This is a genomic window from Fodinicola feengrottensis (assembly GCF_010993775.1).
Taxonomy (GTDB): domain Bacteria; phylum Actinomycetota; class Actinomycetes; order Mycobacteriales; family HKI-0501; genus Fodinicola; species Fodinicola feengrottensis.
Window position 1 is genome coordinate 55576 of the sequence record NZ_WOTO01000023.1, and the last position, 57286, is coordinate 112861.

Genomic DNA, 57286 nt, shown 5'->3' on the forward strand with positions numbered 1-57286 from the left:
GCTAGGATTGTCTGGTTGTGGTGTCAATCCCAACTCTATTCGCTGGTTCATCAAAACCTAGTGCGTTTCCCGTTGGCAGCCTCAACGGTGTCGTGATTTCATCGTTGTTGGCCGGCCGCGGCACCAACGCAGCCCGCCGATGGGTGGGCGCCTGAGCGGACCGCCGAGGCGGCGGTCCGCTCTGGTCGTTCAATGCCTGAATAGCCACGCGACATCTGCTTCAGTTCCGGCGTAAGCGCCTCGGTCGCATGGCCCGACGGCCTGATCAACCCCTGATTCGCTTGGGCTAATCGCACGCTAACCGCAAGTGGCTAGGACCCGCGTTGGAGCACCTCTGCGATGAACTCCGCCTTGGCATTCGTATACGCCTCACGGTCGTGCCCGTGCTGATCCGCCAGCCGCCGTTTGAGGTCCTCGTAGCTTCTCACCAGCCGGTTGTCTTGCCGAAGCGCATCCCGGAAGGCGATCTGCTCCGCCCAGCGTGGATGGCCCGAGGGGATCACATGCAGGTGGGCAATCCGTCGCTGTCCGGTGCTGTCCGGTTTGACGAAAAATCGTCGCCACTGCCGTTGATCCAGCTCCGGCGGAACATAACACCACCCATCCGCGGCGAGCCGCTCCGACGCCTCGGCGACGACGACATCGGGATCGGCTACCGACGCCATGAGATCAATGATCGGCTTGGCGGCAAGCCCAGGAACAGCTGTCGAACCGACATGCTCGACACCATCGACCAACCACGGTCCGATCAATCGGGCCAATCGGGAGCACTCGATCCGGGCCGTCTCAGTCCACCGGCGATCATGGGCGTGCACCTCTGCCTTCTCATAGGCCCACGGGGGGACAGCGCCAGTCATGAGCCCACGCTAGTACGTTCGGCGACCGCCGCAGTTTTGCTGCCACGGGCCAACCCGCCTTCGTTGCGGGTAACGCTAGCGAGGGGCGGCGACGAGGCCGCTTTCGTACGCGGAAATCACCAGCTGTGCGCGGTCACGGGCGTTGAGTTTCGTTAACAGGTGGCCGATGTGTGTCTTGATCGTACCGATTCCGAGGCCCAGTTGGACCGCGATGTCGGGGTTCGAGAGACCGCGGGCGACCAGGGTCAGGACCTCGCGCTCACGGCCGGTCAGTGCGTCGAGCCCGACCGGACGCGGCGGCTCGGTCGGCATCCGGACGAACTCCGCGACCAGCCGCCGGGTCACCGATGGCGCGAGTAGGCAGTCGCCGGCCGCGACGATCCGGATCGCCTCCAACAAGTCGGCCGGTGGAGTGTCCTTCAGCAGGAACCCACTCGCGCCGGCCCGCAAAGCCGCGTAGACGGACGCATCCACGTCGAACATCGTCAGGACGAGTACGCGTACGTCCGGCAGCTCAGCGCAGATCCGCCGGGTCGCCTCGACGCCGTCCATCTCCGGCATCCGTACGTCCATAAGGACAACGTCCGGTTGGTCGCGCCGAGCCAGCTCGACCGCCTCGGCGCCGGTCACCGCCTCGCCGATCGCGGCGAGGTCCGGCGCCGAGTCGACGAGCAGGCGGAAGCTGCCGCGCAGCAGCGCCTGGTCGTCGGCCACCAACACCCGGATCACGCTGGCACCGGCTGGTACGGAAGTCGCGCGCTGACGGCGAACCCGCCGTCCGGCCGCGGACCGGCCGCGAACGATCCGCCGTACATAAGGACCCGTTCCGCATGCCGACCAGGCCGTGACCACCTTCGCCCGACGAGACGCGGGTGCCGTCGTCGGTGACCTCGACCCGGACCTCGCGCCCGTCACCGTTGATCACCACCCGGCACGATGCCGGCGCCGCGTGCTTGGTCACGTTGGTCAGCGCCTCCTGCACGATGCGGTAGACGGTCAGGTCGAGACCTTCCGGCAGCGCCCCGACGCCGTCGACCGTGAGCTCGACCCGTACGCCCGCGGTCTCGGCCCGTGCGGCCAGGTCCGGCAGGCCCGCGACGCGAGGCGGCGCGCCGAGCTCGACCGGCTCGGCACGCAGGACACCCAGCAGCTGCCGCATCTCGGCCAGCGCACCCCGGCTGGTGGTCTCGATGTCCCGCAACGCGTTTTCGGCCTCCTCGGGCTGGGCTCGCATCACGTGGTTGGCGACGCCGGCTTTTACCGCGATCACACCGATACTGTGCGCCACGATGTCGTGCAGCTCACGGGCGATCCGCGACCGCTCGTCCAGCACCGCACCGCACGCTCGGCCAGCTGTTCGGCCGCAACACGCCGAGCGGTCCGCCGGTCGCGGACCAACCGGCCCAGCGTCCATGCCGTGCCGAGCGCGACCGCTCCAAGGACCGCTTGGGAAACCTGCCGGCCGACCATCGGTCCGCCGGCGACCAGGCCCAGCACCAGCCCGGCGGCGCTCAACGTCGCGACCGTGACGGTCAACGCCTTTCGGCGTACGCGGTCGCGCAACGCGACCAGGTAGAACACGTACGTACGCGCTCGCGAAGAACGAGTCGACATCCGCGCCACCCACGTACATCGCCACCGAAACCGCGAACATGACAAGGAAAACCGGCAACGGCGCGGAACGGCGCACCGCGATGCCCACGGTGAGAGCGGTGACCGCCAGCTCCCAGAACCACCCGATCCGGATGGACGCGGGCGCGCTCAATAGGAAGACCGCCGCGTACGCCAGCGCGACCACACTGTCCAGCGCGACCAGCTCCCACGCCCGCAGTGGGCGGTTCGGCGGCAGCAGCTCGGTCACCTGGCGACGATATCCGCCGCGGCCAGGCGCCGCCTCTGACCGCAGGTTGATCCGCCGCGGCCCGTACCAGCCCGTGGTCGGACCGCGGATCTCGGCACGTACGCCGATGTACGCAGCTCATCGAGGGGGCACTTTGGAGCGGTGATAGCAAAACTCCTGACCGTGGCGGCGGCGGCCGCTCTTACGCCACCGGCACCAGCTGCTAAACCTGCGCCATGCACGGCCAGGACATCGCGTCAGGGGCCGTTGAATAGATGGGTGACAACACCTGTCGCGGTGTCCACCACCACGAGACTGTCGTTGGGCAACTGCACCAGGTCATAACCGGAGCTGCCAATGACCCCTACAACATTGGCTATTGGCCCACCGTAAGGGAAAGGCGCGGCACACAAGGCGGCACCGGACTTCAGGTTGAGTGAATCGTAGTGGCAGCCGCCAGTGTCGCCGTCCACCGGGAAACCCGCACAGGAAAAATCACGCTGACCGTCGTCGTACCGACGCTGACCAACTGGCTGGCTGGTGTCGGTAGGACTCGGCTCGGCTGCTGCCACAGCCGGCGGCCGCTGCTGACGTCGATTCCCCAGAGGTACCCGGCTTCGGCCGGTTTGGTGGCCTCGACAATAGCCACACCGTTCACAATCCCGTGCGGATGCAGGACATAGCCGGTGTTGCCGATCAGCTCTCGGACTTCCCCGGTGGACGGGTCAGCCAACCAAAGCCGCGCGTCCGGATTCGGACTGTCGGTCCATTCGGTGCCGCCGACCTGACTGCTTTGCGTCGAGCCCCAGGCGACCGGCACTGGGCCACCTCCTTGGTACGTGTGCTCCCAGCGCTTAGCGCCACTGGCCACGTCATAACCCTGCAAGCAGGTGAACGCGCCGGTGAAAACCACCATCAGGGACAGGTTGTCGGTGCTGAACCTCCAGTCTTCGAGGTGTTTCGGGTGGGCCGTCCCGCCAAAAACGCCACAGGACGGCGCCAGCGTCCGAGCCGAGCCGTTCGCGGCGTTGAAGAATCTCAGGCCGCGTACCTCCGGCGTCCCATCAGTCGGGTCGTCGACGGCAATCATTCCCCCGCCGGCATGCAAATACTGGGTGCTGGAGCTCACCCGCGCCTTCCATGCCGGCGCTCCATTGGACAACGCGAATGACTGGAGCGTGCCATCCAGGCTCAGCACCACGACGTGGTCGCCGACGACCGCCGCACACAGGCCGTCGCAAGAAGGCTTCAGGTCATCGGCCAGGGTTTTGCGCCAACGCTCGGCGCCAGTGGCAGGGTCGAAGCCGACAACCGTGTTTCGGTTAATCGCCACCGAAGTGCCGGCAACCGCCAACACCAGCCCGGCCCCGGTCGTACCGAAGTCCGGCCCCGTCCATACGGTGTTCCCGTTCCGAGGTGTCATCCGTCGTACGAAAACATTGCCGCCATGCAGTCGCACGTCGTACCCGAGCAACAACACGTCCTTGCTGGCGGGATCAGGAACCGGCACCGGGGCCCCCTCGATGGCGTACGAGGGAATCGACAAGGCATTCGGCGTCGGCCGGGTGGACGGAGACGGGATATCCACCCACGACGGGGGATCGGTCCGGCTCGCCGAACTCTTCAGCCAGGTGTCGTGAAGGTAAAGCGCCGTGGAGCCGAAAATCGGTATCCCGAGACCCAGCACCAGGGCCAGGATCGTCACCATCATGCTGGGCCGAATTCCTGATCCCGGTTGGCCCGCGGGAAAATCTGTCGGTGGCAGGACGCGGGCATCGGTCTTGACCGGTTTCGGCGTCGACGTACGAGCGTCGACCGGCCGGCGGGAGGCAGTCCGTGGCGCCGATCGTTGGCCGGCCGTCAGAACCCGCCGGGTGCGTTCAGGCGACCATCGCCGGTGCGGGTCCTTCTCCAACATGCCCAACAAAACCGGTTCCAGCCAACCGGCCCGCCGCATCGGGTCAGGCGGATCGGTGACCACGGCCGCCAAAGTCACCAACTGGTCGATCCGCGCGTACGGTAACCGCCCCTCCACAGCCGTATAGATGGTCGCGCCCAGCGAATAGAGGTCGCTGGACGGACCAACCTCGTCACCATGCAAACGCTCGGGCGCAAGATACGCCGGTGAGCCGAGCACATAGCTCGTTTCGGTGGTGGAGACATCGCCAAGCTGGAACGCGATGCCGAAATCGGTCAACGTCGCCCGGCCCTCGCCGTCAATCATCACGTTGGCGGGCTTGACATCCCGGTGCAGCACACCGGCTTCATGGGCGGCGCCGAGAGCATCCAGCAACGTGATGGCGATCGCGGCCGCTTCGTCGACCGACAGCGGACCGTCCTCCTGGATAATGTCGTCCAAGGAGCGCCCCGCCAACAACTCCATCACAATCCACGGTTGCTCGTCGACGGTCAGTACGTCGTAGACCTGGACGATCGACGGATGGTGCAACTTGGCGGCCAGCCGGGCTTCGCGCCGCAGCCTGGTAAAACTGTCCTCCCGAGCGGCGTCGGGCAGTTCCGCGGGCAGCCGTACGGCCTTGAGCGCGACTTGCCGGTCAAGGACCGTGTCTCGCGCCTTCCACACGGTCGCCATGCCGCCGGCGCCGATCCAGGCCAGGATTTCGTAACGCCCAGCAATCACACTTCCGACACCAACCGGCGCGCCATTCACGAATCCCAACGCTAGGCCGGCCGTGGTGTTTCCGATGCTTTCCGAGGCGCGTCAGCACTTTCGCGCATGCCCTTTCGATCGCCGGCGGCCAATGACGCGAATAGGACGATAAACGGTTGCATGACCAAGCGCACCTGTGCCCTATCGGGGCTGGTCACGGGTGCCCCGGGCCACCTATCGGGTAACGGCACGCACTTGGCCGGTCTCCCTGGCGACACTCACCGTATGGAGCTTGCGATTGGTGCGCTGGCACTCTTTGTCGGCAGGCACGAGGGATGCGGATGACCATTCGTACCTTGGTCGTCGTCGGGGTGGTCGTGCTCTGTCTGGTGGATTCCCTCGCGCTCACGGCGAGGGGGTCCAGGATGATTTGGGTAGCCATCCGCAGCCGTACGATCGCGATCCCACCGATGCAGGACGTTGCTTTCCTGCGCGGCGGTAGGGAAGCGGCCGTGCTCACCTCGACCGCGTTCCTTTACGTGACTGGGTCAATCGCGGCCGTGCCGTACGACGCGCCGCCACCTGGCATCGCTCCGCCCGTACCGGCTGCTGCCGTCGTCCAGGACCGCCAGGGGCACTACCTGCTGCGGGTGGTCCGAGAGGCCCCTGCCCGGCCACAGCCAGCTGGATGCCGCGGTGTGGACGGAGCTGGCTCAGCGTCCGGGACTGCGGTTCAGCGACATCGCCGAAGCGGGCCGCGTGACTTGGGCCGTCACCGATCTCCAGGAGCGCCTGCGAGCACACGGGGGGCTTTCCCTTCCGAGGCCTACAAATGGTTCACCGTGACGCTATTCGTGCTGGCCTTAGCAGCTATTCCCTATTACTTCGTGTTGGCATGCATCCGTATGTCGATCGCGCCGCTGGACAGCGACAACCCACGCGGATTCGCGCTCTGTGTATTCGTCATCGCCAGCATTGCCGCGGTCGTCGGGCTCCTGTACGGCCGTCGACTGTCCGTACGCGGCGACGCCGTGGTCCGGCGCATCGGTCGGCAGCTCCCGCCCCACCTGGCGCAGACGGCTTGGCCGACTGTCGCCGCGGCGACAGTCGGCTTGATCGTGGCGACCTACGGCGGTGCCGCGATCTGGCCGGGCGACCCGCGGTTCGCCCAGGCGGCCAGCATCGAACTCACTACCGGCATCCCACTCAAGAGCAGCAACAAAGCGGCGGGCTGCAGTGGCTCGTCATGCAGCGGAGGCGACTCAGGGGGTGCGGGAGCGGCTGCGGAGGCTGTGGCGGCGCCAGCTGACGGACGGTCAGCTGATGCGCTCGGCCAGTTCGACGATGATCCCGGCAGGGCCTCGGAGGTAGCACAGGCCACCAGCTGTCCTCGTAGTTCACCAGCTCGCCGACGAGTTCGCCGCCGTGCGGCTTCAGACGGTCGATGAGGTCCTTGATGTCCTTGACTTCAAAAAGGACATGACGCAGGCCAGGCACGTTCGACGGAGCCCGCTGGTCGCCGGCCGGCGCCGGCGGCTCGTTGTACTTGAGCAGCTCGAGCGCGGCATTGCCGTCGGGAGTCCGCATCATCGCCATGTCCGTACGGACACCCTCGAGCCCGTTGATGCGATCGACCGCGCGGCCCTCAAGCGCCATCTCGCCTTCCAGCTTGAGTCCGAGTTCGCCGAAAAAAGCCACGGCGGCGGCAAGATCGTCGACGACGATGCCGAGGTGTTCGAATCTCGGGAAGCTCATGCGTGTTCCTTCCTCATGACCACTGCGTCCATGGTGAGCCTAGGAAAGATCGTGCTGGCGCAGGAGGCCCGCCCGTACGCACAAACACGACTCCATCGGCAACGAACACCTCAGCCGACGGTGCTGGCCCGGACGGCGAGCTGGTAGTTGGCGACGAACTCGGTGGGCTCGGCATCCTCTCCCCGCAGCCGGCGCATCAGCCGTTCGACGGCCAGCGCGGCGATCTGGGCCTTGTCCGGACTGATCGTGGTGAGCGACGGATGGCTGTAGCGACCGTCCTCGATGTCGTCGAAACCGACGATGGCCAGGTCCTCGGGAACCGCCAGGCCCTGCTCATGAGCGACCTTGAGGGCGCCCAACGCCAGCAGATCATTGCAACAGAGCAGCGCGTCCGGCGGTTCCGGGAGCGCCAGCAACTGCCGCGCCGCGGCGGCGCCGTCCGCCCGGTGCAAGTACCGCGTACTCACGAGCAGATCCTCCGGCGCCTCAAGATCCCATTCCGCGAGCGCCCGCAGATAACCCTGGGCTCGCATGGTGGTCGTGCCGTCCCACTCCCCCGACGGATAACCGATGGCGGCGATGCGCCGCCGCCCCAGCCCCAGCAAATGGGTGGTCGCCTCGTGTACGCCGCGGCCACATTGTCGATCATGATGTGGTCGAACCCGCCGTCAACGATTTGCTCGCCCAGCAGGACAACCGGGCCCCCGGAGCGTTGCCGCAGGTCGTCGACGGTAATTGACACCGGGCTCAGGATCAGGCCGTCGAACAACGCGGCCCGTGCGCCGCCGAGCACCACTTCCCGCTCACGAGCGGCATCCCCGTCGGTCTGGTCGACGACCACGGTGTAGCCGTACGCTTCGGCCTGGCCGATGATCGACCGGGTCAACTCGGCGAAATAGGGAACGTCGATTTCCGGGACCACCAAGGCGATCATCCCGGACCGCCCGCTGCGCAACGTCCGTGCCATCAGGTTCGGCTGGTAGCCCACCCGGTCGAGCACTTCCTGCACCCGGGCCCGGGTCTGCGGCGCGACGTGATGGAACCCATTGACGACGTTCGACACCGTCCGTACGGACACGCCAGCGAGCTTGGCGACCTCTCGCAACGTGACCGCCATCCAGCCTCCACCACACACTCGCTTTTCGCCGGGCCTCACCTTACCCGCCGGGTCGAAAAGCCGAGTGATTTCAGACGCTGCGCAACACCGAGACGACAATGCCCAGCACGACAGCGTTGTCACCGTCGATGACGTCGTACTCGGGGTTGCGCGGCTCCAGGAAAACGTGACCGTTACGCCGGCGATAGACCTTGACGGTGGCTTCCTCGTCGATCATCGCGGCGACGATCTGACCTGAATACGCCTCTTGTTGCTGTCGTACGACGACGAGGTCGCCATCGCAGATCGCCGCGTCGACCATCGAGTTTCCGCGTACGCGCAAACCGAAAACGTTGCCGCGGCCGGTCAGCTCGCGAGGCAGCTTGAGGAGGTCGTCGACGTGCTCGACGGCCGAGATGGGGGTGCCGGCAGCGATGTCGCCCACCACCGGCACGGTGACCGAGTCATCGGAGACCTCCCGGGTGGGCGCCTCCGGCAGGAAGGCCCGGACGTCGATGGGTCGCGACATTGTCGAGAGCTGCGCCTCAGAAAACCGCCTTCCTCCAGGCTCGCGAGGTGCTTGGACACCGAGGACGAGGACCGCAGTCCGACCGCGTCGCCGATCTGCCGGGTGCTCGGCGAATAGCCGTACCGAACCACCCAGTCCCGGATCGCGAGCAGAATGCGGCGCTGCCGTTCCGGCAGGGTCGAGGTGTCCAGATGCTCAAAAGCGTCGAGATCAGCGGTCACTCGCGAATGGTAGAAGAGGTGGTTTCCCGGTCCCGGACCGGGCCGTCGTCCCGCTGCGCAAACAAAAAACTGGGCGCCGGCCAGCACCGCTAGCAGCAGGCCGGCCACCGCCAGCAGGGTACGGAACTGGCCGCCCGCGCCCAGGCCGGCGAGGCCCCAGACCAGCATGATCGCCGCGGTCATCCCGTTGGCCAGCGCGATCATCCGTACGACCGGTGCCTCCGGACGTACCGACAGCCAGCCGAGCGCGACGGCCACAACCAGCAGCACCAGCGCAAACGCGACCAACGCGGGCGACCCGAGCCAGCCGGGCAGCGTCCAGCGGTCGGTGCCCAGCAGTCGGTACGCGAGCATCAACGAAGCGGCGGCCAGCACGGTTTCCAGCGCCGCGTCCAGACGCAAGAGGGTACGCATCGGGTTCTCCTTTCGGTTCCGCAGCCAGTGTAGCGGTCGCTACATCAGATGTGAAGCGGTTGCTACACTTCCGGTCGTGGAGCGCCGCACCGAACTCGCCCAGGGGGCCCTTTCGTACGTCCTGGACCAAGGCCTGGTCGGGCTGTCGCTCCGGCCGCTCGCGGCGGCCCTGGGCACCAGCGACCGGATGCTGATCTATCACTTCGGCAGCAAGGAAAACCTGATCGCCGAGGTGCTCGCACTGGCCAACCAGGAGATGGTCAGGAACTTCGACGCGCCAGACCTGCACATTCCGAGCGTGCCAGAACTTGTCCGCTATGCCTGGGAAAGACTCAAGGATCCGGGCACCGCCGGCACCACCGGGCTCTATTTGGAGCTCTGCGTCCTGTCGATCCGCGAGCCGGGCCGCTGGGCCGCCGCCCATCAGCGGTTACGCGCGCCATGGCTGGAACTGCTCCGGACGGCGCTGACCGAACTGGGCGTGCCGGATGCGCGCGTACCAGTGCTGGCGGATCTCATTCTGGATGCCCTCGACGGGCTGCTGTTGGACCGGATGGTGAGCCCGGACGCCACCCACGCCGATGCGGCGGCCGCGGCCTTCGCCGACCTCCTGGAGTGACCTTACTGTAACTTTGGGATAGATTTAACCCGATTTGTCGGGCTGTCTACGGAGGCAAGGGACATGAACGTCAAGATCGCGATCGGTGCCGCGGTGGCCGTTGCCTCGGTGGCCCTGCTGCTGCCGGCCACCGCTGTCGCCGCGCCTGTAGACCGCTGCCTTGGCACGATCGGCATGCAGATCGACGACCTGCGGGCGAGCCGCCCGGCCCAGCAGATCCAGGCCATCTACCCGGGCGAACTCGCCACCGCTCTACATCAAGGACCGGATCACCGTCAATCTCGACGACGCCGGCTACGTGCAGGCCTGCCGTCTGGGCTGACCTGCTCAGTAGCCTGCTTCGCATGGCATTGCGCGAAGTTCCGGTCTCGGCCAGCCGTACGCTCGACCATCGGGCATATCACGTTCACCCGTGGTCCGGTGGATTCCTGGCCGCCTCCGCGAAGGGACAGGCGACCGTTCTGAGCCCCACCCTGGAGATCGTCCAGCGGGTCGACCTGGGAAGGATTTCCGCTGTCGCGCTGGCCAATGACGGGGTGACCTGGGCCTGGATCAGCGCGGACGTGCTGCGGATCGGTGATCCGCAAGGGAAGAACGTCGCCGCGGCGGTTCCGGGAGCGGACTCGTGTCGATGGACCTCGGACGGCGAGCTTTGGGTGACGGCAGTCGAGCGCGGTGAAACGGCCGGCTTTACTCATAACGTGACCATTGACGTACGCGACAGGGAAAATCACGTCCTGCGTACAGTCACCGTGACCGATCCGTTCTGGGGCTCCGCCGTCGCGCCGTACGAGTCGTACGACAACGACTCGATGGTCGTCTGGTTCGCGACCGGCCAGGACGGCCAGCAGAGTTGGCTGTTTCGCAAGGAAAACACCAGCCTCGTCCACCAAGTACTGCCCTGCTCCCAAGACCACACTCCGCCGGTCTTCGGACCAGAGGGCGACTGGTTCGTCTATGCGCAGGAAAGTGCGCTCGTACGGGTCGAATGGCCGAGCGGCCAAGAATCAGGACGACTGGAGTGGGCGAAAGTGCAGCCGGACGAGGAAACCGACGACGGAGCCGGCAATGACGTACAGCTGCTGCCTGACGGCTATGCCAGCTGGAATTCGTCCAACGGGCTGATCGTCATCGTTGATCTCGACACCATGGAGATCGCCGACGAAATCTCCCTGGCCGGGCATCCGGTCGGCACGGTCGAAGACTTCTATCCCACTCCACATGGCCGAAACGACACCCCGTACTCGTTTTCAGCTTCAGCGTGCCGGGTCACGACGGATCATTGCTGGCTTTGTACGGCTACCACGAGCTGGCTCTCACGTCCGCTCGCGACTGGGCACCGAATCGCTGACCCGGCCTGGGCCGTGTTTCCCAACCCTCAGGCCGGGCCAGCGAATCTCAAGCCGCGTAAGCCTTTTCACCAATCCAGGTGGCCAGATTGGCCGTGCTGATGGTGTATTGCTTGGGCACATTGTGCCAGCTGGAACCGGTCGGGCCGGCGCCGGCCGGATCGGCGATGACGGCACTGTCGCCACTGCTCGCATAGCCGACAATCGCCACGTAGTGGTAAATCGTGCCGCTCGGATAGCCCGGCGGCCGCCAGCCACTGACCACATTCCCGACCATCGCGTAGCCGTGGTCGATATCGAAAACCAGATCTTGCTTGAGCAAGGCGCGCTGCGCCGCCGTGGGTGGATCGCTGATCGGCTTTCGCGCGTACCAACCGGTGTTCAGGTAGTGGTTGAGCGCGGAAACAACGTTGGAAATGTCGTCGGTGCCATTCTCGTCGGTGCCCTCCCACGCACCGATGGTGTCCTGCGACGGCGGCGATGCCATCCGGGCGCTCAGCGCCATTTTCGTCGCGGTCGGCCCGCAGTTGTAGTCGTACTTCTGCCGTTCCCATTTGTACGACAGTGTTTTCGCGGTCGCTGGCACGGCCCCGAGAACCCCCGCCGGCACCATGGCATCGGTTGACGCGCTGGCCGTCGTCGGGCCAAAACCCAGCAGGCCCATGAGTAAGGCGGTGGCCCCCACTATCGCCACCATAAACTGACGTTTGATCACCGTTCTCCCATCCCTCCACAGTGACAACCGTGCGGCCAGGATGCGGCGACCGCCAACGATCGCGCTGCCTGTTTCAGCCTCAGCCAAAAGCGCTCCAAGAAAGGCCGGCATCGCTGGACATTTCGCACCCCGACCAGTCTGCACACTCGGCCGGTACGGGCAGATTGGTCCGGAAACCCACACTATCAGTGCGAAAGCCGTGATAGGAAGCGGACAATGACGAAAAGTATTGCCACCGATGGATCGGTGAACACTTCGGCAGGACGGGTCGCCCATCCGGGGCTCGCCCTCGCGGTCATCGTGTGTTGCCAGCTGATGATGGTGCTGGACGGCACGATCGTGAACATCGCGCTGCCCAAGATTCAGGCCGCCATGACACTGTCGACCGGGAATCTTTCGTGGGTGGTCAACGCGTACACGCTGACTTTTGGCGGCTTGTTGCTGCTCGGCGGCCGGGCCGGCGACATTCTCGGCCGGCGGCGGGTGCTGGTCGCCGGTGTTTTGTTGTTCACCGTCGCGGCGGCGATCGGCGGCATGGCACCAACCGCGGGTTGGCTGATCGCGGCCCGCGCGGTGATGGGTGTGGGCGCGGCCATCGCGGCGCCGACCGCGCTCGGACTCATCGCGACGACTTTCGCCGAAGGGCCCGCGCGCGTACGTGCATTGACCGTTTTTGCCGTGGTTTCGGCGAGCAGTATGGCTTTGGGGCTGATTGTCGGCGGTGCGCTGGTCACCCTGTCCTGGCGCTGGGTGATGTGGATCAACGTACCGATCGGGCTGGCGGTGGCCATTCTCGCGCCACTGGTGCTGCCGGAGTCACCGCGCTCCTCCGGCCGGTTCGACGCGGTCGGCGCACTTTTGTCAGCAATAGGACCGGTCCTGCTCGTCTACGGCTTTATCGCCGCTTCTTCGCAAGGCTGGCTCGCTCCGGTGACCCTCGGCTCCTTCAGTGCCGCGATCGTGCTTCTCGGGGCATTCCTTTTGGTGGAATCCCGCGCCGAACAGCCGATCATGCCGCTGAGCCTTTTCGCGAACAGAGATCGCGCCGGCGCGTACGCGATCCGGCTGCTGCTGACCGCGGCGATGAGCGGCTACATGTTTTTCGTACCATTGTTCATGCAGGACGTGCTTGGTGTCGGGCCGCTGGCCACCGGGCTGGGTTTCCTTCCCAGCACGATCATCTTGGTCACCGCTACCCGACTGACTGGCCGGGTGATGGCCCGTACCGGCCGCAAGCCCATGTTGGTGGCCGGCGCGGTGATCACCGCCGCGGGAATGCTGTGGCTGTGCACGATTTCCCGTGAGAGCAGCTATGTCTCGGCCATTTTGGCGCCGATGGTGCTGACTGGTTTGGGCGCTGGACTGCTTTTTTTGTCGCCCTCACGTTTGTCGTCCTCGCCGAGGTGCCGGCCGAGCAGTCCGGTGCCGCCTCGGGTGCGTTGCAGAGCATGCAGCAGTTCGGCGGCTCGCTCGGGGTCGCGGTCCAGGTCACCGTTTTCGCGGCGGCCGGCCAGGGACTGGCCGGCCTGGACAAACTGGACGGGTTGGTCACCGGTATTCGCGGTGCCTTTGTTGCCGGCACAGTTTTTTCGATCGTGTTGCTGGTGATCGCGGTGACCGTGGTACGCGGTCAGCCGGCCGGCGCGGCTGGGTCACGGAACTGAAGGCGTAGCTCGAAAAAATACCGGCGGCCGGCGGCGTCCGGCAGCCAGGCATCGTCCGGCTCCGGCAGCATTTCGGAGAACACCACGCCCACGTCGTCGCCAGCCGCCCGGAACATCGCGCAGCAGGACGAAATGTAGCGCGGGCTGGTGAAATCCACGTAGACCGGTTTGATCTCGCTGCTCAACCGTACGAAAACCCGCTCCGGCATGCCCATCCGGCGCCGGAACCGACGGCCGGCGAGAAACTGATCCTGCTGGCCAACCACCTTGCCGAGGCCAGTCTCGCCGACGGTCGTGCGCCACGTCTCCCGCCCAACGACCAGCCGGTCCAGCGTGACCCGCGGGCTGTACGCGCCGCCGGAAGTGAGGCGGAATGCGTCGGTGGCCAGCCATCCCATCAGTAGCGCGAAAAAATCAGCCAGCGGCCGGCTGGACCCATCGGCACCCACCGCAACCACCACGCCTTCGCGCTCCATCAAGGTGAAAGCGGTGATCGGCAGCAGCCGGGCCGGGTCGCCGCCAGGTGCCGCGGCAAAGGCGAAACTGCTCGTCCGTACGCCCCAGCACGGGCGCGATCCGCGCGGTGTAGCGCGGCCAGTCGGTCGGATACAGCGGCCGGATCTGCGGGCCGATGTCGGCGGCCGCGGCCGCATACAGGCTTTCCGGATCTGGGTGCCGGTCCACGAAAACCGCGCAGTCCAGGGTCGGCCAGGCCGCGTGCATCTCCCCCAGCACCATGCTGAATTCACCCCGAGCCAGCGCCTGCGCGCTGGTCGCGGCGATCTGGAGATCGGGGCTGTGAATCCGGCCGCCGGGCCAGCCGGGTCGCTCGGCCGGGAACAACTCGGCGACCTGAGCTGCCAGGTCCGCGCTGCGAATCTCGATCCGGCGGGTGCCAGGACCGGCGGTGTCCAGTCCAAACAGTGTCGCCCATTTTAGCGCAAAATCGACGGCGACCCGGTCCGCCGGCCGACCAGAACCGGTCAGCAATCCCTGCGCGGGCCCCCAGAACTGGCTGAGCGGCAGTTCTTTCGCATCGCCGGCCAGTTCAAGGAAAAGATCACGAAGAGCGTCGTCGTACGTCCGCGCCACCGTCGCCGACAGCCAGCGCGCGGCCGGCAACAGCACCGCCATCGGTCCTGCCAATGCGGTCAGCAACGGCCCACCGACGACCAGGTCGACATCGCGAACCGTTTCCTCGTAACAAAGTTTACGGCCGGCGTACATCTGCCCGGCCCGGTGTTCGGGCTCCGCACCGGTGACCGCGGTGAACTCGGAGTCCAACACGGCGAGCGCGGCAGCCAGCCGGTCCGGGTCACCGGCCGCCTCGCTCACCGCGTCCCGGGCCGCCTCCAACCGGTCCAACCCAGCCCGCGCCCGCTCGGCGGCGACCGGCTCCTGGATCGCCTCAACGGTGGCTCGCAGGACCTGAATGGCCCGCGGGTTGTACGGCATGTCAACGCCCCAGCGAACAATGCCGCGCTGGGCAAGTTTGTCCAACACCGCAAGCATTTCAGTGGCGTCGTCGACCAGGTCCAGCGCGGCCGCGTGCATCGCCGGGCGGCCGTCGCAGCGGGCCACCAGCGCGGCCTCCGTGGTGGAAAGCTCTATCGGCCCGTCCGGATGCCGGACCACCGCGGCATTTTCGTCGAAGCTCAGGTGCGACTGGATCGTCACCGGCAGCCACGGCCGCACCACCGGATCAGCGGCCAGCTGATCACAGTACCGGTCAAGTGCCCAGTATTCCAGGAAAGTTTCCCGGGACCGGGTCAGCGATGGACCGGCACTGACCCGTACGGCCGGCGCCTGCGGGTCCACCACACCCCAGGTGACCGGGAAAAAAAAAAACCGATGGTCTCGTTCTTCGCGCAGTACCGCTGCCAATATCGCGCGACCATCAGCTCCCGAGCCCGCCGTTTGTGACGTGCCCGATTGTTCCCGGTTGGCGCCGGATCCGCCGCGACGGTGGCCAGAATCGGCACCAGCGCTGGGTTCTGCCAGGCGACCGCCTCGCGGAACAACGGATCGCCGGCGATCTCCGAGATGGCGGCGCTGGAGAGCAGGTTTGCCCGTTCGTACGCCTCGAAGAATGCCTTATAGTCTCCCGATTCCAGTGCCTCATCGGCCAGCGTGGCCACTTCCGGCGCGGCCAGCCGGATCAGTCCGTCAGCCGGGAATCCGCCGGTCCGCAACACGGCGTCCCGCCAAACAGTCCAGTCGGTGCCGGGCAACGGGACCAAATGTGCGGTCGAGTCGGATCGCTGTTTTTCCTGACGAGGCATGACCGCCAATATAAACGGCTAACATGCGTTGGCATACCCAATCATCAATAATGCCAAGGACCTTTGATGCGCTACGAAAGTCTGTTCGTCGCCGGGGTCGGTGGCTGGCTGCCACCGGCGGTAAACGTTGCAGAGGCGATCGCCGACGGCCGCTACCCGGCCGATGCCGCGGTTGCCAATGACTACGCGGAAATCACCGTCGCCGACCAGGACTCGCCACCGGAGATGGCCGTACGGGCGGCCGGCCGGCTGGCGCTGGAGCGAGCCGGCGTAGGACCGGAAGAGGTCGCGGTATTACTGCACGCTTCGTCCTGGTATCAGGGTATTGATTTCTGGCCGCCGGCTTCCTATATCCACCGGGAGCTACTGGGAAATGCCGGTCGGTACGCGCCGGCCCTGGACGTACAACAGATGTCCAATGGCGTCGCCGTCCTGGAACTGGCGGCGAACTACGTCGCGGCCGGGAGCGAGCGGCCGGCCGCGCTGGTGACGTGCGCCGACCGCTTCCAGCCACCCGGTTTCGACCGGTGGGGCGCCGATACCCGGAACATGGTGTGGGGAGATGGCGCGGCCGCCATCGTGCTGTCGCGGACCGGCGGCTTCGCCCGGCTGCTCGCCGCGGCCACCGTCAGCGACACCGTGGTGGAAGGGCTGAACCGGGCCGGCGAGCCGTTCGGCACCGAGCCCGGGCACGCCGGCTGGCCGATCGACCTGCGCAGCCGCCGTCGCGCGTACAAGGAACAGGGGCAACTCGCCGGCAAGGAGAACCTGTCCGTCGACGGGCTCACCGACGCGGTCGAGCGGACCTTGGACGAGGCCGGCCGCAAGCTGTCGGATGTGACCCGGGTGGTCTTCCCGAACGTCTCGCTGGCCACTATCACCGACTACTACCTGGCACCGCTCGGCCTGGAACTGCCGGTGACGACCTGGGAATGGGGCCGGCGCACCGGCCATATCGGCACCGCCGACCAGTTCCTCGGGCTCGCCGACGCTGCTGGAGAACGACCAGGTCAACGCCGGCGACCAGGTCCTGCTGGTGGGCATTGGCATCGGCATGGCCTGGTCCTGCGCGGTCCTGGAGATCCTCGAGCGCCCGGACTGGACGCCCCAGCGCTGAGAGCGTCTGCATCGACCCGTTGGTCGATGCAGACGTACGTACGCCTCAGCCCGCCATGAGTTCGGCGCGCAGCTCGGTCTTGCGGACCTTGCCCATCGCGGTCTTGGGCAGCTCGTCGCGGATCTCCAACCTGGTCGGCCAGTAGGTCTTGGTCATCCCCGCCGTACGCAGGTGTTCCTGCAGCTCATCGAGGGTGACTGGGGCGTCGTAGCAGGTGACGATCGCGCAGATCACCTCGTCACCGAGGCCGTCCGGGTAGCCCACCACGGTCGCCTCGCGGACCTTCGGGAGCTCGGCGGTGAGCGCTTCCAGGTCGCTCACCGGCACCACGAACGACTGCCGCAGGATCATGTCCCTGGCCCGGCCGGCGATCCGGATGCCGCCACGGCCGTCCGGGCGGGCGATGTCGCCGGTGGTGAACCAGCCGTCGGCGTCCACCGAAGCCGCGTACACGTCCTCGCGCCGGTCGTAGCCAAGGCACTGGGTGGGGCCGCGAACCCACAGCACGCCGCCGCCGTCCGGTTGTTCGGGCAGTTCCTCGATGCGGACCTCGGTGCCGGGCGTCGGGTGGCCATCCGAGCGCGCGGCCCAGTCGTCCGGGTCTTCCAGCCGACTGATAGTGACCGGACCGTTCTCGGTCATGCCGAAAAGCGAATGCAGCCGTACGCCGAAGGCCTTGCGCACCTCGTCCACGAACTGCGGCAGAATCGGCGCCGAACCGGACACCAGCACCCGCAGGGCGGCGGTGTCGCGGGGCCGCTCGGACTGGGCATCCAGCACGCCACGCAGGAAAGCTGGCGCCGAGTAAAGGAAAGTCACGTCGTGCTCGGCGACCAGGTCCACCACCGCGTGGCCTTCGCCGGTGTCCTGGAAAACCGCCGTGCCGCCGAGGTGGATGGGCAGCAGCATGCCCTGCACGAAACCGACATAATGCGTGTACGACGACGTCGTCAGAACCACCAACGAGTCATCCAGACCGAACACGTCGATCTCCGCGAGCACACCCGCGTAGAGGGTGTTCTGGCTGTGCAGCACGCCTTTCGGCTCGCCGGTGGTCCCGGACGTGAAAAGCACCAGATATGGGTCGTCCGGCTCCAGTGGCGCGGTCTGCACGGATGCGTGTGTGCTCCCATGGCGTACCGAAGAAATACTCGTCGAAGTCGAGGGTGCCGGCTGGCCTGCGGTCACCAGCGACCGCGACGTGTTTCAGCGTCGGCAGCTCGGCGAGCAATTCGGTGATCATCGACGTGAGGTCGTCGCCACCGATCTCGGACATCGTAATCAGCGCGCTGGCCTCGGTGAGGCCAAGCATGGTCGACAGCTCGCGGTGGCGGTAAACCGGCACCAACGGGCAAATTCGTACGCCGGCCCGCAAACACCCCAACGCCAGCGGGGCGATCTCCCAGCGGTTGTCGAGATGCACCGCAAGGGTGTCGCCGCGTTGGAGACCGAGCGCGCCGATCGCGGCCGCGCAACGATCGGCGAACCGGGAAAGCTCGGCATACGTGATCTTGTGGGTTTCGCCCGTACCGATGCGCCGGGTAATCACCGCGACCTTGTCCGGCCGGATCCGGACATCTTTTTCTAGATCGTCCAGAAACGTCTCGTCGCGCCACCGCCCGAGCGCACGATAATCGGATTCTTTCTGCCCCATCGGCACACCACCTCTTGTCCGTTAGCGCTGAGTCAAAGCTGTCTGTCTGCCCGAAAACCGCCTTAGGCGGGCAAAGTGGTCAAAGCGTCAATGCAACGATAACTTCACCTTCATAGTGACCCTTATGGGCCAACGTAGTGGTCATTTTCGTGATCCCGTCAGGATATCCGCCACCAGCCCATACGATGACTATCGGCCATGGACAATAATTGTCCGTACCGGTGGACCGGAAAGGGTTGCTGCCTTGTCGATTATCGAGGCGAGACCAGGCGGTGATGCACCGGAATACCTGGAAAGCGGTTGGTGGCGGGACGGCACCATCATTGACGACCTGCGTCGTGCCGTGAAAACCACTCCCACCAAGACCGCGTTGGTCTGCTGGCATATCGACGGCAGTGAGCCGGACGTGCTCAGCTATGCCGAATTGTCGCGGCGAGTTGACCGGTTGGCAGCCGGTCTGATTTGGTCTCGGCGTACGACCTGGTGACGTGGTGACCGTACAGCTGCCCAATGGTTGGCCGCTGTGCGCACTGATCCTGGCCTGCGCGCGGGCCGGTGCCGCGGTTTCGCCCGTGTTGCCCACCATGCGCCGCCGCGAGCTCGAATTCATGTTGGGTGTCACCGAAAGTCCGGTCTATATCGGTCCGACCAGCTGGCACCGGTTCGACTACGGCGCGATGGCCGCCGAGGTCGCCGCGGCGGTGCCAACCCTGCGCCATCGGGTGTTGGTGGGCGAGGATGTGCCCACCGACGACCCCGCTGTGGTCGACTTCTACCGCGATCTCTATGGCCGGGACCGTACGGCCGAATTCCCGGCAGCTTTGTTGGACGAACGCGAGGCGAAAGCCGGCGATGTGGCGCAGGTGATGTTCACCTCCGGCACCACCGGCGAGCCCAAAGGGGTGACCCACACTCACAACACCCTTTATGCGATTGACAAAGCACAGGCGGACGTGCTGCAACCTGTCCGCGGACGAGGTCACCGCGATGGGGTCGCCGACCACGCACCAGGCCGGCTTCACCTGGAATCTGCTGATGCCCTTGTTGCTCGGCGCCACCGCCGTCCAAGTGGACCAGTGGCAGCCGGATCTCATGCTGCGCATTCTGGAAGAGCAGAAAGTCACGTTTTTTTTTCATGGGCGCGCCGACGTTTCTGGCCGACCTGATCGCCACTCAGCGCAGCACCGGCCGGGACCTGTCCGCGCTGGCCACCTTCGCCACCGGCAGCGCTCCGATAGCGCCGGTTTTGGTGGAAAACGCGGCCGAAGTCCTCGGGTGCCGGGTTTACGCATTGTGGGGAATGACCGAAAACGGTGGCGTCACGATCACCCGGCCTGAGGATCCGGCCCTGCGGGCAGCCGAAAGTGACGGCAGCACGGTGCCCGGAATGTGGGTACGGATCGTCGACGCTCAGGACCAGCCCGTACCAGCCGGCGCCATTGGCCGGTTGCAGTGCCGGGGCGCCGCACAATGTCTCGGCTATTATCGTCGGCCCGAGCTCTACGCGGCTTCGATGACCGCCGACGGCTGGTTCGACACTGGCGACCTGGCGCGGGACGACGGCCACGGTGGCGTACGAATCGCCGGCCGGGTGAAGGACTTGATCAACCGAGGCGCCGAAAAGATCCCGGTGGTCGAGGTTGAGGCGGCCTTGCTGCGGCACCCGGCGGTCAAGGAGATCGCGGTCGTCGGCTATCCGGACGAACGGCTCGGCGAACGTGCGTGCGCAGTGGTCATTCCCGCGGAAACCGCACCAACACTGGCGGATCTCTGCGGGTATCTGGCGGAGACCGGGATGGCCAAACAATACTGGCCGGAACGCCTGGAGTTGGTGACCGAACTGCCCAAGACGCCGTCCGGCAAGGTGCAGAAATTCGTACTGCGTGAGCAGCTGGCGGGGGAAGTCTGATGCATTTCGAGTTCACCGCTGACCAACTCGAGTTGGCCAAGCGCGTCCCAGCGTTTGCCCAGGAACAGGTCGCGCCCGGCGCGGCCGCTCGGGACCAGGCCTCGCAATACGAGGAAAAGCTGCTGCCGGCGATGGCCGCCGAAGGACTTTTCGGGCTGCGAATCGGAACCGAGTACGGCGGCACCGACCGGGACGCCGTCACCACCGGGCTGGTATTGGAAGAGCTGGCCGCCGGCGATGTGGCAGTCGGCTACCCAGTGCTCAACGCGGCGCTGATTGGTGGCGTTCTGCACGCCAACGCCAATCAAACGCAGAAAACCAGCTGGCTGCCACCGATCGCGGCCGGCGAGGCGATCGTGGCGCTCTGCCTGACCGAGCCCGAACACGGCACCGACGCGGCACACATCCAGATGACCGCTGAGCCCGACGGCGACGGGTGGCGGCTGACCGGCGAGAAAACGTCGATCATGATTGGCGCGTACGCCACGCATGGGCTGATTTTCGCGCGTACCGGTGACGAAGGCGCGACCGGCATCACGGCTTTCTATGCCGCGCTGGACGATCCGCGAGTCACTCGTACGTCGATGAACGACCTCGGGTCACGGGCGGCGCGCCGATCGCGGCTGGTTTTCGACGGCTTGCCGGTCGGTGCCGGCGAGGTGGTCGGCGGGCCGGGTTTGGGCTTCGTACAAGTGATGCGCGGCTTCGACTACTCGCGGGCGCTCATCTCACTGATGGCTCTGGGCGCGGCCGGCGCTTCCTTGCGTGAGGCGTACGAGCGGGCCGGCAGCCGGCAGGCTTTCGGACAGCCGATTGGAAAATTCCAGGGGGTGTCGTTTCCGCTGGCCGAACAGGCCACCCTCGTACACGCGGCACGGCTGCTCACGTACGAGGCGTTGTGGCGCAACGACGCGGGATTGCGGCATCGGGCCGAGGCGAACATGGCCAAATGGTGGGCGCCGAAGGTGGCGATGGAGGCGGCCAACCAGGCGCTGATCACCTTCGGTCACGAAGGCTACAGCGAGGACGCGCCGCTGGCCCGCCGGCTGCGCGACATTATTGGGCTGCAACTGGCCGACGGCACCGAAAAACGCGACCAAACTCGTGGTGACGCGGGAATTGTTGGGGCGCGACAGTGCTCCCTGAGCTGACCGACGGCGTGCTCGTACTGGACTCGGAATGGCCGCCGGCGACCCCCGACCACAACGGGGTTTTCCTGCTCACCGGATCGCGGCCGGCACTGGTCGAGTCGGGTGTTGGGTTGGCCGGCGAAAGAGTCGCCGAGGCGTTGACCGCGCTCGGCATCGGTCCGGGTGACCTGGCCGCGATCGTGGTCACCCACGTCCACCTCGACCACGCCGGCGGCGCTGGCGAACTGGCCCGCCGATTCCCGTCCGCCACGGTGATGGTGCACCCGTCGGGCGCCAAGCACCTCGTCGACCCGAGCCGGCTGGAGGCGAGCGCGCGCCAAGTGCACGGACCTCTCATGGACACGGTTTATGGCCACATGACACCGATCCCGGCGGACCGGATCCGAGTGCTCGCCGACGGCGACACGGTCGATCTCGGTGAGCGCCAACTGACCGCACTTCACACTCCCGGCCACGCGCCACACCACGTGGCCGTGCTGGACACCAGCGACGGAACCCTTTTCACCGGCGACGCGGCCGGCGTACGACTGCCGGAAATGCGTACGCCCCGGCCCAGCACCCCACCACCGTCCTTTTCCGCCGCCGATTCCCGGGCAAGCCTGGACCGGATGGCCGCGCTGGCGCCGGCACGGCTGGTTCTCACGCATTTCGGCGTGGTAACTGAGCCGCTGCCGTATTTGGCCGATCTGACCGACCGGCTCGGCCGTTGGTGCGCGGCCGCCGAGAAAGCGGTCGCCGACGGCCAGGACGCGGCCGCCCTGGAGGCCGAGCTGTTGCGGCTTTTCGGTGCGGAGGAGGGTCTGCCGCTGGAAAACCCGGCCCGCTTCGCCTCCACCGGCGGCTACAGTGCGAACGCCGCCGGCCTCCATCTATGGGCCACCCGGCAACTCACTTAACTCTCCCGACGCTGGCCGCCGTTGTCGCCGAGTGCGGGACTTTATCCCACACTCAGCGCCGAGTGCGGGACTTTGTCCGGCACTCACTGTTTTGGAGGCAGGGGTTTCAGTCGGTGGTCATTTCTGAGAGGGCGGCGGTGAGTACGGTGACGCCGTGCAGGTATTCCGCGATGGTGATGTGTTCCTCGTTGCCGTGGTCGAGGGTGCCGTCGCCGGGGCCGTAGGCGGCCATCGGGATCGGGGGCCAGGTGCCGGCGACGGTGTTCATGTCGGAGGTGCCGGTTTTGAGGGTCGGGCGGGGGTGCCGCCTTCGCGGCGGATGGCGGCGGACAGGCTGCGGGCGACGGGGTTGCCGCGGGGGGCTCGAGCCGCCGGGATGTAGCGGATGATGTTGAGCTCGCCGGGACCCGCGAAACCTTGGAGGGCAGCGGAAAAGCTGTCGAAGTCGAAACCGGGTGGTACGCGACAGTCGACGTCCAGTTCGGCGAGTTCTGGAGTGGCGGTGATGGCGCGCAGGGTGGCGGCCGGTTTCTGGAAGGAGCCGTGGTCCAGTTCTGGGCCGAGCGTGGTGAGCAGCCGCTGCCAGAAAAGTACGGCCAGCTCGCTGGCTTTGGCCTGCGGGTTGGTGGAGTGGGTGGGCTCCTGCTCGATCCGGTAGGTCAGGTCGATTTTGCCTTTGTAACCCAGAACAACGCTCGACCAACCGCTCGGTTCGCCGATCACCAGCCGATCCGGTGGGGCCAGGGTTTCGGCGATGTGGTGACCGCCGCGAGCCAGCCATTCCTCCTCGACGGCACCGATCACCCTGATCCGGCCGGCGAAATCCGGATGTCGGGCAGCCGCGCAAATCATCGCGGCCAGTGGGCCTTTCGCGTCGACGCTGCCACGGCCGTGGATCGCGTGCTGGTCGCGATAGACCGGGATCGGCCGGTCAACGGTGTCGAGATGGCTGAGCAACATGATCGTCGGCCCGGTGCCGGTCCCGATATCCGCGATCAAGTTGCCGACTTCGTCCGTACGAGCCGAAAATCCGAGCTCCGGCAGCCGGTTCACCAGGAATTCGGCCAACTTCTGCTCGCCGCCGGACGGCGACGGGATGGCCACCATCTCGTGCAGCAGGTCGGTCGCGGCGGCATCGCTGATCATGAAACCCTGCTCTCGGCGGCGATGGTGATCTCGGAACCGGCGCCGGACAACGCCGCGGACAGCGGCCGCGACACCCGGCCGTCGGCGATGCGTACGACCGGGACGCCACCTTGCAACGCCTCCCGGGCCGCCACCAGTTTTCGTTGCATGCCACCGGAAGCGGCATGCTCGACCTGGTCCAGCGAGCCGTCCGCCGGCAACGCGAAGGACGACAGCAGGCTGTCCGGATCTTGTACGTCCGCAAGCACCCCGGGCGCGGCGGTGAGAAGCACCAACCGATCCGCCTTCAGAGCGCCGGCGATCGCGGCTGCGGCCCGGTCGGCATCGACGTTGAGTGGGGTGCCATCGGCGGCACTCGCCGGCGGCGACACCACCGGCAGCAAGCCGCCGTCGAGCAGAACCTGCAGCGATAATGGCTCAACCGCAACGATCCGGCCGCTGTGGTCATCGCGTACGAGCTGCACCCGACCATCTTCGGTGACCGACCGGCGGGCGGGTTTCCGGACGGCCCGCAACAAAGCGGCGTCCAAGCCGGTCAGCCCGACCGCCGGCACACCGGCCCGCGACAGCGCGGCCAGCAGCCGCGGCTTGGCCCGCCCGACCAACGCCAACGTGACCACGTCCAGCATCGCCGCATCGGTGTAGCGGCTGGTGATCCCGGACGGCGACCGGAGACTGCGAGCTGGTACGCCAAGTTCCGCGGCGACCCTCGCGATATCAGCGGCACCGCCGTGCACCCAGCAAAACTCGCTCGCCCTGCGCGCGTACGAGCGCGATGTCAGCGCACAACTGGTCCACGTCGATGGCATCGCTGCCACCGCATTTGACCACCGTCAGACCCACCGTTCCCCCCCTAGATCGGATGCAGGCCGGGAAAATCCAGCCCGAGCGTTTCCGGCCAGCCCATCCGGATGTTCAGGCATTGCACGGCCGCGCCGGCGCCGCCCTTGACGAGGTTGTCCAGCGCCCCCATCGCGGTCACCCGCCGCCCGTCGACGGCGAAGCCGACATCGCAGTAGTTCGAGCCCAGCAGCACTTTCGGGTCCGGATAACGGAAGGCGCCACGGCGATGAGCTACCACACGTACGAACGGTTCGGTCCCATAAAAGGCGCGATAGCGCGCGCCGAAGGTCAAGCTCGGTCAGCGGGTTTCGGGCCTGTGCCTGGCAAACCACCTGAACCCCGCGGACCGCTTCCACTCCGGTCGCCGTCATCCGCGCCGAAAGTCCAGTGGCCTGGCCGATTTCCGCCTCATGCCGGTGCCCGGTCGGTGCGAAAACCCGCATCGCACCACTGCGCTGCGGGTGGCTGTCCGCTGTGCTGGCACTGGCCCCCGAACCGCTGGAGCCGGTACGAGCGTCCACCGTCACCTCCGGTTCGACCAGGTCGGCAATCGGGGCCAGGGCCAAGATCGCGGCGGTGGCCATGCACCCGGGCACGCTGATCCGGTCGGCGGTCCGCAGCGCCTCCCGGTGGCCAAGCTCGGGCAGGCCGGGGACAAAGTCGTCGATCAACTCCGGCGCGGAATGCATAACACCGTAATGCTGCTGGTAAAGCCACGGATCGCGGAGCCGGAAGTCGGCGGACAGATCGATGACGTGCCGTGCCGAGTCGGCGAGCTTGGGCAGCAGGTCCATGGTGGCCCGATGTGGAGTCGCGAAGAGCAGCACGTCGGAGTCCGCCAGCTCGTCGCGCCCACAGAAGGCCAGGTCCGTACGACCGCGCAGATTGGGATGGGCGGTGTCCACCCGCTGCCCGCGCAGCCGGTCGGAACTGGCCTGTGTCACCTCGATATGGGGGGTGACACAACAACAATCGCAGAAGTTCGCCGCCGATGTAGCCGGAGCCACCGACAATGGCCGCCCGGATCACCAGACCGCCTGGGCGAGCAGATAGTCCACAATCGCGCCGGGCACGTCGATTCGGTCGCCGTGCGCGGCGAGGAACCCGCGGAACTCCATGGTGTGGTTGACCTCCAGCACGTACAGCCGGCCGTCCCGGTCCTCGATCAGGTCGACGCCCAGCAGCCCGCCGCCCATTGCGCGAGCCGTCTCCAGCGAGAGTTTGACCAGCTCATCGGTCAGCGGGCAGGGCTCGGACCGGGCGCCGCGGGCGACGTTCGTCCGCCAGTCCGGCGAGCACCGGTAGTACGCCCCGAGGACCTCGTCGCCCACCACGATCACCCGGATGTCCCGGTCCGGTTTGTCGATCAGCTCCTGCAAATAGACGACCTGGTGCTGCGGTGACGACAGCGCGGCGCGATGTTCCAGCACCGTACGAGCCGTCTCCGGGTCGCGGATCACCGCGGCCAACCGCCCCCAGGAGCCAACCAGCGGCTTGATCACCACCGGGAAGCCAAAATCCTCGATCGCGGCCAGCGCCGACTCGTTGCTGAGCACCACCGCCGTACGCGGAGTGGGTAGCCCGCGGCGACTCAGTTCCAGGGACGTGAGCAGCTTGTCGCCGCAGAGCGCGATCACGTCTGCCGTGTTGACGGTCGGCGTACCGGCGGCCTCCAGCACCCGGCACGCGTAGAGCTGTCGGGTCTGCGAGATCTCCCGGCCGAGCACGGCCGCGTACGACTGGACCGGGGGCAGGGTGGCCACGAACTGCCGGGTGTCCAGGTGTTCGTACGGCACCCCGCGCCGATCCAGCTCCGCGAGGATCAGTTTCTCCTCGACCCGGACCCGGGACGCCAGCACCGCGAGCGGGCGGCCCGGCATCTTATTCGCCCCAGTCCTCTTCGATCTCCGGCGCTGTCTCCAGCTTGACCGGGTCCAAGCTGACCACCTCCAGCTCGGCGGAACAGTCCGGGCACTGGGCGATCTCGCTCAGCCGCACCGGTTCGGCCAGTGCGACCGCGCCCTCACACTCGGGACAGGTCTGGGCCATGACTCCTACCTCCATTGAGAATCCGGGTGTCCAACAGGTCAAACGCGGTTTCCGCGATATGAGCGTCACTGATGCCATAGCGGACCAGGAGGTCTTCCTGGTCGCCGACGCGAGCGACGAAGGTGTCGGGCATGCCGATCCGTACGACCCGTTTCGGGGCTTGCTCGGCCAGCGTTTTCGGCGACCAGCGACCCCAGCCCGCCGAGCCGCCAGTGCTCCTCCACGGTGATCACGGCCTTGGCCGGCGCAGCCGCTGTGACCAGCGCGTTCACGTCCAGCGGCCGGAGCGTGTGCAGGTTGTGGACGGCCACGCCGATGCCTTTGGAGGCCAGCAGCCGGGCCGCGCTCACCGCCGCTCGTACCGGATGCGGCCCGCAAGCGAAGATCGTCAGGTCCTCGCCGGCCGTCAGTTTTTGAATGGTGCCAACGGTGAACGGCTCGGCGTCCAGCTCGGGCAGCGCCGGCGTGCCGGCCTTGCCCAGCCGCAAATAGACCGGGCCCGGCAGCGTGGCGGTCTGGCGTACGGCCTGGTCGGCCTGCTCGCCGCTGGCCGGCACCACCACGGTGAAACCGGGCAGCATCCGGACGATGCCGAGGTCTTCCAGGCAGTGATGGGTCGGGCCGAGATGCCCGGCGGACAGCCCCGCGTGGGTGCCAGCGATGCGCACCGGCAGGCCCGCGTACGCCACATCGACCTTGATCGCCTCCAGCGCCCGGGTGGTGGCGAAGGTCGCCATCGTCGTGACGTACGGCAGCATGCCGCTGGCCGCGAGACCGGCCGCGGTGCCGATCAGATTGTGCTCGGCGATCCCGAGGTTCACATATCTGTCAGCGGCAGCACCGAAATCCACGCCGGTGAACAGTCCGGTGTCGCTGTCCAGGCAGTAGAAACGGTCGTCGTCGGTCGGCAGCTGCTCGACCAATGCGTCCCGGTACGCCTCGCGGGTCGCCAGCGCGGTCACGATCCGTCCTCCGCTCCGAGCGAGCGAGCGCTCCCACTGGCTGGCCAGCACGGCACGGGCCCGCTGGTATTGCCGAGCGGACAGCTTGGCGTAATGACTTTCCCTGCGATTTTCGATAAAAGGCAGGCCGCGGCCCTTGACCGTACGAGCGATCAGCACGGTCGGGCGGCCCGGCTCGGCCGGCAGCTCGGACAGCGCCGACTCCAGCGCCGGCAGGTCGTGGCCATCGACATCCCTTACGCACCAACCAAAAGACCGCCACCGGTCGGCCAACGGCTCGACCGAGATGGTGTCCTCGGTACGACCGGTGATCTGCAGGCCGTTGCGGTCCACGATCGCCACCACCCGGTCCAGGCGCAGGGTCGCGGTCGCCATCGCGGCCTCCCACACCGAGCCTTCCTGCAGCTCACCGTCGCCGAGGATGACGAAGATCCGGCGCGGCCAGTCCTCCCGCCGGCCGGCCAGCGCATATCCGTTGGCCAGCGCCAAACCGTGGCCAAGGGATCCGGCTGGCATCGGTACGCCCGGGACTTCCCGGATCGGGTGGGCCATCAGCCGGCTGCCGGCGGTGCCGTAGCCAGCCAGTTCGGCCACCTCCAACACCCCACGCTCGGCCAGTGCCGCGTAAAGACCGACCGCGCCGTGGCCCTTGCTGAGCAGCAGCAGGTCCCGGTCCGGTGCCGGCGGCGCGGCCGGATCGCCCCGCAGCACCCCGAAATAGAGGGTGGTGAGGATCTCCACCAGCGACATCGAGCCACCCAGGTGGCCGCCCATCGGGCCGCCGCACATATCCACGATGTGCTCCCGGATCCGATGGGCGTGCGTGCTGCGCTCGGCGAGATCGGTGGTGGTCATCCCTTGATCGCACCCACGGTGGGCAGTTGGGCGACCACGAAATGGCCGGGCAGGTGGACGGCGAGGCCTTCCTGGATCTCGGCGACGATGCCGGCACCGCCGATGCCCAGCTCGCCCTCGCGGGCCATCCGGATGGTCGACTGCCGACGGTCCAGCAGGGTGGCGGCGGCAGTGAAGTCGCCGACCACGGCCGTGCCGGGCGGCACCATCCTGGTCCGGCTGACCTTCACTCCAGCGCTGGTCAGCCGGTCCAGGAACCCGTCGCCCAACAACGGCCACCAGTCATCTGGGTGCAGCACCATGCCGTCCGCCGAGCCGCCGTGCCGCTCGCACAGGGCCGCGGTCGCGATCAGCGTGTCCGCCACGGTGCCGGCCGGGTCATTCACCTTGCGGACGCCCGCGTGGTGCAGCAGCCCGAGGATGCCATCGCCGCCTTTTCCGTTCAGCAGCACGTCATTCTCGGCGGTGCCCAGGCGTACCAGCAGCCGGAAGTCGACGAAAGCGGCCAGCGCCGCCGGGTCGGCCAGGATCTCGTCTGGTACGGGCACGGCCGCGGTGATGGTCTGCAGCCCAGTCGCGGTGATGCCAACCTGGAAGCCCCATTCCGGCGCCGCCGACTCGTCGTCCGGCGCGGCCCGCTCGCGGAACACGGTGATCTCGTCGGAATCCGTACCGATGACCGCTTTGCGCAGCAGGTGCCGGACGGTGTAGCGAGGCCGCCGCTGGGCCGGCGGGAACAGGTCGCTGATCGCGGCCCGAAGCGTCACCGACGCCTTGTCGCCCATCCGCGCCCGGGCCAGCGCGAACTCCTCGCCGGGACCACGCCGGCGCAGCTCCGGGTCGTCCAGCAGCATCGTTACCTCAGACACACGCTCTCCCTCAACACATCACTCACGCCTGCGACCTACATGCCGACAGTGCGTCCGCCATCGATCAGTTGGACGGTGCCGGTGACAAACCCGGCTCGTTCGCTGGCCAGGAACGCGGCCATCGCGGCGATCTCCTCAGGCTGTCCGACCCGGCCCAGCGGGATCCCGGCCTGGATGGCCACCGCGGCCAGCTGACTGTCCACATCGGACGATGGGTCCAGACCGTCCAACACGGGTGCGGTGGCGGTGTATCCAGGTGCCAGCACATTCACCGTGATCGCGCTCGGACCCAGCTCGCGAACCAGACTTTTGGTGTATCCCACCAATCCCGGCCTTACCACGTTGGACAGGGCATATTCCGGAATCGGCTGGCGCACGGTTTCCGAGGCGATCAGCAGAATCCGTCCCCAGCCGGCCCGGCGCAGCTGCGGCAGCGCCGCCTGCACCATGCCGACCTGCGACAACAACGAAAGCTCCAGCGCGGCACGAAAACCGTCCAGGTCGAATTCCCCGGTCTGGCCGGCCGGCGGCCCGCCGCCATTGGCCACCACGATGTGCAGCGCGCCATGGTCGGCCGCGGTCCGATCAACCCAGTCGCGTACGCCCGCGTTGTCTCTGACGTCCACTGCCGTCGCGGTTACCTTGCCGAGCGCGGAAAGTTCGGCGCGAGCGGCCTCCAGCCGGTCCCGATCGCGGCCACAAATGGACACGGTCGCACCTTCGCGCAGCAATTCAGCGGCAATCGCGCGGCCCATACCGGCCCGAGCCGGCGGCCACCAGCGCGACCTTGCCGGCCAGTCCCAGCTCCATGTCAGGGCCTCCGGGCGTAGCCGTAGCGGGCGAGTTGAGGGGTGGCAAGCAAAGTCGTCGCTGTCCGCGCACCGCGGGACAGTCCGGTATGCCAGCGAAGGTCCTCGCGCAGCTTGGTACGGCCGCGTTCGAACCGGTTCGGATTGCCGGTCACGGTGTGGTTAGGCCCCAATTCGACGCTGCCGTCCTCGGCTACCGGATTCGCCTCCGCTGGTAGATCCAGCATTTTCAGCACCCCGGCGACCGAGCCACGCGGATCGGTGGTGAAGTCCTCATAACGCAGCCGTACGGCCGCATCCGGTCGCGCTTTGGCGACCCGCTCGGCGGCCATGTTGAAGCCCAGCCAATACCAGGTGCTGTTTCAGCGCGCTCCGCCGACCGGTGTAGTCCTTGGGGCTCAGCCAGGAAAAGGTCACCGCACGCGGGTCGCGGACCATGTGCGCGTACGCCGGCCTGGATCTCGTCCAGATGAGTCGCCAGCGCCGCGTCCGAGGCATATTTGGAACTGTCCACGATCACGCTGGCACCGGTCTGATCGGCGATCGCACGATAGGTGGCCAGCAGCGTTTGGGGCCAACCGTTGGCCGGCGGGCGGCGCAACACCCGGCCGGTGTGCCTGGTCCGGCAGTCGCGTTGCCAGCCAACCACGTCGGTGGCGTGTTCTATAAGCGTACGGTCCGCGGGCCGGCCAGCGTCGGCAACTTTGGACCACAGCGGGCAATCCACCAGGTCCACACCACATCCGCAGCGCCGGTTGCTGCCCGTCCCGAGGACGCCGTTCTGCCACAGGTAGCGCAGCTCCCCGGCATGGAAAACACCAGGTATCTCGGCAAGGACGTTGCCGAACACGGTGCTGCCGCTGCGACACCATCCTGTGACAAATAGGACAGTCAGCCCCATCTGACCCTTCTTAAGTACTTGGCGAATAAAATCGGTAGAATCCCCACGGTGGTAAAAAAGTGACTATACCCATGGGATGCCACTTAAGCGGCCGCCTTTTAAATCTTTGTGGTGACCAGAAAACGACACCCCTCGACGATGTCGCATGTTCGGCAAGCGATAGGGCAGAACCGCCTCGACAATGGGGCAGATTGCCGTTGTAGCGCGAAAATCCGCCGGCCAGCTCCCCTTTACCTACAAATCCGACACTATCCGGTCAACACATGGAAGACCCACACCTAGTCGGACTTTCCGGCCGACCGGCTCGGTCATCGTGTTTGTTACGTGATTTTCCAGCCACCACGGCATATTTGGCCGTACGAGCCAGCGGACGCCGAACGATCGGCAGGCATCCCAGGTTGTTCCCTTGTCCGAAATCGGCCAATCGCTAAGGAGTCTTGCAACGATGGAATACCCCTATTTCACCTTTACTCAAAGTCAAAAGAAAGAGTCCCATTCGCACAGCGCGGATGCATATTTCCAATAGGCAGGGTGAGTCGCGTACTCTCTAACGACCCGGAAACATGAATATCAGGCGGCGACGGGAAACAGGACTCAGAAACCGCGCCGGCCAGCCCGAGCGGCGAAGTCGTCGAGTGCGGTCAGCACCTCGCCGGACTGCCACATTCGATTGCGCCTGAAACCGGTGAACTCGGTGAGGACAGCCGCCTCGACAAGTGCCTCGATCGCGCGCTGCGCGTTCTGTGGTGTCACTCCAAGCTCGCCCGCCACCGTCACGGCGTCCACTACGGGCTGACGAATAAGCAGGTCAGCGAGCCGCCAAGCGCCGGCACCCCGGCGAACCCTGATCTTGCCGTTCCAAGTCTCACGGATCTCTCGCAACTCCGCGACAAGTACTCGGCCGTTGGCAGTCGCCGCGAAGGACGCCTCCGCCACCCGCTCGACGATGGCCGCCGGGGCGCCCTCACGATAGGCGGTAAGGGTGTCGAAATAGCCGGTGGTGTCGGTCAGCAGTCCAGCTGAGACCGGCACCGTCACGTTGCGAGTCAACCCGTGACCACCACGCAACATCGAGTGCATCAGTGCGCGGCCGGTACGTCCGTTGCCGTCGGCGAAAGGGTGAATCGTCTCGAACTGGGCGTGCGCGATGGCGACCTGGGCGAGCAGTGGCAGATCCGTACGACGGGTGAAGTGGACCAGATCGTCGATCAGCGCCGGAATGTGCTCATGCCAAGGCGCGACGAACCCCGCGCCATGCGGACCGAAGTCGTCACCACCGATCCAGACCTGCTCTTGTCGCCACCGGCCGGCGATGCGTGGATCGTGCCGGTCGATGAGTGCCGCGTGCATGGCGAGAATGGCATCCGCGTCCAGCCGGTCAGCCAGTTCCCACGCGGCCTTCATCGCCTCGACGTTCCCGACAATCTCCTGCGCGTTGCGCTTGTCCGTGCTTCCCAGCTCGGCCAGTGCGATGGCCTTCGCCCCAGAGGTGAGGTTCTCTCGATTCTCGATGAGGACGCGGACTCCGAGCGAAGCAGCACCGCGGCGAAAGGGCCACCTCCGCGCCAAGTTCAGCGTCAAAGCGGGCGATCTCGGCCAACGCCTCCTCGGCCAACGCCACGACCGACACCGGGAGCTGTGGCGTACGTTCGGCAATGAACGGAACCACAGCTGCCTGATAGGGCCCAACGTGGCGACGTCTTACCGCTCTGGAAACCAACCCTTGCGGGATCCTCGGCAACCAGTCATGGCTCTCCCACCGCAGCGTCGGCCAGGCCTCATCGTCGCTCAGCGTTCTCACCGACTCCGCTAGCGGATCTGAAACCATGGAACCATCTTAGTGTCAGATAATCGATAAGTGAAACTATGGCCGTTCCTTATGCTCACTTAGCTGTGACTACGTGGTGGCGTTGCGGGCGCGGTACGCGACGACCGCGGCGCGGTTGGCGCAGACGCTGTCGCAGAACCGCTTCGAGCGGTTCTTCGAGAGGTCGACGAGCACCCGCTCGCAGGTCGGGTAGTCGCAGATCCGCAGCCGGCCGAGCTCCTTCTCCCCGTACGACGTCCACCAGCCCCATCGCCGCCTCGACCGCCATCCGGCTGGCCAACGGCGCGTCCGCGGTCGTGGCGTGCAGGTGGTAATCCCAGCTGTCATGTCGTACGAGCTGCGGGAGTGCACGCGCGCTCGCCAGCAGGTCGTTGACGATCTCGACCACTCGGTCCGCGTCCACTTCCCAGATCTCCCGCAGCCGCGGCCGAAGATCGCGGACCGCCCGCAGCTCGGCGAGGTCGTGCGTACGCGATCCCGTCCAGCCCTGGTCGTGGACGAACGCGTCAAGCGCGGCCAGGTCCGGCATCAGCTCCTGGTCACCGTCGAGGGTGTTGACCAGCGCGGCGGCGGCCGCGAGCGCTACCTCGGTGTCGTGCGGGAAAACCGTCTTCACTACTTTCCTGTCAGCAGGCGGGTTCTGGCGTCCGCTCGACGACCGAAGTGGCCGGCCGCAGCTCATCGACCCGGACCAGCGCCACCCCGGCGACGATCAGCACGCCGCCGACCAACTGTATGCCGCTGGGCAGTTCCCCCAGCAGCAGCCACGCGACCAGCACCGCGAAAACCACCTCGGTGAGACCGACGAAGGACGCTAGCTTGGGTCCGAGCAGGCGGGCCGCACCGATCCCCGAAACGTACGAGATCACCGCCGCGACCAGCGAAAGCCCGATGACCGGCACGATCCAACTGGTGTGCTGGCCGGCGAACAGGACGGTGCCGAAAGTCGCGTGCATCGGCAGCAGCCCGAGCGCGCCGGTGACGACCAGGGCCACCGCGCCCACGCCCATACCCGCGCTTGCCATCGCGACCGGTGGCAGGTCCTCGCCGCCGCTGGCCGACAGCAGGAAGAAGACCGCGAGCCCGATCGCCGCGCCGAGCCCCCACAACACGCCCACCCAGTGGATGTGCGCGTGACCAATGAGGTCCAGGACACACACGAGACCGACCAGTGCGATGGCCGAGCCGACCACGGTCAGCCGCCGGGGGCGCTGACCGTGCCGCGCCCACAGCCACCCCACCACCAGGATCGTGCCGGAATATTCCAGCAGCAGGGCCACCCCGACCGGCAGATACTGGATGGCGTTGAAGAAGCAGACCTGACAGCCGGCGACCGCGATCAGCCCGTACGCGATGACCACGCCGGCGTTCTTACGCAGCGCCGGCCATCGGCCGCGGAGCACGAAAACGGCCGGTAGCGCCAAAATCGCCGCGGCCAGGCCGACCCGGGCGGCCACCGCGGCGCCGGCCGACCAGCCGGCGTCGGTCAGCGACCGCGCGAAAGCGCCGGAGGTGCTGAAGGTCGCGGCCGACAGCAGAGCCAGCCCGAGGCCGGCTCCCGCGCTGCGCTGCATCCCGACTCCTTATGTAATAGGTCATGGCGACTTATACCAATGACGCTACGGTCGGGACCGTAAGAAGTCAAGCGATATTTTAGATGTGACAGGGTCAGTAACTGGGCGACCAGCGGGTTGCTCGTACGAGCTCGGCGAGCTCCTCTTTGGGTACGCGCCGAGAGCTACTCCGTCGGCGACCGCCTGCACCGCGACCGCGCGACCGCGATCCGGTCGGCGATCGCCGGCACGTCCTCCCAGCGCGGCAGCAGCGGCTCGGCCGGATCGGCCAACGCCGGCGACGCCTCGCCGAGCGTACGAGCCGCGACCCGCATCATCTCGTCGGTGACACGGGTCGCCTTCGACGCGGTCACCGCGAGACCGATCGCCGGAAAGATGTAGACGTTGTTGCACTGCGCCACCCGATGTTCCACTCCATCCCGTACGACCGGCGCGAACGGTGATCCGGTGGCGACCAACGCGCGGCCATCGGTCCACTCGTCCAGCTCGCCGGGCCGCGCCTCGGCCTTGCTGGTGGGGTTGGACAACGGAAAAATGATCGGCCGCTCGGTCTTTCCGGCTAGTTCGCGGACGATCGGTTCGGTGAAAGCGCCGGCGGCGGTGGAAAGTCCGAGCAGCACACCGACGTCAACGTTGTGCACCACATCAGCCCAGCTGAGCCGGTCCCGCCAGCTTCCAGTCCACGGTTTTGGCGTACCGCCGTTGGTTCTCCGACAGATCGGTACGATCCGCGGTCAGCAGGCCGTCAATATCCACCACCCAGATGCGGTCCAGTGCGTTCTGCTCGGAAAGACCCTGCGCCTGCATTTGCCGGCTGATCATGTCGAGCACACCCATGCCCGCGGAGCCGGCGCCGAGCATCACCACTTGCTGCTCGGCCAGCGGTCGGCCAGCGACTTTCGTTGCGCCATAAAGCGCGCCAAGAGCCACCGCGGCGGTGCCCTGAATGTCGTCGTTGAAGGTCAGCAGCTGGTCGCGGTATTTCTCCAGGATCGGCAGGGCATGGGCAGTCGCGAAATCCTCCCACTGCAGCAGGACGTCCGGCATTTCGGCTCGTACAGCCGAAACGAAGTCGTCGACGAACGCGTGGTATTCCTCGTCGCCGATCCGCCGGTGCCGCCAACCCAGATACTGCGGGTCCTCCAGGCATTGCGCGTTGTCGGTGCCCACATCCAGCACGATCGGCAGCGTCCGGGCCGGGTCGATGCCACCTATCAGCGTGTAGAGGGAAAGTTTCCCAATCGGGATACCCATTCCGCCGATTCCCTGGTCACCGAGACCGAGAATGCGCTGCCCGTCGGTCACCACGATCACGTCGATGTCCTGCTGCGGACGGTTGCGCAGCACCTCACGCAGGTGCTCACGGTCCGGGTACGCGACGAAAAGCCCGCGCGGACGGCGGTAGATTTCGCTGAAACGCTGGCAGGCCTCACCAACGGTGGGCGTGTAGATAATCGGCATCGCCTCGGCGATGTGCTCGCTGAGCACCCGGTAGAACAGGGTTTCGTTGCGATCCTGCAAAGCCCGCAGATAGATGTGCTTGTCGAGGTCGTTCCGGCGGGTGCTGAACTCTTGCCAGCAATGCGCCACCTGCTGCTCGATCGTCTTCTCGGCGATCGGCAACAGCCCCAGCAGCCCCAACTCCAGCCGCTCCCCGCTGGGTAAACGCAGTTCCCTTGGTAGTCAACGCGTCGTAAAGGCGCGCCTGTCCAGTCGTACGATCAGCGGCCCCCATGGCGGTTCCTCTCCGTCAGCCGAGTGATCCGCCCTCGACTGTGCCACAGTCAGCCGCTGGGCTGGCGGTGCAGGATCAGCATTTCGCCGTAAAGGAAACCTTTGAATTCGCGGATCCGGGTCATCACCGCGTCGATGGCGGCACTCGCCTGCGCTGCCGCGGCTCGTACGGCCGTGCCCGAATGTTCCCGTAGACCGGTGGTCAGCCGGGTCAACCAGCGCCGCAAAGTGGCCAGCGCATCGGCCAGCGAGTTCACGTAGCTGATGCCGGCGGCACCGGCATGCGCGGCCACGAAACCCCATGCCGTCGCCATTTCCACCCCCACCGAGGCGGCCCAGGCCCGGATCCCCTGGATTTGCTCAAAAACATTGGCTGTGTCGGCCGGCCAACCCGTTCGCTCGTACGCGTCGACCTGCCCGCCGATGGCTTGCAGGCCGCTGATTTCCCAACCGGCGCGGGCGGGTTCCAGGGCCGTACCGTCGCTGATCTCCTGCAAACGCAGCTCCTGGTGCTGGATTTCATCGGCCTTTCCAGCGGTTCGCAGCTCGCTGGCGACTTTGTCGAGCATTCCCACCACAGCTGTGCCCATCACCGAGAAAGCTTCCGGCTCCGATCCGAAAGCGGCGCGCCAGGGAGCCACCTCGGCGACCATTCCGTCGATCAGCACGGTGACGAGGTTGATTCGGCGGACCGCATCCCAGCCGAAGCCGACCCGCTCCTGCAGTCGCCGCCACCAGAGATGATCGCCGGTCGTCGCCGGATCCAGGACGTCGTCACCGAGCGTCGCCCCCAACCAGCGCAGCCGTTCCCGCAGGTCGGCCCATGGCGGCGGTTCGCCCGTACGCACCGTCACCGCGGCCAGCTCGGACGCCACCAGCTCGGTCGGCGGCGGTGACCGGTAGAGCACGGTGTCCAGAATCGCCGGCCAGTCCAGCGAAACCACCAGCGCCAGCTGCTGCCGGGCCGGCGCGGCATCGGCCACCGCCTCGAAGGTGCCCCACAGCTCGTTGTCCGCGGAAAGTTCCCGAAGAGCGCGCGCGAGCTGTCCCGCCGAGATGAGGACGTTGGCCGAATCCTCGGCACCCAGCAACGCGTCGGCAGCCTTTCGCTGCAGGTCTATCAGCCCGGTGGCATCCATTGCGCTTCCCCTTGCCCGGCCACACAGGCGGCCGGTGTGATTACCGTACGTACGGCATCGACTTCCAGGGATCGGGCGAGCGGTCGCGGGACGTGGGTCCAACGGCACTAGTCGGGGTGTTTGCCCGCCAAACGGACCGCCGCAAGACGGGCCGCGTGGGGATATTCGGGCGGCCACCGAGTAAAGTGAAAAGAAGGATTTTCGAAATGCGCCCGGTGCTAATGCCCTGCCAGCTGCCGGATCGACCTGACAGCCGACCGGCCCGCGCCGAACAGGCCGATTCGACAGCGGCACGACGATCAGCAGCAAAGCGAGCACTCCACCGACCGCGGCGAAACTCAGCGAGAATTTCGCGTCAACGATGGCCGAGGCTGACAGCACGATCAGCCGGATGGTGGCGGGCAACCGGAATACGAAGTAATACCAGGTGGCGATGATGACACCTGGGACGTACAGCACCAGGTAGCAACGGGCCCAAAAGACCTCGGACGAGCCGGCCGCGGCTATCAATTCCCGGTCGGCGTCCGACCCGCGCCTGATCAGCTGCCGGGCGATCGCGCCTTTGAGGACCCAGAGGTTCTTGCTGCCGGTCATCACCAGAAACAGCGCGTAAAAGTCGGTCCGCATATATACCGCCGTCTGTGCGACGATAGCGCCGACATTGATGAAGACGACGGCTCGTACGACCTCCGTCGCAGGCGACCCGAGCTCGGCGCCCCAAATCCTCTGCACGATCACCATAGCGGCGGAGATCGCGGCATCGATCAGGATCCCGGCGGCCAGCGGGATGGCGCGCTTCTTCGGCGAAATGGCCCACAGGCCAGTCACATCGGTCTGCGCCACGATGAAGAAAAGCCTTCGGCCAAACGAGATCCGACCGTGCACGCCGAGCCTCGCGGCGGCCAGCTTATGCGCCAGCTCATGGATAATCGTCAACACCATGGACACCGTCATGATGATGAAAATGCTCGCCAACGGGATCGTCGACGGCACCCCGTCACGATAGCTCGGACGCAGCGTCGGATCGAGTGCGAGCAGGACCAACCCGACCACCACCAGGACGCCCTGAACGGCCAGCCCCACTGGGCCGAAAAAAATCCGGCCTACTGTGCGGCCGACGGGCGCAACGGCGACAGTCGGCGGGTTTTCGTCATCGGTGAGGACACCAGCCGCCTCCAGATCGGCCAGGAAATCGGCGACGTCCACGTCTTCGCCGACAATCTTGGTCGCTTTCGCAGCGCAGTCAGCGACGGACGCGCCCGCTTGCAGCCACTGGACGATCTGGCCGCCGATCTCCGGGACGGCCACGAACTCACTCGTGCCGTGCCGCCCGAGGATGAAGCCATCGCCGTCCGGGACGACATTTATAGCCTGGTATCGGTTTGACCTGACCGAGGTGGTCATGGTCGGTTGTCTGCGCAGAGCTGGCAATCCGGGTGGCGCTCCCAGCGATGCCGATCCGACCTCATGTCGTCCGCCAGCTCCAGAACGTGATAGCAGGCCAGCGCGACCGGCGGTTCGATCCTCCTGATGAACCGCATGGCCTCCATCGCCATCAGGCCGGAAAGGACCTGAACCACCGGCCCGGTCGCCCGGTTCACGGTATCCCGGTCGAACAGCGGATCCGTCCTGATATCCCACTCCGCGTCCCGAAGCTCGTCGTTTCGGTGCAGCTCAAGGCACAATCGACAGGCCGACCGGCCCGGCTCGACGGACCAGTAGCAAAGCGTCGAATAGGCCAGCCCGCCGGCCACGTACGGTATCCCCAGCTCAACACACGCTTGGTTGACCAGCAGCTGCACATCGTCCGGGCTGTCGATCGCACAAATCACCAGATCGTGGCCGCTGGCCAGTTCCCGGATCCCAGCCGCGTCCTCGACCCGCTGGTGCACGGCATCCACCGCCGTCCCCGCGGAATAGGCCGCCGCCCAGTTCTGGGCCGCCTCGACCTTACGTTGACCAATCGTGGCGAGGCCGTACGCAAACTGCCGAGCCAGATTTTTGGTCTCCACCACGTCGAAATCGACCAGCGTGACCCGGCCGACCCCGAGGCCGACGAGTGACTGCAGGATTCCGGAGCCGAGTCCACCAGCCCCGAGCAACAGCACGCGAGCCGACTCCACGGCACGGTGTTGGTCCGCACTGCTGACGTGAAGATCAGCGAAGATGTCATAAAACCGGAGATTGCTTTGATGCCGGTCGCGGACCGCCGGCTCCAGGCTCTCGTCCGCACCAGCGCGCTGGACGATCCCCCAAGAATCGAATTCGGCCACCGCGGCGGCGCGATATCCTCTTTGCTCACCGGAAAACCTTGCGCACTCATGGCGAGGACAAGCTCTTCTTCGGTACGAGTACCTTCTCTCAGCAACAGCAACAGGGCCGCGACGCTGCCCTCGGCGTCCTCCAGGTGCATCCGTTCCAGGGCACGCCGGTGCACGATGACGCTTCCGTCAATCGCCTGGACGAGAATCGATTTCAGTCGCGGAATCATCAAAATTCGCCATCTCCGATAGATGACCGCCCCCGGTGGCCAGGGCGCACCAAGGGCGGTCCGCAACGATTGTTACGCGGCCTCGCCCTCGGTCTGGTGGTTGCGGGTAGCCTCGATGCGCTCGACCTTGGTGACGGTGATCTTCATGATTTCACCTCTTTTCCTTTTAGAAGTGGAATAAGCCGGATCACCGGCTCGTCGGCGACGCTACCCGCGCGGCCCGCAAGGCAGACCAGTCGTACCGCAGGTGGCCGCGATCCTCCCGATTTGCCCGCCCGATCGCGCAGACCACGGGGGCACGACGGCCAAACAGAAGGGCTTTTTTTATTGTTGCGGCCAAGATGACCGTAAGAGGGCAGCCCAGTTCGCCTGCCCGAATGCTGAATTTCTGAGTAGTAAGCCGGATTTCAGCCGAGTAGCGCAGGTGCCGATGACACCCACCTCCCGACCCGGGCACGTCGACAACCTTGTGAAAGCTTTCATTTGCCTTCGTCTCGTGCCAGAAACTGGCCGATGCCGGCCACCCGCTTCGACCTTGTGCTGGTCCAACTCGGTGATTAGCATCGCCGGTTAATACGTTTCAAAACCGAAAGGGATCGCGTCCCGGCGACGCTGCCGGGGCGGGTTCGGTCGAGGGAGTCCCGCGATGTCATCAGGATCATCGGGAACAACGTCCGCGGCGATCGTGCCAGACGACACGACAATCAGTCGCCAGCAGTGGAAATGGTCGATCCTGGCGGCGATGGCGTCCTATCTGGACGCTGGGTCGATCGTCGCGCTGGGCACCGGCCTCGCGCTCTTCAAGAGCGAGCTCGGCCTGTCCACCTTCGGCGTCGGCGCGCTGGCCGCGATTGGCCCAAACGCGCTGGGCTGCGCGGTCGGCGCCTTCATCGGCGGCCGGCTGGGTGACCGGCTGGGGCGAAAACGGATCTACAAGTGGGATCTGATCATCTACGCGTTCGGCATCCTGCTGATCGGGCTGTCCTTCAACCCGGTTTTCCTTTTCGCGGGCACGTTCATCGTCGGCGTCGCGGTCGGCGCCGACGTGCCCACGTCGCTGGCGCTGGTCGGGGAGCTGGCCCCGGCCAAGGCACGCGGCCGGCTGGTCGGGTTGACCCAGGTGGCGTGGAACCTTGGACCCGTCGTCGTGCTGGTGATGGCGCTTGTGTTGACACCACTGGGATTGCTCGGCACCCGGATCGTTTTCCTGCAACTTTTCGTCGCCGCCCTGGTGACCTGGGCGCTGCGCCGCGGGATCGCCGAGTCGGCCCGGTGGCAGGCCGCGAAAGACCAGCTGTCGCAGTTCCGGGCGATCTTTCGCGGACCCAACCTGCGCGCTCTGGTGTGGACCGCGACGATCTACACATTCTGGGGACTGGCCGCCGGCACCGCCGGCATTTTCACGCCGTACGTCATCCAGACCCTGCACGCCGGCAGCCAGGCAGCCGGAGTGGCACTGTCGTGCGCCGGCTTCGTCATCGGCATCCTGGGCACCATCTTCATTTTCATGCTGATCAACGACCGCAGCTACCAGACCCGCCGGCTGATGTGGGGCATCGGCGCGATCCTGCAGGTCATCGCGTACGCGATCTATCTGGTGTTGCCGTTCACCATTCCGGTGGTCATCGCGAACATCGTTCTCTTCGGGCTCGGCGCCGCCATCGCCGGCGAGTCGACCTACAAGGTCTTCAGCCAGGAACTCTTCCCGACCACCTTGCGCAGCACCGCACAGGGATTCACCTTCGGCCTGGCCCGTACCGCGCTGGGCATCTGGAGTTTCTTCGTCCCGGCGCTGGCCGCGGTGCGCATCGGCCCGGTGGCGTTGCTGTTGACCGCGTTCCTGGCCGTCAGTGGCATTGTCGGCTTCTTCTTCATGCATGCCTCACACGGTCGGCAAGCCACTGGAGGAAATCGAGCGCGAGCGGGCCGCTGCCTGATGCGCGAGCTGCTGGCGCGTTTCACCGACCCAGCACCGAAATACGGACCGCTGCCAATCTGGTGGTGGAGTGGCGCCCGGCTCACCCGGGAGCGTTTGCGCTGGCAGATGGCAAAACTGGTGGAAGGCGGAGTGCGGCAGGCGGTGGTGTTGTGCCTGCGCGTCGACGACCTCGCCGGACGGACCGTCGTCGATCTGGGCGACCTCCGCGGAACAGCCGACGTGCGGATTAGTGGCCAGCTCGCCGGCCGACTGATCTGGGGACCATGGCGCACCGAGATCACCGATTTCCTGCGTCTGGGCCAGAACGACCTGGAGGTCGTCGTCCGCGGCACGCTGGCCGGGTATCTGGACGACGCCTCCCCCACCCTGGGCGTCTACGCCGGCCAGGTCCGTACCGGCCTCTTCGGTCCAGTCACCCTGCGCCAGTTGCGATCGGAAATAGCTGAGTGAGCGGCGGTCGGTCCATAGTATTTTCTATGGGACAATAGCGTCGTGCCTGTCGTTTCGTTGGATCTGTTGCGGACGTTTCACGCTGTCTATCGCGCTCGTACGCTCACCAGGGCGGCGCTGGAGCTCGGGCTGTCCCAGCCGACCGTGACCAGCCAGCTTCGCAGCCTGGAACAGGCCGTCGACCAGCCATTATTCACTCGGCAAGCGCGCGGGGTGGTGCCCACCGCGGCCGCTGACGACGACCTGGCGCGGCGGCTGGATGGGCCGCTGGACGCGCTGGTGGGAATCGCCGCGGAGCTTGGCCGGTCACCGGCGCTGGCCGGCCGTACGCTGCACCTTGGCGGGCCCGCGGAGCTGGTGGCCGTGAGAGCCCTGCCAGCACTGGCCGGGACGATCGCCGCCGGCGTGGCCGGCCGTGCGTACCAGCCTCGGGCTCGCCGACGACTTGTTGGCCGATCTCGCCGATGGGCGGCTCGATCTGGTGATCAGTACGGTACGACCGCGCCGCCGCGGCCTGCATTACGAGCCGTTGTGTGACGAGGAATTCGTGTTGGTCGCCGCCCCCACTGTCCTTTGTGGACTGGATTTGGCGGGCAATCGTACGAAAGCCCTTCAGGGGCTGCCTTTGCTGGCGTACGCAGAAGATTTGCCGATTATCCGACGTTGGTGGCGACACGTGGGGGGGGGTGCCACCCACCGCCGCCGCGCGGTGCTGGTCGCGCCCGACCTGCGGGCACTGCGAGCGGCCGCCGCGGCCGGAATAGGAGTCACCGTGCTGCCGCGCTATCTGTGCGCGGAGGATCTCACGGCGGGTCGCCTGGTCGAAATACTGCCCACGGAGGATCCACCGATCAACACGTTCTATCTCGCCAGCCGTACGCCAGCGAGGCAGGATCCGCACCTCGCGCACGCTGGGACGCGTTGCTCGACGCGGCGAAATCCTGGTAGCCGGAATCTGGCGCGAAGATCAGGCGCCGACCGTCCCGTCGACGCCTTCCCGGAGGAAGTCGGCGTGACCGTTGTGGCGGGCATATTCGTTGATCATGTGCACCATGACCAAACGCAGGGACACGTCCTCTTTCCATTTCGCGTTGTGGCCCAGCACATCCAGGGACTCCGCCGCCTGCTCGATCCGGCGGGAATGCTCAACTTCGTTCTGCCAGGCCGCAAAGGCCTCGGAGCGGGTCGCCTTGGTCGCGTCGTACGCCACCTGGTAGTCATTCTCGGGCGACCACACCAGCGTGAGGTCTTCTGAATTCATGACTATCCGGAACCACGTACGCTCCACCTCGACCAGGTGCCGAACCAGCGCCAGTAACGAAAGTGTGGACGGTGGCATGGACTGCTTGCGCAGGTCCTCGTCGGACAGGTCGTCACATTTCATCGCGAGGGTGGCCCGGTGAAAATCGAGAAATCCGCGCAACATCTCGCGTTCGCCGCCGATCAGCGGCGGCTCAGGGCGTTCGGTGGTCATTGCGCAGACTTTATGCCTTGGGCTCCAACAAGACGAGCGGAATTTCACGTTTGGTCTTGGTCTGGTAATCAGCGTAGTTCTTGTGGTCCGCGACAACCAGCGGCCACAGCCGGCCGCGCTCCTGCGCGTCGGCGATCCGGGCGTGCATCGGCTCGGCCGGTTTTCCCTTGTACGCCACCTTAACCTCCGGGTTGTCCCGCAGGTTGAGAAACCACGCCGGGTGCGTGTCGTCACCACCACGCGACGCCACGATGACGATGGTGTCCCCCTCCTGCAGCGGCGACGTGAGCATCACCGACCGCTGCTGGCCGCTCTTACGACCGGTGGTGGTGAGCTCCAGGACCGGCATGTTCGCGACCCGCCACCCGGACCGGCCGCCGCTCAGCTTGAGGAAACCGCGGTGCACCGCGTTCATCGTCTTCAGAGTGAAATCGCTCGGCATGCGCGGAATGTAACCGCAGGAACCGCCTGTGTCGAGACGCGCGTCTACAGAATCACAGACGACTAGGGCGCCAGAACGTGGGCCAGATCGAACTTCACCGGCTCGTCCAGCTGCTCGTACGTGCAGGAACGCGGCTCGCGGTCATCCCGCCAGCGGACGAACTGCGCGGTGTGCCGGAACCGAACGCCCTCCATCTGGTCGTACCGGACCTCGACGACCCGCTCCGGTCGCAGCGGGATGAACGTCAGGTCCTTGCCGGCGGCCCACCGGCTGCCCTCGGAGTTGAGTTGCGGGGCGTCCGGTTGCCCTCCTCCTGCTTCGCCCAGGCCCACGGGTGGTCATCGAAGGTGGTCACCAGCGGCTGCATCTCCTGGAACAGCTCCTGCCGACGGACCATCGGGAACGCGCCGATCACGCCGACGCTGGCCAGCACGCCGTCGCCGTTGAACAGCCCGAGCAGCAGCGAACCGATCCGGTCCGGGCCGCTTTTGTGCAGCAGCCGGTAGCCGGCGACCACGCAGTCGGCCGTACGTTCGTGCTTGATCTTGAACATCGTCCGCTTGTCCGGCTGGTAGTCGCCGTCCAACGGCTTGGCGATCAGCCCGTCCAGACCGGCGCCCTCGAACTCGTTGAACCACTCGCCGGCGACCTTGTCGTCGGCGGTGGTCGGGGTCAGGTGGACCGGCGGCGCGACGGACCGGAGCAGTTGCTCGAGAGCGGCGCGCCGCTGCGCGAACGGCCGTCCCATGTAGTCGATGTCGTCGTGGGCCAGCAGGTCAAAAGCGATGAAGCGCGCGGGCGTACGCTCCGAAAGCATCGTCACCCGGCTCACCGCCGGATGGATTCGCTGTTGCAGCGCCTCGAAATCGAGCCGGTCCCCCCCGCTCTCCCCACCACCACGATCTCGATCTCGCCGTCGATCACGCATTTTTCCGGCAACTGCTGACGGAAGGCCTCAACCAGCTCGGGAAAATACCGGGTCATCGGCTTCTCGTTGCGGCTGCTGCCGAGCTCGACCTCGTCGCCGTCCCGGAAGATGATCGACCGGAACCCGTCCCATTTTGGTTCATAGCTAAATGCCCCAGTGGGGATGCCTTTGATTGGTTTCGCCAGCATCGGCTTGACCGGCGGCATGACAGGAAGCTGCATGGCGCCATTGTCACCAAACCCCAGCCGCTACGCGAGTTCCCCCCAGCTGAGTGTCGGAAGGCGACCGTAATGATTCGGTAAGTGGCTCCGGAGAAGGTGGGGACATCGAACAAGCCACCGCTTCCAAGGAGCCAGCAATGACCACCACCGAACTCCCCACCACCGCCACCCCGGCCGCCAGCACCAAGACCCGTCGCCGGCTGTTCCGGGTGGCCGCGATCGGCGGCACCGCGCTGGCGACCGGCACGACCTTCGCGGTGACGCACGCTTTCGGCGTCGAGTTCGCCATCACCGACCCGGGGCCGAGTCAGCTGCCGCATTTCTTCAGCATGCCGGAGATCATGATCCTCACCGTGGTCATTGGCCTCGCTGGCTGGGGAACGCTGGCTCTGCTGGAGCGAATTTCCCGGCACGGCAGGGCGATCTGGGCAGTGCTGGGCGCCGTTGTCCTGCTGCTCTCGTACGTCCCCATCGGCATGGAGACCGCCACCGGAGGCACCCGGATCATGCTCGGGGTCATCCACACCCTGGTCGCGGTTGGACTGTTCACCATGCTGCGTCGGCGGTAAACCGGTGTCTTAAATTGAGACAGTTTCACCGGACGGAGATCGACTAGGGTCGAGGAAAGATTGCTCGCCTCGACCCCGCAGGGACGACAGATGATCTTCATTACCGCGAAGTTCCGGATCCGCCCCGAAGACGCCGACCAGTGGCCGGAGATCTCCGCCGAGTTCACCGCGGCGACCCGGGCCGAGCCCGGCTGCCTGTGGTTCGACTGGTCCCGGAGCCTCGCGGATCCGACCGAGTACGTGCTGGTGGAGGCCTTTCGGGACGGCGACGCGGGCGGCGCGCGTGAGTGAGTTCGGACCACTTCAAGAAGGCGCGGAAAACGCTGCCGCCGCACCTGGCCGAGACACCCCGGATCGTGAACGCGGCCCTCGAGCAGGACGACTGGTCCCTGCTCGGCGAGATGGCCGTCGACTAGGCAGTGTCTGGCTAGACCATGGATTCGCCGCGTACGTAGACGGCTCGGAGCTGGTGCAGCGCGGCCGGGTCGACCAGCGGGTTCCCGTCGACGGCCAGGATGTCCGCGTCGTAGCCAGCGGCCAACCGGCCCTTACGGTCGCCGAGGCCGCAGACCGTGGCCGCGCGGGCGGTGCTGGCGGACAATGCCTCGAACGGGCTCATGCCGATCTGTACGAGGTGGCCAACCCCCCCAACGCAGCACGTCCGGCGGCTTGACCGGGCCGATGCCGGCGTCCGTACCAGCGACAACGGTCGCACCTGACGCGTAGAGCCGGCCGGCGTTGGCCATCAGCCCCGGCAGCCGCTTGGCGATCGGCGGAGGGGCACGGCACCGGGAATCGGTACGAAACCGAGCGTCAGGCCGATCGCGATGCCCCGCTCGGCGATAATCCGCAGCAGGTCGTCAGGCGCCGGGTCGACGCCGTCGGCGGTGAAGAACGAGACGTGTTCCATGCCGTCCACACCCGCCTCCACCGCGTCGATGATGGCCTGCGTGCCATGTGCGTGGGCGGTGACCGGGAGGCCGAGCCGATGCGCCTCCTCGACCGCCGCGCGCAGCTCCGCCGGACCGAACTGGGGCAGCTCGGGAAGCGACCCCGGCGTGAGATTTCCGCCGCTGGCCATGATTTTGATGACGTCGACGCCCGATTCGGCATGCGCTCGTACGGCTGCTCGTACGCCCTCGACACCGCTGGCCTGACCGCCCAGGCTGTGGCAGTGGCCGCCAGGGGTGGTGATCGGCGGTCCGGCGGCGACGATGGTGGGCAGCGTCCGGTCGTACGCGCCGGCGTCCCGCAACCCGAGGCTCAGGTAGCCGCGGTCGCCCAGGTCCCGAACCGTGGTGACACCGCCCCGAACGGCGTTCCGGGCGGCCGTCGCCATCGCCACGAAAGCCGCCGCGTCATCGCGGCCAGCGAGCCGGCCGACCGGGTCGTCTGAGGAGTCGAACGCGAGGTGGACATGCGTGTCGACGAGCCCCGGCAGCAACGTCGTGTCGCCCAGGTCTCGTACGGTGGCGCCGTCGGGCGTCGCGATTTCGGTGCCAACGGCGACGATCCGGCCGCTCTCGATCAGAACCGTCGGGTTCGCCGTCAGCTTTTCGGTGGTGCCGTCGAACAACCGGGCGGCCCGCAGAACGGTGAGCCGGGGGCGTTCGGTCGCGGTGGTGGTCATGTCGACCAGCGTGCGGCCGTACGCACCTTCCGGGCGTCAGTAGTCCTACTGAAGCCCGGTACGCATCTCTAGTGTCCTGGTCACCCATGACAGAGCCGCACGAACCGCACGCCGGGAGTCGTCGTCGTGGTCGAGCATGTCGAAACCGTGCCGACCGTCTGGCACGTCGATGACCTCAAGGGACCGCCCCTGGGTGTGGGCTTCGGCCACGAACGCGGTCACGGTTTCGGCGATCGGTGGCGCTTCTCGTCCCACTCGGGTGAGCAACAGCGGCAGGTCACCCACCCCGGACAGGGCCTGTGTCGGCTGGTAGTGGGGCGGTGCGGGGGGGCGAGCGGCAGCACCGGTGCGAGGACGGGGTAGGTCAGCGCGACACACCGCAGCCACGACGGCGGAGCAGCCAGCCAGTCGGTGGCGAGCAGGCCGCCGCCGGAGAAGAACCACAGCGCCACCCGGTCGGGGTCCACCCCGTCCAACTTCTGGGCGTACTCGACTGCGGCCCTAACGTCCTCCACCGCGCCGTCGTAGTCAACGCTCCCGTACAGCCGGTGCTCGACCGTGACACCGACCAGGCCCCGCTCGGCCGCGGCGGCTCCATAGCCGACATACATCGGCCAGTCTCGCGGCCCCGGCCGTACCTCGGCGGGAGCGGGCCATCGGACTGCCGACGCCGTCATCGGTCCGCGCGGGTCGGTAAATATCGAAATGAGCCTGCCTTTCTGGGCTAATTTGTGGAACGTCCAGAACAAACGGCTGCATATAGGCGGGGGTCTCAGTCACTACCGCAGTTAATCAGGTGCCCCGACACCACGCCCGACACGCCGTAGCGGCGCGAAACTGTCGTACCCCTCCGGCAGATTTGCCCCCACCCAGTGAACGGGCGGGGGGCGGGTTTGCGGACCGATGTTCAACTAAAAATTAAGGTCTACCTCTTGACCCACCCCCCGCCCCGTTCACTGGGTGGGGGTAAGAAAACAGGGTGGGTACGACAGTTTCGCGCCGCACCCGGGTTTGCCGGGTCGTCAGAGTTGCCCGATAAGTGTGCGCTCCTGTGGTGATCATGGTCGGTCGACTACCGCGACTCCTCTCGGAGGCGACCCAGGCGGCGATCTGCGCGCGGTTGGTGAACCCGAGCTTGGCGAGAATGTGCTGCGTGGGTTTCGGCGGTGCGCTCGCTGATATACGCGGTGGCGGCGATCTGCCGGTTGGTCAGGCCCTGCCGAACCAACTCGGCAACCTCCCGCTCCCGGCGGCTGAGCGGTCCCTTCGCCCGGCCGGCCAACGAGCTGGCCAGCTCCTGCGCCTTTCGCGCCAGCGACAGCATGCCCAAGTCGCCCGCCCGGCTGGCCGCCAACACCGCGAGGGCAGCCGCCTCCAGCCGGTCGCCAGTACGGTTTCGCCTGGTCAGCGCATCCGCGAGCCGATAGGTGGCAGTGATCGCGTACGGCCGCATGCCGGCCTTCTCATTGATGTCGACGGCCGCCCGCAGGTGCCGGACAGCGTCTTCGTAACGGCCCATAGTGGTCGCCGCGACGCCCAGTGGCAGCCGGACCGAACCGCTGACCGCGACGATCCCGGCGCCACCGCAGACGAAGAGGTCGGCGTACGGCGACAGCATCCGGTACGCCTGCGCCGAAGTCTCGGCGTCCCCAAACTCGGCGGCCAGATCAGCGGTGCCACCGGCGGCCGGCAGCAACACGAAGCCGGGCACTGAGGCGAGCGGCGGCAACGTCCGGTAAAGCCGCAGGGCCTCGTCGCGGCGGCCAGTGGTGAGCTTCCACACGGCCCCGACCGCCCGCAGCGACGCCATCGCCATCGCATCGCCGTGCGCCTCAAGGACCTCGTCGCGCACTGCCGTCTCGTCACCGGTCATCGCCCGCAGGGACAACAAAAAGCCAAGTGACGGCAGCAAAGCGCCCTCATGTCCGGCCTGTCGCGCGAGCGCCTCGACCCGACGGCCGAGCGTCTCAGCTTCGGCGAACCGGCCACACCCGAGCGCGATAGCGGCCTGTGACCGTACGGCATGCCAGCGGGCCAGCGGCGACTTGATCCGCTCGGCCGCCGCCGCGATCGGCACCAGCTCCGCTTCGGCACGGTCGATGTCCCCCAGTTGTACGTACGCGTCGAACCGCCACAACCGGCCCACAGGATCGCGTCGTCGTCCAACCCCCGCCGCCGACCTCGAGCAGGCGGTCGCCCAGCGCCAGCCGGTCACGAGCGCCGTCTGGGCCGCTGCGAGCGAACTGCCGGGCCCGGAGCGCCTCGACCAAGGCCCGCCGGTCACCCACCCGCTCGGCCATCTCGAGCGCCTCGGCCGACTGCGCTTCGGCGTGCGCGAGGGTCCGCCAGGAGTCCGAAGCCACCTGCTGGGCCAGCAGCCTCGCTCGTACGGCACTGTCCTGGGTCGGCATTGCGGCCAACGCCTCATCGCAGAGCGCCCGGCCGGTCTCGTCCCAGACGAAGTCGGTGACGCCTTCCATCGTGAGCGAAGCGCGCGCGATGGTCTCGGTGTCGCCGACCGTACGGGCGAGGTCCGCGGCCGCGAGCAGCGCTTTCCGGGCCGCGTCCACGTCGTACGCCTTGACCAGCGCTTGTGCCCTGGCCAGCAACAACCGGCAGCGGTCAGCTACCCCGAGCGGCCCGCCGGCGGCCAGCGCTCGCCCGTAAAGCGTGCCAGCCTCCTCCCAGGCGAGCTGGTCCATCGCCTGTCCGGCGGCCCGCTCGGCCCAGTCGACGGCGAGCGCCGCGTCCCCGGTCGGCAGCGCCTCCAGCAGATGGAACGCGATCTGCCCGATCCGCGCGTCCGCATCGCTGCGACCCATCAGGAATTCGGCCATCCGCTCGTGCAGCTGGAGCCGCTCGACGGTGGCCACCTCCAGCCGAGCCGCCTCGCGGATGAGGTCGTGCGCGAAGGCACCGGCGGTCAGGATCCCGGCGCCAGTCGCCTCGTCGACGGCCGCCAGCACCTGAGCCACGGACCGGTCGGCGACCGCCGCGAGCGCGGTCGGGTCCAGCTCGGACCCGCGACGGCGGCGGCCGACACCACCGCCGCGCAGTCCGCAGACAGCCGGCCAAGCCGGGCCCGTACGGCATCCCGTACGCCCGCTGGCAGCTCCGCCGCCACCTCGCCGGAGCTGCCCAGCAGCCGCCCCAACTCGGCAACGAAGAACGGATTTCCCTGCGTACGCTCGCAAATCGCGGCGGCCACGGTGGCCGGCACGGCCCACCCGGTCACCCCGGCCAGCTGCTGCCCGACCTCGGTTTCGGTCAGGCCGTCCAGCCGGATCCGGCTGACCGCCGACTCGCGCGCCAGCTCGGCGAGGCCGGCCCGCAGCCCGCCGGTTTCGGTGTGCCGGAAGGTGCCGAGCACCGCCAGCCGGGAGCCAGCCACGTTTCTTGCCAGGTGCACCAACAAAAGTACCGACGCGGGATCCGCCCACTGCAGGTCGTCGAGCACCACCAGCAACCCGGCCGGCTGGGCCGCCGCCAGCAGGAACTCCGTCACCGCCTGGAAAAGCCGGAACCGCTCGCCCGGTCCACGGTCCGCCCGCGGATCCCAAAGCTCAACTCCGACGCCACCAGTCGCCTTCACGACCTGACGGAACGGCCAGTACGGCGGACTGCCCTCCTCTTCGGTGGCCCGTCCCCCCCACCCGACCGTCATGTCCAGACTTTTGGCTCTTGTGACGGCAAATTCGGCGAGCGCGGTCTTGCCGACACCGGGCTCGCCGGCGACCAGCACCACTTGCCCATCGCCAGCCAGCGCGTCCCGCAGCCGGGCGTCCAGCAGCTGCCGCTCACGCTCCCGTCCGACGAACTGCCGCGCCACCGGTCCCCCTCAGCTGTGGTGAGGCTCCCAGGCTAGCCAACGCGTTGGCCGGACCCCCAGTTCGACGGCGCGAAGGTGCGCACGTACGCGATCGAGGTGTCCAGAGCCACCTCCAGCGGCAACGAATCGCGCCGGGTCTGGCTGAGCAGCAAGCCACCCTGGACCGCGGCGAGCAGCGCGAGCGCGAGCCGGTCGGGGTCCGCTTCCGGGACCAGTTCTCCCCGCGTACGCATCGCCGCGAGTCCGTCGCGCAGCAGCTTTTCCCAGCGGCCAAAGGAAGTCGCCAGCTCGTCGCGAGCCGCCGGGTCGGTCTCGGCGAGCTCGCTGGCGAGGGTGCCCAGCGGACATCCGCCCGTACAGTTGCGCTGTTCCATAACGGCAACCGCCATGTCTCGCCACTCCTGAAGGGCAGCGAAACTGTCCAGCCGGTCCAGCGCGAGCCGCTGGAAGCCGAGCACGTCGGTGGTCTGCCGCTCGATGACCGCGTGTACGAGCGCGTGCTTGTCGGCGAAGTAGTGGTAAAGCTGCGACGCGCTGACGCTCGCCTCGCGCTGGATGTCCTCGATCGTGGTCCGCGCGACCCCCTGGGTCAGCATCAGCTCCGACGCCACGCCCACGATCCGGTCCCGGGTGGCCCGCCCCTTGGCGGTCAGCCGCGCTGGTTCTGTTGCCATGCCCGCACTTTACCCGTTCTGGAGTTAGCGCTCCAATTTACCCGCAACGCCCCGCTGCTTGCGTCAGATGCAAGCACTGGGGCGTTGCGGACAGAACTCAGGCGGCGGGACGGTCGGTCAGGAGGCGGCGCCGGCGTACCGGCTCGAGGGCCGGGTTCGCGAAGGCGCCGTTGGGCTCATAGAGGTTGGCGCCGGGAGCGACGATCTCGTCGATCCGGTCCAGAGCCGCGTCGTCGAGTACGAGCGAAGCGCCCTTCAGCGCGCTTTCCAGCTGTTCCATCGTGCGCGGACCGATGATCGCCGACGTGACGCCCGGGTGCGCCACCGTGAAGGCGATCGCGAGTTCGGGCAGCGTGCAGCCAAGGTCGTCGGACAGCTCGACGAGCTTCTCGACGGCATCGAGCTTGGCCGCGTTCGCTGGCAGCGTCGGATCAAACTGGTTCGGGCGCAGCGCGCGGGCGGCCGGTAGTCATGTCAATCGGCTGGTTCTTCCGAAATTTCCCAGACAGGAAGCCAAAAGCGAGCGGACTCCAGACAAGTACGCCCATCCCGTACCGCTGAGCGACCGGCAGCACCGACTTTTTTCCACCCCACGGGCGAGGATCGAATACGGCGGCTGCTCCGTACGGAACCGCATCAGGCCGCGCCGCTGGGCAACGGTGTGCGCCTCCACGATCTCCTCAGCCGCGAATGTCGAGCAACCAAAAGCGCGGATTTTCCCCTGTTGGACGAGATCCGTCAGCGTCGACAGGGTTTCCTCGATGTCGGTTTTATAGTCCGGCCGGTGAATCTGGTAAAGGTCGATCCAGTCGGTCCGCAGCCGCTTCAGGCTTTCCTCGACCTCCCGGACGATCCAGCGCCGGGAGTTTCCGCTCCGGTTCGGACCTTCCTCGCCGACCGCGAAATGCACCTTGGTGGCGAGTACGACATCGTCGCGGCGCCCCTGGAGCGCTTTGCCGACGATCTCCTCGGACTCTCCGGCCGAGTACATGTCAGCGGTGTCAACGAAGTTGATGCCCTGGTCGAGGGCGGTGTGGACAATGCGGACGCAGTCGTCGTGATCGGGGTTGCCGACCGCGCCGAGCATCATGGTGCCGAGGCAGTGGACGCTCACCTCGATGCCGGTGCCGCCGAGAACGCGGTAACGCACAGTGTTGCTCCTTTTGTGGTCGTACGTGATCACGCCTCACGCTAGAACCTAGAGTCGACTCTAGGTCAAGCCCGATAGCGCCCCAGTTCCGGCACCGTACAAACGATCAGCGCGACCGCACAGACCGTGAGCGCGCGCCGCCTACCCCCATCGCCCAGCGAGCTCCGAAACCCCGCGCCGGCGAGTCCGTGCAGCACGTTGCCCAGCTGCGGCCCGCCGACCAGGACGACGGTCAACGCGCCCTGGATCCGCCCGCGCAGCGCATCGTCCGTGTACGCCTGCGAAATCGCGTTCCGGAACGTACTCAAAACGAAGTTCACCGCACCGCCCACCAGCAGGGCCAGCACGGCGAGCCAGAGCTGGGCGGCCAGCGCGAGCAGCACGACCGCGACGCCCCAGACCATCGCCGCGCAGGCCATCAACGCGCCATGCCGGCGTGCTCGGGTGAAAGTGCCCGAGACCAGTCCGGCGGCGAAACCCCGGCCGAAAGCGGCATAGAGCAGTCCCAAGGCGAAACCTCCGCCGTACGTACGCGCCGCCAACTCCGGGAAGAGAGCCACTGGATTCCCGAAAACCATCGCGGCCAGGTCCACACCAAGAATCGCCACCAGCAGACGGTGGGTGAGCAGGTAGCAGCAACCTTCGGTCACCTGGCTGACAACGGAGGCTGCGAGCTGTCGGGGAACCGCCGGAATCGCGGGCAGCCGAAGGATCGCCCACAGGACCATGAAAAGTGCCAGCATGTCGAAGAAATAGAGCCATCCCAGCCCGACCATTGGGATCAACACGCCGGCGAGCAGAGGCCCGACTATCGCACCGCAGGAGCGGACCAGCGAGCTGAGGCTGTTCGCGGCCGGCAGCAGCTCCACCGGCACCACCCGGGGCACCGCGGCACCCATTGTTGCCAGCGTGACGCCAAAACTCACTCCTTCGCATGCCACCAGTGCCATCAGGACCACGACCGACCGGACGTTCCCCACGGCCTGCAGCCACAGCAGCAAATACGTCACCGCCAGCCCCGCCTGCGCGATCACCAGCACCCGGCGCCGATCCAACGTGTCCGCCAGCACGCCACCCCACAGCGCTGCCACCACCAGCGTCAAGAACGAGACCGCCGCCGCACCGCCCACCGCAGCCGACGAGGCGGTCATCGCGAACAGCTGGTTCGGGATGGCGATAATGCTGAACGAACCACCCACCGCCGACACCACCGACGCGAGCCACAATCGGCGGAACGCCGGAATTCGCAGGGGTCGTACGTCGACGGCGTAGTCCAGCAGCGTCACACTTTCACCACACGTCGGCGACGACGCACGCGATGTTGTCCGGCGCGCCCGACTCGTACGCGAGCCGGATCAACTCGTCCACGATCCGTGCCGGTTCGCCCGGACCGGCCAGTGCGGCTCGCAGCGAACTTTCCTCCACCACTCGGGAAAGGCCGTCAGAGCAAAGCAAATAACGGTCTCCCGCGACCGCGGAATGCAGCGAGAAGTCCGGTCGTGGCTCGGTCTTACCGCCTACTGCCTGGACCAGCAGTGCCCGGTCGGGATGCGACTCGGCCTCGGCGGCGGTGAGCCGGCCTTCATCGACCATTGCCTGCACGTATGTGTGATCGTGGGTGAAGTGGAAAAGATCGCCCGCACGCAACAAGTAGGCACGCGAGTCACCAACATGGACGAGCGCCAGTCGGGTGCCCGACCACAACGCGGCGGTGAGCGTGGTCGCCGCCTTCGCGCCGATTTCCCGGACCGCCTCGGTAGCGCGGTCGACCGCGTCTGCCAACACATTCAACAACTCCGCGGTCGGTACGGCCAGATTTTCCAGCGGTTTCAACGCGTTCACCGCCGCTTCGCTGGCCAACCCGCCGGCCCGGCCGCCGACGCCGTCGGCCACCGCCCACAGCCGCTCGCCGGCAAAGGCGATGTCCTCATTGCTCGTACGCACCATCCCGACCGCCGACCTAGCCGCGTACCGAATCGCCAGCGCAGCCTCCCCAATATCGGTGTCCCGCCCGGAAAGATGGTCGATCAGAAACGTGGCGAGCTGTTCGCGAGCGGCCGTGTCCGCGACCACCCGCTGCCAGTACGCGGCCACCTCGCTGGCCGCGGCGGCCGCCGGCAGCTCGCAAACCAGCCGGATCCGCGCCAACGGCATGTCCAGCCGGCGCAGCCACGCGATCAGCCGGGCCCGCTCGACCTGCGCCGGATCGTAATAGCGATAGCCGTTGCCCTCGTCCACCTCGGCCGGCCGCAACAACCCCAGCTCGTCATATAGTCGCAGCGCCTTGGCCGACAACCGCGCCATCCGGGCAAACGCCCCAATCGTCACCAGCTCCACAGTCAGCTCCTTCCGGCCGGTGTCCCGATGGTGCGGCTTCCCCCGGGGACAAGGTCCATCCTCGAGCCCGAGCCGGCCAGTTCGGACTGGTTGAGCGCCGCTCGGGCTGTGAAAGAGTGGCCTGCGGGGACCCCGGCACGGAGTAGGAAATGGCACGGATTCTGTTCAGCGGCGGGAAGGTCTTCGACGGCAGTGGCGCCGATCCGGTGGCCGCCGACCTGGTCGTCGAGGGTGACCGGATCGTCGAAATCGGCGCTGGCCTTCACGGTCCGGAGCAGGTCGTCGACTGCACCGGCATGACTTTGTTGCCTGGCCTGATCGACTGCCATGTGCACGTGACGGTTTCGGACGTGACCATCAAAAGCCGGGTGGAGAACCCGTTTTCGTACCAGTTCTACCAGGCCGCCCAGAATCTGGCCCGTACGCTCGCGGTCGGCATCACCACGGTACGAGACGCGGCCGGGGCCGATCTGGGCATCAAGAAAGCGGTGGAAGATGGGCTGATTCCTGGTCCACGCATGCAGATCGCGGTCTCCATGGTGAGCCAGACCGGCGGCCACGGCGACGGCTGGATGCCGTCCGGGCTCTGCCTGCCGCTGGGCGTGCCGCATCCAGGCCGACCGAGCGGCATCGCCGACGGGGGCCGAAATTCGCAAGGTGGCGCGGGAAATCCTGCGAGCTGGCGCGGACGTGATCAAGGTCGCCACCACTGGCGGTGTGCTGTCGCCGACCGACGACCCGCGGCACACCCAGCTGACGCCGGCCGAGCTGGAGGTGCTGGTCACCGAGGCGGCGATGCAGGGCCGGTACGTGATGGCCCACGCGCAGGGCACCGAGGGCATCAAAAACGCCGTACGAGCCGGCATCCGGTCCATCGAGCACGGCATCTACCTTGACGACGAAGCGATCGAGCTGATGCTCGCCAACGGGACCTGGCTGGTGCCCACGCTGGTCGCGCCGGTCAGCGTGATCAGGGCCGCGCAGGCCGGCGCAAGTGTGCCGGAATCGGCTGTGCGCAAGTCAAAAGAAGTCATCGAGGTCCACGTCGACTCGGTCCGCCGGGCGGTCGCAGCGGGTGTCAAGATCGCGATGGGCACCGACAGTGGGGTCGGTCCGCATGGCACGAACCTGGACGAGCTGCCGCCGCTGATGGCGGGCTGCGGCATGAGTCCCGGCCAGGTGCTGGCGGCAACCACGTCGTCGGCCGCTGAGCTGCTCGGCTACGGCGACCAGTTCGGCCGGTTGGCCACCGGCTATCGCGCCGACCTGGCGATCGTGGCCGGCGATGCGTACGAGCTGAACCACCTCGCCGCGAATGTCAGCCAGGTGTGGAAAAACGGACAACTGGTAGCCCGCGACGGACAGCTGGTTTAAGACACCGCCGGCATTCCAGGACGGATCTTAAAGACGTTCGCCAGCCTGAACCGCAAAGGAAACGCGGTTGCCGGGCGGCGCGAGCGGGCATTGCCAGGCGGGGTTATAGCGACAGGACGGGTGGTAAAGGAAGTTGAGGTCGACGACCAGGCTTTTCGCCCCGCCGCCAAGATCGGCGCTTTTGGCTGTGTCCAAGAGATAACGGCCGCCACCGTAACTGGTGTCGGCAGCGGTGCCATCTCGTAGTGGCAGGAAAACTCCGCCCGCATATTGCCTGAGCCACCACACGTCCACGCGCGAGCCCAACAACTCCACCTGACCGATCCGGCGCATGGTGGTGGTCCCCTCGCCGTCTGTCGGCACATCCAACGTCGTCGCGTCATCGACGAG

At 66.8% G+C, this 57286-nt stretch carries 54 protein-coding genes and 10 pseudogenes (2 of these 64 running past the window's edge); 17 read left to right on the forward strand and 47 right to left on the reverse strand.

Annotated features, from left to right (window positions below; all coding sequences use genetic code 11):
• A protein-coding gene (locus GNX96_RS64395) for an RICIN domain-containing protein (RefSeq protein ID WP_390624108.1) crosses the window boundary here: on the forward strand, nt 1-61 show its end. It extends 455 nt beyond the left edge of the window; only the last 61 of its 516 coding nucleotides appear in the window; the start codon falls outside the window, past its left edge; its stop codon occupies nt 59-61.
• Between the two features lie 250 nt (nt 62-311).
• On the opposite strand, the gene GNX96_RS21590 is transcribed toward GNX96_RS64395, so the two are convergent.
• From GNX96_RS21590 to lexA, 8 genes and pseudogenes are all read right to left on the reverse strand, one after another.
• Entirely contained in the window at nt 312-857 is a 546-nt protein-coding gene (locus GNX96_RS21590; protein ID WP_163569464.1) for a GrpB family protein, read from the reverse strand.
• Between the two features lie 75 nt (nt 858-932).
• Nucleotides 933-1772 (reverse strand): response regulator transcription factor, encoded by an 840-nt coding sequence (locus GNX96_RS21595; RefSeq protein ID WP_313885734.1) that lies wholly within the window; start codon nt 1770-1772, stop codon nt 933-935.
• A 223-nt stretch (nt 1773-1995) separates the two neighbouring features.
• A pseudogene (locus GNX96_RS61275) lies at nt 1996-2511 on the reverse strand (histidine kinase dimerization/phosphoacceptor domain-containing protein); the annotation flags it as partial.
• A 613-nt stretch (nt 2512-3124) separates the two neighbouring features.
• Nucleotides 3125-5338, reverse strand: coding sequence for a protein kinase domain-containing protein (locus GNX96_RS21610; RefSeq protein WP_163569467.1), 2214 nt, complete (start codon nt 5336-5338; stop codon nt 3125-3127).
• 1176 nt (nt 5339-6514) lie between these two features.
• A complete protein-coding gene (locus tag GNX96_RS21615; RefSeq protein WP_279581076.1) occupies nt 6515-7063 on the reverse strand; it encodes a VOC family protein in 549 nt (182 codons plus the stop codon).
• 110 nt (nt 7064-7173) lie between these two features.
• The gene (locus tag GNX96_RS53965) at nt 7174-7644 is read right to left on the reverse strand and encodes a LacI family DNA-binding transcriptional regulator (RefSeq protein ID WP_279581112.1); all 471 of its coding nucleotides are present in this window, start codon (nt 7642-7644) and stop codon (nt 7174-7176) included.
• Nucleotides 7527-8180 (reverse strand): LacI family DNA-binding transcriptional regulator, encoded by a 654-nt coding sequence (locus GNX96_RS53970; protein ID WP_279581077.1) that lies wholly within the window; start codon nt 8178-8180, stop codon nt 7527-7529. Before GNX96_RS53970 ends, GNX96_RS53965 begins: the two co-directional genes overlap by 118 nt.
• A gap of 70 nt (nt 8181-8250) precedes the next feature.
• Nucleotides 8251-8909, reverse strand: a pseudogene (gene lexA / locus GNX96_RS21625) (transcriptional repressor LexA).
• A gap of 490 nt (nt 8910-9399) precedes the next feature.
• On the opposite strand from lexA, the gene GNX96_RS53975 reads away from it, so the two are divergent.
• On the forward strand, nt 9400-9942 hold the full coding sequence (locus tag GNX96_RS53975; RefSeq protein ID WP_279581078.1) for a TetR/AcrR family transcriptional regulator: 543 nt from the start codon (nt 9400-9402) through the stop codon (nt 9940-9942).
• Nucleotides 9943-10286: 344 nt separating this feature from the next.
• A complete protein-coding gene (locus tag GNX96_RS21635) occupies nt 10287-11393 on the forward strand; it encodes a hypothetical protein (RefSeq protein WP_163569469.1) in 1107 nt (368 codons plus the stop codon).
• On the opposite strand, the gene GNX96_RS21640 is transcribed toward GNX96_RS21635, so the two are convergent.
• Nucleotides 11341-12006 carry a C39 family peptidase gene (locus tag GNX96_RS21640; RefSeq protein WP_163569470.1) on the reverse strand — a complete coding sequence of 222 codons (666 nt, stop codon included), beginning with the start codon at nt 12004-12006 and terminating at the stop codon, nt 11341-11343. The two genes, GNX96_RS21635 and GNX96_RS21640, sit on opposite strands and share 53 nt — an antisense overlap.
• A gap of 216 nt (nt 12007-12222) precedes the next feature.
• Here GNX96_RS21640 and GNX96_RS21645 point away from each other — a divergent pair, with 216 nt between their 5' ends.
• Nucleotides 12223-13614, forward strand: a complete 1392-nt coding sequence (locus GNX96_RS21645) for an MFS transporter (protein ID WP_279581079.1) — start codon at nt 12223-12225, stop codon at nt 13612-13614.
• Between the two features lie 22 nt (nt 13615-13636).
• Here GNX96_RS21645 and GNX96_RS53980 read toward each other — a convergent pair whose 3' ends face one another.
• Genes GNX96_RS53980 through GNX96_RS53990 form a run of 3 tightly spaced genes read right to left on the reverse strand, consistent with a single transcriptional unit; the run spans nt 13637 to nt 15901 of the window.
• Nucleotides 13637-14119 carry a hypothetical protein gene (locus GNX96_RS53980; protein WP_279581080.1) on the reverse strand — a complete coding sequence of 161 codons (483 nt, stop codon included), beginning with the start codon at nt 14117-14119 and terminating at the stop codon, nt 13637-13639.
• Complete coding sequence (locus GNX96_RS53985; RefSeq protein ID WP_279581081.1) at nt 14085-15488, reverse strand: lantibiotic dehydratase; 1404 nt, start codon at nt 15486-15488, stop codon at nt 14085-14087. Before GNX96_RS53985 ends, GNX96_RS53980 begins: the two co-directional genes overlap by 35 nt.
• Nucleotides 15440-15901, reverse strand: coding sequence for a lantibiotic dehydratase (locus tag GNX96_RS53990; protein WP_279581082.1), 462 nt, complete (start codon nt 15899-15901; stop codon nt 15440-15442). The genes GNX96_RS53985 and GNX96_RS53990 overlap by 49 nt, the downstream gene beginning before the upstream one ends.
• A gap of 117 nt (nt 15902-16018) precedes the next feature.
• On the opposite strand from GNX96_RS53990, the gene GNX96_RS67305 reads away from it, so the two are divergent.
• A complete protein-coding gene (locus GNX96_RS67305; RefSeq protein ID WP_163569471.1) occupies nt 16019-17128 on the forward strand; it encodes a ketoacyl-ACP synthase III family protein in 1110 nt (369 codons plus the stop codon).
• On the opposite strand, the gene GNX96_RS21660 is transcribed toward GNX96_RS67305, so the two are convergent.
• Both GNX96_RS21660 and GNX96_RS21665 read right to left on the reverse strand, forming a co-directional pair.
• Nucleotides 17115-18143, reverse strand: coding sequence for an AMP-binding protein (locus GNX96_RS21660; RefSeq protein WP_279581083.1), 1029 nt, complete (start codon nt 18141-18143; stop codon nt 17115-17117). The genes GNX96_RS67305 and GNX96_RS21660 overlap by 14 nt on opposite strands.
• Nucleotides 18037-18723 carry an AMP-binding protein gene (locus tag GNX96_RS21665; protein ID WP_163569473.1) on the reverse strand — a complete coding sequence of 229 codons (687 nt, stop codon included), beginning with the start codon at nt 18721-18723 and terminating at the stop codon, nt 18037-18039. Before GNX96_RS21665 ends, GNX96_RS21660 begins: the two co-directional genes overlap by 107 nt.
• Before the next feature lie 244 nt (nt 18724-18967).
• Between GNX96_RS21665 and GNX96_RS53995 the strand changes: the two genes are divergently transcribed.
• From GNX96_RS53995 to GNX96_RS21680, 5 genes are read left to right on the forward strand one after another with little or no spacing between them, the layout of a single operon-like run.
• Entirely contained in the window at nt 18968-19210 is a 243-nt protein-coding gene (locus GNX96_RS53995; RefSeq protein WP_279581084.1) for a hypothetical protein, read from the forward strand.
• Nucleotides 19211-19214: 4 nt separating this feature from the next.
• A complete protein-coding gene (locus GNX96_RS54000) occupies nt 19215-19889 on the forward strand; it encodes an AMP-binding protein (protein WP_279581085.1) in 675 nt (224 codons plus the stop codon).
• Nucleotides 19859-20632 (forward strand): AMP-binding protein, encoded by a 774-nt coding sequence (locus GNX96_RS54005; RefSeq protein ID WP_279581086.1) that lies wholly within the window; start codon nt 19859-19861, stop codon nt 20630-20632. Before GNX96_RS54000 ends, GNX96_RS54005 begins: the two co-directional genes overlap by 31 nt.
• Complete coding sequence (locus GNX96_RS21675) at nt 20632-21783, forward strand: acyl-CoA dehydrogenase family protein (protein ID WP_279581087.1); 1152 nt, start codon at nt 20632-20634, stop codon at nt 21781-21783. The genes GNX96_RS54005 and GNX96_RS21675 overlap by 1 nt, the downstream gene beginning before the upstream one ends.
• Nucleotides 21768-22679 (forward strand): MBL fold metallo-hydrolase, encoded by a 912-nt coding sequence (locus GNX96_RS21680; protein WP_163569474.1) that lies wholly within the window; start codon nt 21768-21770, stop codon nt 22677-22679. The genes GNX96_RS21675 and GNX96_RS21680 overlap by 16 nt, the downstream gene beginning before the upstream one ends.
• A gap of 106 nt (nt 22680-22785) precedes the next feature.
• On the opposite strand, the gene GNX96_RS54010 is transcribed toward GNX96_RS21680, so the two are convergent.
• The 18 genes and pseudogenes from GNX96_RS54010 to GNX96_RS21760 all read right to left on the reverse strand — a co-directional run bounded on the left by GNX96_RS54010 (nt 22786) and on the right by GNX96_RS21760 (nt 39661).
• A complete protein-coding gene (locus tag GNX96_RS54010; protein WP_279581088.1) occupies nt 22786-22947 on the reverse strand; it encodes a hypothetical protein in 162 nt (53 codons plus the stop codon).
• Nucleotides 22944-23825 (reverse strand): M20/M25/M40 family metallo-hydrolase, encoded by an 882-nt coding sequence (locus tag GNX96_RS21685; RefSeq protein ID WP_279581089.1) that lies wholly within the window; start codon nt 23823-23825, stop codon nt 22944-22946. Before GNX96_RS21685 ends, GNX96_RS54010 begins: the two co-directional genes overlap by 4 nt.
• Nucleotides 23822-24562 carry an amino acid kinase family protein gene (locus GNX96_RS21690; RefSeq protein ID WP_279581090.1) on the reverse strand — a complete coding sequence of 247 codons (741 nt, stop codon included), beginning with the start codon at nt 24560-24562 and terminating at the stop codon, nt 23822-23824. Before GNX96_RS21690 ends, GNX96_RS21685 begins: the two co-directional genes overlap by 4 nt.
• Nucleotides 24543-24668: a hypothetical protein gene (locus tag GNX96_RS54015; RefSeq protein ID WP_279581091.1), complete on the reverse strand. Its 126-nt coding sequence runs from the start codon at nt 24666-24668 to the stop codon at nt 24543-24545. Before GNX96_RS54015 ends, GNX96_RS21690 begins: the two co-directional genes overlap by 20 nt.
• Nucleotides 24659-25675: a hypothetical protein gene (locus tag GNX96_RS21695; protein ID WP_279581092.1), complete on the reverse strand. Its 1017-nt coding sequence runs from the start codon at nt 25673-25675 to the stop codon at nt 24659-24661. The genes GNX96_RS54015 and GNX96_RS21695 overlap by 10 nt, the downstream gene beginning before the upstream one ends.
• An 18-nt stretch (nt 25676-25693) precedes the next feature.
• Entirely contained in the window at nt 25694-26548 is an 855-nt protein-coding gene (gene lysX / locus GNX96_RS21700; RefSeq protein WP_163569475.1) for a lysine biosynthesis protein LysX, read from the reverse strand.
• 1 nt (nt 26549) lies between these two features.
• Nucleotides 26550-26717, reverse strand: a complete 168-nt coding sequence (gene lysW, locus GNX96_RS21705) for a lysine biosynthesis protein LysW (RefSeq protein ID WP_163569476.1) — start codon at nt 26715-26717, stop codon at nt 26550-26552.
• A 65-nt stretch (nt 26718-26782) separates the two neighbouring features.
• Complete coding sequence (locus tag GNX96_RS54020) at nt 26783-28534, reverse strand: transketolase C-terminal domain-containing protein (protein WP_279581093.1); 1752 nt, start codon at nt 28532-28534, stop codon at nt 26783-26785.
• Nucleotides 28531-29403 (reverse strand): family 3 encapsulin nanocompartment shell protein, encoded by an 873-nt coding sequence (locus GNX96_RS21720; RefSeq protein WP_163569477.1) that lies wholly within the window; start codon nt 29401-29403, stop codon nt 28531-28533. Before GNX96_RS21720 ends, GNX96_RS54020 begins: the two co-directional genes overlap by 4 nt.
• A 35-nt stretch (nt 29404-29438) precedes the next feature.
• Nucleotides 29439-30158, reverse strand: coding sequence for an SDR family oxidoreductase (locus GNX96_RS21725; RefSeq protein WP_279581094.1), 720 nt, complete (start codon nt 30156-30158; stop codon nt 29439-29441).
• Nucleotides 30159-30214: 56 nt separating this feature from the next.
• Nucleotides 30215-30544: a hypothetical protein gene (locus GNX96_RS54025; RefSeq protein ID WP_279581095.1), complete on the reverse strand. Its 330-nt coding sequence runs from the start codon at nt 30542-30544 to the stop codon at nt 30215-30217.
• Nucleotides 30442-31113, reverse strand: a complete 672-nt coding sequence (locus GNX96_RS21730; RefSeq protein ID WP_279581096.1) for a hypothetical protein — start codon at nt 31111-31113, stop codon at nt 30442-30444. Before GNX96_RS21730 ends, GNX96_RS54025 begins: the two co-directional genes overlap by 103 nt.
• A 594-nt stretch (nt 31114-31707) precedes the next feature.
• A pseudogene (locus GNX96_RS21735) lies at nt 31708-32941 on the reverse strand (Fic family protein).
• 69 nt (nt 32942-33010) lie between these two features.
• Nucleotides 33011-33557, reverse strand: a pseudogene (locus GNX96_RS21740) (CGNR zinc finger domain-containing protein).
• 10 nt (nt 33558-33567) lie between these two features.
• The gene (locus GNX96_RS21745; protein WP_163569478.1) at nt 33568-34515 is read right to left on the reverse strand and encodes an EamA family transporter; all 948 of its coding nucleotides are present in this window, start codon (nt 34513-34515) and stop codon (nt 33568-33570) included.
• Nucleotides 34516-34609: 94 nt separating this feature from the next.
• Nucleotides 34610-36250, reverse strand: a pseudogene (locus GNX96_RS21750) (NAD-dependent malic enzyme).
• 49 nt (nt 36251-36299) lie between these two features.
• Nucleotides 36300-38696 (reverse strand): hypothetical protein, encoded by a 2397-nt coding sequence (locus GNX96_RS21755; RefSeq protein WP_279581098.1) that lies wholly within the window; start codon nt 38694-38696, stop codon nt 36300-36302.
• A 92-nt stretch (nt 38697-38788) separates the two neighbouring features.
• Nucleotides 38789-39661 carry a HesA/MoeB/ThiF family protein gene (locus GNX96_RS21760; RefSeq protein WP_163569480.1) on the reverse strand — a complete coding sequence of 291 codons (873 nt, stop codon included), beginning with the start codon at nt 39659-39661 and terminating at the stop codon, nt 38789-38791.
• A gap of 864 nt (nt 39662-40525) precedes the next feature.
• On the opposite strand from GNX96_RS21760, the gene GNX96_RS21765 reads away from it, so the two are divergent.
• The 3 genes and pseudogenes from GNX96_RS21765 to GNX96_RS64415 all read left to right on the forward strand — a co-directional run.
• A complete protein-coding gene (locus tag GNX96_RS21765; RefSeq protein WP_163569481.1) occupies nt 40526-42268 on the forward strand; it encodes an MFS transporter in 1743 nt (580 codons plus the stop codon).
• Between the two features lie 42 nt (nt 42269-42310).
• On the forward strand, nt 42311-42805 hold the full coding sequence (locus GNX96_RS54030) for a LysR family transcriptional regulator (RefSeq protein WP_279581099.1): 495 nt from the start codon (nt 42311-42313) through the stop codon (nt 42803-42805).
• A pseudogene (locus GNX96_RS64415) lies at nt 42717-43115 on the forward strand (substrate-binding domain-containing protein); the annotation flags it as partial. The gene GNX96_RS54030 and the pseudogene GNX96_RS64415, both read left to right, overlap by 89 nt.
• Before the next feature lie 120 nt (nt 43116-43235).
• Here the strand turns inward: GNX96_RS64415 and GNX96_RS21775 are convergent.
• From GNX96_RS21775 to GNX96_RS21785, 3 genes and pseudogenes are all read right to left on the reverse strand, one after another.
• Nucleotides 43236-43742, reverse strand: coding sequence for a DinB family protein (locus tag GNX96_RS21775; protein WP_163569482.1), 507 nt, complete (start codon nt 43740-43742; stop codon nt 43236-43238).
• Between the two features lie 10 nt (nt 43743-43752).
• Nucleotides 43753-44184: a nitroreductase/quinone reductase family protein gene (locus GNX96_RS21780; RefSeq protein ID WP_163569483.1), complete on the reverse strand. Its 432-nt coding sequence runs from the start codon at nt 44182-44184 to the stop codon at nt 43753-43755.
• A 62-nt stretch (nt 44185-44246) separates the two neighbouring features.
• A pseudogene (locus GNX96_RS21785) lies at nt 44247-45333 on the reverse strand (ATP-dependent DNA ligase).
• A gap of 137 nt (nt 45334-45470) precedes the next feature.
• Between GNX96_RS21785 and GNX96_RS21790 the strand changes: the two are divergent.
• Complete coding sequence (locus GNX96_RS21790) at nt 45471-45902, forward strand: DUF6069 family protein (protein ID WP_163569484.1); 432 nt, start codon at nt 45471-45473, stop codon at nt 45900-45902.
• Nucleotides 45903-45992: 90 nt separating this feature from the next.
• A pseudogene (locus GNX96_RS21795) lies at nt 45993-46318 on the forward strand (putative quinol monooxygenase).
• Between the two features lie 11 nt (nt 46319-46329).
• Here GNX96_RS21795 and GNX96_RS54035 read toward each other — a convergent pair.
• From GNX96_RS54035 to GNX96_RS21835, 11 genes and pseudogenes are all read right to left on the reverse strand, one after another.
• Nucleotides 46330-46608: an amidohydrolase family protein gene (locus GNX96_RS54035; protein ID WP_279581100.1), complete on the reverse strand. Its 279-nt coding sequence runs from the start codon at nt 46606-46608 to the stop codon at nt 46330-46332.
• Between the two features lie 39 nt (nt 46609-46647).
• Nucleotides 46648-47532 carry an amidohydrolase family protein gene (locus GNX96_RS21800; protein WP_279581101.1) on the reverse strand — a complete coding sequence of 295 codons (885 nt, stop codon included), beginning with the start codon at nt 47530-47532 and terminating at the stop codon, nt 46648-46650.
• A gap of 45 nt (nt 47533-47577) precedes the next feature.
• Nucleotides 47578-47754, reverse strand: a complete 177-nt coding sequence (locus tag GNX96_RS54040) for a hypothetical protein (RefSeq protein ID WP_279581102.1) — start codon at nt 47752-47754, stop codon at nt 47578-47580.
• A complete protein-coding gene (locus GNX96_RS54045; RefSeq protein WP_279581103.1) occupies nt 47751-48209 on the reverse strand; it encodes a hypothetical protein in 459 nt (152 codons plus the stop codon). Before GNX96_RS54045 ends, GNX96_RS54040 begins: the two co-directional genes overlap by 4 nt.
• A gap of 395 nt (nt 48210-48604) precedes the next feature.
• Nucleotides 48605-49609: a LuxR C-terminal-related transcriptional regulator gene (locus GNX96_RS64420; RefSeq protein ID WP_390624102.1), complete on the reverse strand. Its 1005-nt coding sequence runs from the start codon at nt 49607-49609 to the stop codon at nt 48605-48607.
• Complete coding sequence (locus GNX96_RS54055; protein ID WP_390624103.1) at nt 49500-50498, reverse strand: ATP-binding protein; 999 nt, start codon at nt 50496-50498, stop codon at nt 49500-49502. Before GNX96_RS54055 ends, GNX96_RS64420 begins: the two co-directional genes overlap by 110 nt.
• Nucleotides 50456-51361 (reverse strand): AAA family ATPase, encoded by a 906-nt coding sequence (locus tag GNX96_RS21815; RefSeq protein WP_163569485.1) that lies wholly within the window; start codon nt 51359-51361, stop codon nt 50456-50458. The genes GNX96_RS54055 and GNX96_RS21815 overlap by 43 nt, the downstream gene beginning before the upstream one ends.
• Nucleotides 51362-51393: 32 nt before the next feature.
• On the reverse strand, nt 51394-52035 hold the full coding sequence (locus tag GNX96_RS21820; protein WP_163569486.1) for a TetR/AcrR family transcriptional regulator: 642 nt from the start codon (nt 52033-52035) through the stop codon (nt 51394-51396).
• Nucleotides 52036-52132: 97 nt separating this feature from the next.
• A pseudogene (locus GNX96_RS21825) lies at nt 52133-53125 on the reverse strand (aldo/keto reductase).
• Nucleotides 53126-53250: 125 nt separating this feature from the next.
• On the reverse strand, nt 53251-54471 hold the full coding sequence (locus tag GNX96_RS21830) for an MFS transporter (protein ID WP_163569487.1): 1221 nt from the start codon (nt 54469-54471) through the stop codon (nt 53251-53253).
• Nucleotides 54472-54475: 4 nt separating this feature from the next.
• Entirely contained in the window at nt 54476-55522 is a 1047-nt protein-coding gene (locus GNX96_RS21835) for a MerR family transcriptional regulator (protein ID WP_279581105.1), read from the reverse strand.
• Nucleotides 55523-55818: 296 nt separating this feature from the next.
• On the opposite strand from GNX96_RS21835, the pseudogene GNX96_RS54060 reads away from it, so the two are divergent.
• Nucleotides 55819-56076: pseudogene (locus tag GNX96_RS54060) on the forward strand (amidohydrolase family protein); the annotation flags it as partial.
• A gap of 136 nt (nt 56077-56212) precedes the next feature.
• Nucleotides 56213-56896, forward strand: a complete 684-nt coding sequence (locus GNX96_RS54065) for an amidohydrolase family protein (RefSeq protein WP_279581106.1) — start codon at nt 56213-56215, stop codon at nt 56894-56896.
• Between the two features lie 27 nt (nt 56897-56923).
• Here GNX96_RS54065 and GNX96_RS21845 read toward each other — a convergent pair whose 3' ends face one another.
• Nucleotides 56924-57286: the 3' portion of a DUF1684 domain-containing protein gene (locus tag GNX96_RS21845; RefSeq protein ID WP_279581107.1), read on the reverse strand. The gene runs 252 nt beyond the window's last position; the window shows 363 of its 615 coding nt (coding positions 253-615); the start codon falls outside the window, past its right edge; its stop codon occupies nt 56924-56926.

Coding starts and splice junctions, on each gene's coding strand:
- GNX96_RS21820 (WP_163569486.1), bottom strand. CDS start 52,035: ATGGCAACAGAACCAGCGCGGCTGACCGCCAAGGGGCGGGCCACCCGG.
- GNX96_RS21730 (WP_279581096.1), bottom strand. CDS start 31,113: ATGGGGCTGACTGTCCTATTTGTCACAGGATGGTGTCGCAGCGGCAGC.
- GNX96_RS21725 (WP_279581094.1), bottom strand. CDS start 30,158: ATGGGCCGCGCGATTGCCGCTGAATTGCTGCGCGAAGGTGCGACCGTG.
- GNX96_RS21590 (WP_163569464.1), bottom strand. CDS start 857: ATGACTGGCGCTGTCCCCCCGTGGGCCTATGAGAAGGCAGAGGTGCAC.
- lysX (WP_163569475.1), bottom strand. CDS start 26,548: ATGCCGGGCCGCCCGCTCGCGGTGCTGGCGTCCCGGGTCCGGGTCGAG.
- GNX96_RS54005 (WP_279581086.1), top strand. CDS start 19,859: ATGGGCGCGCCGACGTTTCTGGCCGACCTGATCGCCACTCAGCGCAGC.
- GNX96_RS21645 (WP_279581079.1), top strand. CDS start 12,223: ATGACGAAAAGTATTGCCACCGATGGATCGGTGAACACTTCGGCAGGA.
- GNX96_RS21665 (WP_163569473.1), bottom strand. CDS start 18,723: ATGGGGCAGAAAGAATCCGATTATCGTGCGCTCGGGCGGTGGCGCGAC.
- GNX96_RS67305 (WP_163569471.1), top strand. CDS start 16,019: ATGCGCTACGAAAGTCTGTTCGTCGCCGGGGTCGGTGGCTGGCTGCCA.
- GNX96_RS21790 (WP_163569484.1), top strand. CDS start 45,471: ATGACCACCACCGAACTCCCCACCACCGCCACCCCGGCCGCCAGCACC.
- GNX96_RS54010 (WP_279581088.1), bottom strand. CDS start 22,947: ATGAACACCGTCGCCGGCACCTGGCCCCCGATCCCGATGGCCGCCTAC.
- GNX96_RS21615 (WP_279581076.1), bottom strand. CDS start 7,063: ATGAGCTTCCCGAGATTCGAACACCTCGGCATCGTCGTCGACGATCTT.
- GNX96_RS21635 (WP_163569469.1), top strand. CDS start 10,287: ATGGCATTGCGCGAAGTTCCGGTCTCGGCCAGCCGTACGCTCGACCAT.
- GNX96_RS21800 (WP_279581101.1), bottom strand. CDS start 47,532: ATGACCACCACCGCGACCGAACGCCCCCGGCTCACCGTTCTGCGGGCC.
- GNX96_RS54045 (WP_279581103.1), bottom strand. CDS start 48,209: ATGACGGCGTCGGCAGTCCGATGGCCCGCTCCCGCCGAGGTACGGCCG.
- GNX96_RS54025 (WP_279581095.1), bottom strand. CDS start 30,544: ATGGCCGCCGAGCGGGTCGCCAAAGCGCGACCGGATGCGGCCGTACGG.
- GNX96_RS54020 (WP_279581093.1), bottom strand. CDS start 28,534: ATGACCACCACCGATCTCGCCGAGCGCAGCACGCACGCCCATCGGATC.
- GNX96_RS53970 (WP_279581077.1), bottom strand. CDS start 8,180: ATGGCGGTCACGTTGCGAGAGGTCGCCAAGCTCGCTGGCGTGTCCGTA.
- lysW (WP_163569476.1), bottom strand. CDS start 26,717: ATGGCCCAGACCTGTCCCGAGTGTGAGGGCGCGGTCGCACTGGCCGAA.
- GNX96_RS21765 (WP_163569481.1), top strand. CDS start 40,526: ATGTCATCAGGATCATCGGGAACAACGTCCGCGGCGATCGTGCCAGAC.
- GNX96_RS21745 (WP_163569478.1), bottom strand. CDS start 34,515: ATGCAGCGCAGCGCGGGAGCCGGCCTCGGGCTGGCTCTGCTGTCGGCC.
- GNX96_RS21685 (WP_279581089.1), bottom strand. CDS start 23,825: ATGATCAGCGATGCCGCCGCGACCGACCTGCTGCACGAGATGGTGGCC.
- GNX96_RS21780 (WP_163569483.1), bottom strand. CDS start 44,184: ATGCCGAGCGATTTCACTCTGAAGACGATGAACGCGGTGCACCGCGGT.
- GNX96_RS21775 (WP_163569482.1), bottom strand. CDS start 43,742: ATGACCACCGAACGCCCTGAGCCGCCGCTGATCGGCGGCGAACGCGAG.
- GNX96_RS21675 (WP_279581087.1), top strand. CDS start 20,632: ATGCATTTCGAGTTCACCGCTGACCAACTCGAGTTGGCCAAGCGCGTC.